General features: G+C 54.6%; 56 protein-coding genes and 1 pseudogene (1 of these 57 only partly in view). 18 read left to right on the top strand and 39 right to left on the bottom strand.

All coding sequences use genetic code 11. The features are described 5' to 3' along the window. The 7 genes from A6R74_RS11475 to A6R74_RS11445 form a co-directional block, all read right to left on the bottom strand. Positions 1–88: the 5' end (the start) of a MotA/TolQ/ExbB proton channel family protein gene (locus tag A6R74_RS11475; RefSeq protein WP_064234620.1), read on the bottom strand. Its footprint begins 701 nt before the window's first position; 88 of the gene's 789 nt are visible here — the first part of the coding sequence; its start codon is at positions 86–88; the stop codon falls past the left edge of the window. 147 nt (positions 89–235) lie between these two features. Next, the gene (locus A6R74_RS11470; protein WP_064234666.1) at positions 236–1,084 is read right to left on the bottom strand and encodes an MOSC domain-containing protein; all 849 of its coding nucleotides are present in this window, start codon (positions 1,082–1,084) and stop codon (positions 236–238) included. 71 nt (positions 1,085–1,155) lie between these two features. Next, positions 1,156–2,151 carry a gluconate operon transcriptional repressor GntR gene (gntR, locus tag A6R74_RS11465; protein ID WP_064234619.1) on the bottom strand — a complete coding sequence of 332 codons (996 nt, stop codon included), beginning with the start codon at positions 2,149–2,151 and terminating at the stop codon, positions 1,156–1,158. 103 nt (positions 2,152–2,254) lie between these two features. After that, on the bottom strand, positions 2,255–2,782 hold the full coding sequence (locus A6R74_RS11460; protein WP_121499388.1) for a gluconokinase: 528 nt from the start codon (positions 2,780–2,782) through the stop codon (positions 2,255–2,257). Positions 2,783–2,797: 15 nt separating this feature from the next. Then, on the bottom strand, positions 2,798–4,078 hold the full coding sequence (locus A6R74_RS11455) for a TRAP transporter large permease (protein WP_064234618.1): 1,281 nt from the start codon (positions 4,076–4,078) through the stop codon (positions 2,798–2,800). Positions 4,079–4,080: 2 nt separating this feature from the next. Then, entirely contained in the window at positions 4,081–4,686 is a 606-nt protein-coding gene (locus A6R74_RS11450; protein WP_064234617.1) for a TRAP transporter small permease, read from the bottom strand. Positions 4,687–4,759: 73 nt separating this feature from the next. Then, a complete protein-coding gene (locus tag A6R74_RS11445; RefSeq protein WP_064234616.1) occupies positions 4,760–5,833 on the bottom strand; it encodes a TRAP transporter substrate-binding protein in 1,074 nt (357 codons plus the stop codon). 236 nt (positions 5,834–6,069) lie between these two features. Here A6R74_RS11445 and A6R74_RS11440 point away from each other — a divergent pair, with 236 nt between their 5' ends. Beyond that, positions 6,070–6,513, top strand: coding sequence for a MarR family winged helix-turn-helix transcriptional regulator (locus A6R74_RS11440; RefSeq protein WP_064234615.1), 444 nt, complete (start codon positions 6,070–6,072; stop codon positions 6,511–6,513). Positions 6,514–6,632: 119 nt separating this feature from the next. After that, positions 6,633–7,067: an organic hydroperoxide resistance protein gene (locus A6R74_RS11435; protein ID WP_064234614.1), complete on the top strand. Its 435-nt coding sequence runs from the start codon at positions 6,633–6,635 to the stop codon at positions 7,065–7,067. A gap of 13 nt (positions 7,068–7,080) precedes the next feature. Here A6R74_RS11435 and A6R74_RS11430 read toward each other — a convergent pair whose 3' ends face one another. Further along, positions 7,081–7,776, bottom strand: coding sequence for an aspartate/glutamate racemase family protein (locus A6R74_RS11430; RefSeq protein WP_064234613.1), 696 nt, complete (start codon positions 7,774–7,776; stop codon positions 7,081–7,083). Between the two features lie 109 nt (positions 7,777–7,885). On the opposite strand from A6R74_RS11430, the gene yghU reads away from it, so the two are divergent. Further along, positions 7,886–8,758, top strand: coding sequence for a glutathione-dependent disulfide-bond oxidoreductase (yghU, locus tag A6R74_RS11425; protein ID WP_064234612.1), 873 nt, complete (start codon positions 7,886–7,888; stop codon positions 8,756–8,758). Positions 8,759–8,913: 155 nt separating this feature from the next. On the opposite strand, the gene A6R74_RS11420 is transcribed toward yghU, so the two are convergent. The 12 genes from A6R74_RS11420 to A6R74_RS11365 all read right to left on the bottom strand — a co-directional run bounded on the left by A6R74_RS11420 (position 8,914) and on the right by A6R74_RS11365 (position 20,991). Beyond that, positions 8,914–9,228, bottom strand: coding sequence for a DUF6693 family protein (locus tag A6R74_RS11420; protein ID WP_064234611.1), 315 nt, complete (start codon positions 9,226–9,228; stop codon positions 8,914–8,916). Positions 9,229–9,300: 72 nt separating this feature from the next. After that, positions 9,301–9,834 carry a DUF421 domain-containing protein gene (locus A6R74_RS11415; protein ID WP_064234610.1) on the bottom strand — a complete coding sequence of 178 codons (534 nt, stop codon included), beginning with the start codon at positions 9,832–9,834 and terminating at the stop codon, positions 9,301–9,303. A gap of 149 nt (positions 9,835–9,983) precedes the next feature. Beyond that, positions 9,984–10,973 carry a lipid A deacylase LpxR family protein gene (locus A6R74_RS11410; protein ID WP_064234609.1) on the bottom strand — a complete coding sequence of 330 codons (990 nt, stop codon included), beginning with the start codon at positions 10,971–10,973 and terminating at the stop codon, positions 9,984–9,986. Positions 10,974–11,223: 250 nt separating this feature from the next. Continuing rightward, on the bottom strand, positions 11,224–11,763 hold the full coding sequence (locus tag A6R74_RS11405; protein WP_064234608.1) for a YaeQ family protein: 540 nt from the start codon (positions 11,761–11,763) through the stop codon (positions 11,224–11,226). Positions 11,764–11,833: 70 nt separating this feature from the next. Continuing rightward, positions 11,834–12,535, bottom strand: coding sequence for a glutathione S-transferase family protein (locus A6R74_RS11400; protein ID WP_064234607.1), 702 nt, complete (start codon positions 12,533–12,535; stop codon positions 11,834–11,836). A 51-nt stretch (positions 12,536–12,586) separates the two neighbouring features. After that, complete coding sequence (locus A6R74_RS11395) at positions 12,587–13,204, bottom strand: LysE family translocator (RefSeq protein ID WP_064234606.1); 618 nt, start codon at positions 13,202–13,204, stop codon at positions 12,587–12,589. A gap of 143 nt (positions 13,205–13,347) precedes the next feature. Beyond that, positions 13,348–14,121 (bottom strand): enoyl-CoA hydratase/isomerase family protein, encoded by a 774-nt coding sequence (locus A6R74_RS11390; protein WP_064234605.1) that lies wholly within the window; start codon positions 14,119–14,121, stop codon positions 13,348–13,350. 117 nt (positions 14,122–14,238) lie between these two features. Further along, the gene (locus A6R74_RS11385) at positions 14,239–15,087 is read right to left on the bottom strand and encodes a 3-hydroxybutyryl-CoA dehydrogenase (RefSeq protein WP_064234604.1); all 849 of its coding nucleotides are present in this window, start codon (positions 15,085–15,087) and stop codon (positions 14,239–14,241) included. A 24-nt stretch (positions 15,088–15,111) separates the two neighbouring features. Continuing rightward, positions 15,112–16,740 (bottom strand): acyl-CoA synthetase, encoded by a 1,629-nt coding sequence (locus A6R74_RS11380; RefSeq protein ID WP_064234603.1) that lies wholly within the window; start codon positions 16,738–16,740, stop codon positions 15,112–15,114. A 139-nt stretch (positions 16,741–16,879) separates the two neighbouring features. After that, positions 16,880–18,667, bottom strand: coding sequence for an acyl-CoA dehydrogenase (locus A6R74_RS11375; RefSeq protein ID WP_064234602.1), 1,788 nt, complete (start codon positions 18,665–18,667; stop codon positions 16,880–16,882). Between the two features lie 124 nt (positions 18,668–18,791). Continuing rightward, complete coding sequence (locus A6R74_RS11370; RefSeq protein ID WP_064234601.1) at positions 18,792–20,165, bottom strand: MFS transporter; 1,374 nt, start codon at positions 20,163–20,165, stop codon at positions 18,792–18,794. A gap of 181 nt (positions 20,166–20,346) precedes the next feature. After that, the gene (locus tag A6R74_RS11365) at positions 20,347–20,991 is read right to left on the bottom strand and encodes a class I SAM-dependent methyltransferase (RefSeq protein WP_064234600.1); all 645 of its coding nucleotides are present in this window, start codon (positions 20,989–20,991) and stop codon (positions 20,347–20,349) included. A 40-nt stretch (positions 20,992–21,031) separates the two neighbouring features. Here A6R74_RS11365 and A6R74_RS11360 point away from each other — a divergent pair, with 40 nt between their 5' ends. The 4 genes from A6R74_RS11360 (at position 21,032) to A6R74_RS11345 (ending at position 23,222) form a co-directional block, all read left to right on the top strand. Next, a complete protein-coding gene (locus A6R74_RS11360; RefSeq protein ID WP_064234599.1) occupies positions 21,032–21,415 on the top strand; it encodes a glyoxalase/bleomycin resistance/extradiol dioxygenase family protein in 384 nt (127 codons plus the stop codon). A gap of 115 nt (positions 21,416–21,530) precedes the next feature. Continuing rightward, on the top strand, positions 21,531–21,920 hold the full coding sequence (locus tag A6R74_RS11355; RefSeq protein WP_064234598.1) for a DUF4870 family protein: 390 nt from the start codon (positions 21,531–21,533) through the stop codon (positions 21,918–21,920). 2 nt (positions 21,921–21,922) lie between these two features. Then, entirely contained in the window at positions 21,923–22,858 is a 936-nt protein-coding gene (locus A6R74_RS11350) for a lysophospholipid acyltransferase family protein (protein WP_064234597.1), read from the top strand. 13 nt (positions 22,859–22,871) lie between these two features. Continuing rightward, positions 22,872–23,222, top strand: coding sequence for a DUF4870 family protein (locus tag A6R74_RS11345; RefSeq protein ID WP_064234664.1), 351 nt, complete (start codon positions 22,872–22,874; stop codon positions 23,220–23,222). Positions 23,223–23,241: 19 nt separating this feature from the next. Here the strand turns inward: A6R74_RS11345 and A6R74_RS11340 are convergent, their stop codons facing one another. Both A6R74_RS11340 and A6R74_RS11335 read right to left on the bottom strand, forming a co-directional pair. Next, positions 23,242–24,651: a mannose-1-phosphate guanylyltransferase/mannose-6-phosphate isomerase gene (locus A6R74_RS11340; protein WP_064234596.1), complete on the bottom strand. Its 1,410-nt coding sequence runs from the start codon at positions 24,649–24,651 to the stop codon at positions 23,242–23,244. Continuing rightward, a complete protein-coding gene (locus A6R74_RS11335; protein ID WP_064234595.1) occupies positions 24,648–26,264 on the bottom strand; it encodes a hypothetical protein in 1,617 nt (538 codons plus the stop codon). The genes A6R74_RS11340 and A6R74_RS11335 overlap by 4 nt, the downstream gene beginning before the upstream one ends. Positions 26,265–26,487: 223 nt before the next feature. Here A6R74_RS11335 and A6R74_RS11330 point away from each other — a divergent pair, with 223 nt between their 5' ends. The 3 genes from A6R74_RS11330 (at position 26,488) to A6R74_RS11320 (ending at position 29,769) form a co-directional block, all read left to right on the top strand. Continuing rightward, positions 26,488–28,113 carry a glucan biosynthesis protein gene (locus tag A6R74_RS11330; RefSeq protein ID WP_240488215.1) on the top strand — a complete coding sequence of 542 codons (1,626 nt, stop codon included), beginning with the start codon at positions 26,488–26,490 and terminating at the stop codon, positions 28,111–28,113. A gap of 72 nt (positions 28,114–28,185) precedes the next feature. Then, positions 28,186–28,968: an FkbM family methyltransferase gene (locus tag A6R74_RS11325; protein ID WP_064234594.1), complete on the top strand. Its 783-nt coding sequence runs from the start codon at positions 28,186–28,188 to the stop codon at positions 28,966–28,968. A 27-nt stretch (positions 28,969–28,995) separates the two neighbouring features. Next, on the top strand, positions 28,996–29,769 hold the full coding sequence (locus A6R74_RS11320; RefSeq protein ID WP_064234593.1) for a creatininase family protein: 774 nt from the start codon (positions 28,996–28,998) through the stop codon (positions 29,767–29,769). Between the two features lie 46 nt (positions 29,770–29,815). Here the strand turns inward: A6R74_RS11320 and ribA are convergent, their stop codons facing one another. Then, complete coding sequence (ribA, locus tag A6R74_RS11315) at positions 29,816–30,919, bottom strand: GTP cyclohydrolase II RibA (RefSeq protein ID WP_064234592.1); 1,104 nt, start codon at positions 30,917–30,919, stop codon at positions 29,816–29,818. Positions 30,920–31,031: 112 nt separating this feature from the next. On the opposite strand from ribA, the gene A6R74_RS23110 reads away from it, so the two are divergent. Next, entirely contained in the window at positions 31,032–31,868 is an 837-nt protein-coding gene (locus tag A6R74_RS23110) for a RibD family protein (protein ID WP_306460307.1), read from the top strand. A gap of 57 nt (positions 31,869–31,925) precedes the next feature. Here the strand turns inward: A6R74_RS23110 and A6R74_RS23105 are convergent. The 4 genes and pseudogenes from A6R74_RS23105 to A6R74_RS11295 all read right to left on the bottom strand — a co-directional run. Then, positions 31,926–32,819: pseudogene (locus A6R74_RS23105) on the bottom strand (lysylphosphatidylglycerol synthase transmembrane domain-containing protein); the annotation flags it as partial. 22 nt (positions 32,820–32,841) lie between these two features. Then, the gene (locus A6R74_RS11305; RefSeq protein WP_064234590.1) at positions 32,842–34,779 is read right to left on the bottom strand and encodes a glycosyltransferase; all 1,938 of its coding nucleotides are present in this window, start codon (positions 34,777–34,779) and stop codon (positions 32,842–32,844) included. Then, the gene (locus A6R74_RS11300) at positions 34,776–35,174 is read right to left on the bottom strand and encodes a 6-pyruvoyl trahydropterin synthase family protein (protein ID WP_064234589.1); all 399 of its coding nucleotides are present in this window, start codon (positions 35,172–35,174) and stop codon (positions 34,776–34,778) included. The genes A6R74_RS11305 and A6R74_RS11300 overlap by 4 nt, the downstream gene beginning before the upstream one ends. 26 nt (positions 35,175–35,200) lie before the next feature. Continuing rightward, on the bottom strand, positions 35,201–36,220 hold the full coding sequence (locus A6R74_RS11295) for a zinc-dependent alcohol dehydrogenase (protein WP_064234588.1): 1,020 nt from the start codon (positions 36,218–36,220) through the stop codon (positions 35,201–35,203). 369 nt (positions 36,221–36,589) lie between these two features. Between A6R74_RS11295 and A6R74_RS11290 the strand changes: the two genes are divergently transcribed. Further along, positions 36,590–37,318, top strand: coding sequence for a CDP-alcohol phosphatidyltransferase family protein (locus A6R74_RS11290; RefSeq protein WP_064234587.1), 729 nt, complete (start codon positions 36,590–36,592; stop codon positions 37,316–37,318). 5 nt (positions 37,319–37,323) lie between these two features. Here the strand turns inward: A6R74_RS11290 and A6R74_RS11285 are convergent, their stop codons facing one another. Next, the gene (locus tag A6R74_RS11285; protein WP_064234586.1) at positions 37,324–37,794 is read right to left on the bottom strand and encodes a GFA family protein; all 471 of its coding nucleotides are present in this window, start codon (positions 37,792–37,794) and stop codon (positions 37,324–37,326) included. A gap of 175 nt (positions 37,795–37,969) precedes the next feature. Next, on the bottom strand, positions 37,970–38,929 hold the full coding sequence (locus A6R74_RS11280) for a LysR family transcriptional regulator (protein ID WP_064234585.1): 960 nt from the start codon (positions 38,927–38,929) through the stop codon (positions 37,970–37,972). Positions 38,930–39,037: 108 nt separating this feature from the next. Between A6R74_RS11280 and A6R74_RS11275 the strand changes: the two genes are divergently transcribed. Further along, positions 39,038–39,979: a sodium-dependent bicarbonate transport family permease gene (locus A6R74_RS11275; protein WP_064234584.1), complete on the top strand. Its 942-nt coding sequence runs from the start codon at positions 39,038–39,040 to the stop codon at positions 39,977–39,979. Here A6R74_RS11275 and A6R74_RS11270 read toward each other — a convergent pair. Together A6R74_RS11270 and A6R74_RS11265 are read right to left on the bottom strand one after the other, a co-directional pair. Next, positions 39,952–43,140, bottom strand: coding sequence for an efflux RND transporter permease subunit (locus A6R74_RS11270; RefSeq protein ID WP_064234583.1), 3,189 nt, complete (start codon positions 43,138–43,140; stop codon positions 39,952–39,954). The two genes, A6R74_RS11275 and A6R74_RS11270, sit on opposite strands and share 28 nt — an antisense overlap. Positions 43,141–43,146: 6 nt before the next feature. Then, positions 43,147–44,328: an efflux RND transporter periplasmic adaptor subunit gene (locus A6R74_RS11265; protein WP_064234582.1), complete on the bottom strand. Its 1,182-nt coding sequence runs from the start codon at positions 44,326–44,328 to the stop codon at positions 43,147–43,149. Between the two features lie 449 nt (positions 44,329–44,777). Between A6R74_RS11265 and A6R74_RS11260 the strand changes: the two genes are divergently transcribed. Further along, complete coding sequence (locus A6R74_RS11260; RefSeq protein WP_064234581.1) at positions 44,778–45,734, top strand: AraC family transcriptional regulator; 957 nt, start codon at positions 44,778–44,780, stop codon at positions 45,732–45,734. A gap of 68 nt (positions 45,735–45,802) precedes the next feature. Here the strand turns inward: A6R74_RS11260 and A6R74_RS11255 are convergent, their stop codons facing one another. Continuing rightward, complete coding sequence (locus tag A6R74_RS11255; RefSeq protein WP_064234580.1) at positions 45,803–47,137, bottom strand: sensor domain-containing diguanylate cyclase; 1,335 nt, start codon at positions 47,135–47,137, stop codon at positions 45,803–45,805. A gap of 476 nt (positions 47,138–47,613) precedes the next feature. On the opposite strand from A6R74_RS11255, the gene A6R74_RS11250 reads away from it, so the two are divergent. After that, complete coding sequence (locus A6R74_RS11250) at positions 47,614–48,180, top strand: manganese efflux pump MntP (protein WP_064234579.1); 567 nt, start codon at positions 47,614–47,616, stop codon at positions 48,178–48,180. A gap of 225 nt (positions 48,181–48,405) precedes the next feature. Here the strand turns inward: A6R74_RS11250 and A6R74_RS11245 are convergent, their stop codons facing one another. Beyond that, positions 48,406–49,986, bottom strand: a complete 1,581-nt coding sequence (locus tag A6R74_RS11245; protein ID WP_064234578.1) for an MFS transporter — start codon at positions 49,984–49,986, stop codon at positions 48,406–48,408. Between the two features lie 93 nt (positions 49,987–50,079). Here A6R74_RS11245 and A6R74_RS11240 point away from each other — a divergent pair, with 93 nt between their 5' ends. Then, the gene (locus A6R74_RS11240; protein WP_064234577.1) at positions 50,080–50,868 is read left to right on the top strand and encodes a helix-turn-helix transcriptional regulator; all 789 of its coding nucleotides are present in this window, start codon (positions 50,080–50,082) and stop codon (positions 50,866–50,868) included. A gap of 33 nt (positions 50,869–50,901) precedes the next feature. Here the strand turns inward: A6R74_RS11240 and A6R74_RS11235 are convergent, their stop codons facing one another. Further along, a complete protein-coding gene (locus tag A6R74_RS11235; RefSeq protein WP_064234576.1) occupies positions 50,902–51,255 on the bottom strand; it encodes a MerR family transcriptional regulator in 354 nt (117 codons plus the stop codon). A 79-nt stretch (positions 51,256–51,334) separates the two neighbouring features. Here A6R74_RS11235 and A6R74_RS11230 point away from each other — a divergent pair, with 79 nt between their 5' ends. Continuing rightward, complete coding sequence (locus A6R74_RS11230; protein WP_064234575.1) at positions 51,335–52,150, top strand: aminotransferase class IV family protein; 816 nt, start codon at positions 51,335–51,337, stop codon at positions 52,148–52,150. Between the two features lie 77 nt (positions 52,151–52,227). On the opposite strand, the gene A6R74_RS11225 is transcribed toward A6R74_RS11230, so the two are convergent. From A6R74_RS11225 to A6R74_RS11215, 3 genes are read right to left on the bottom strand one after another with little or no spacing between them, the layout of a single operon-like run. Next, positions 52,228–52,791, bottom strand: a complete 564-nt coding sequence (locus A6R74_RS11225) for a GNAT family N-acetyltransferase (protein WP_064234574.1) — start codon at positions 52,789–52,791, stop codon at positions 52,228–52,230. Positions 52,792–52,824: 33 nt separating this feature from the next. Then, complete coding sequence (locus A6R74_RS11220; protein WP_064234573.1) at positions 52,825–53,424, bottom strand: SIS domain-containing protein; 600 nt, start codon at positions 53,422–53,424, stop codon at positions 52,825–52,827. A 40-nt stretch (positions 53,425–53,464) separates the two neighbouring features. After that, the gene (locus tag A6R74_RS11215; protein WP_064234662.1) at positions 53,465–54,313 is read right to left on the bottom strand and encodes a LysR family transcriptional regulator; all 849 of its coding nucleotides are present in this window, start codon (positions 54,311–54,313) and stop codon (positions 53,465–53,467) included. 142 nt (positions 54,314–54,455) lie between these two features. On the opposite strand from A6R74_RS11215, the gene A6R74_RS11210 reads away from it, so the two are divergent. Next, positions 54,456–55,124 carry an FMN-dependent NADH-azoreductase gene (locus A6R74_RS11210; RefSeq protein ID WP_064234572.1) on the top strand — a complete coding sequence of 223 codons (669 nt, stop codon included), beginning with the start codon at positions 54,456–54,458 and terminating at the stop codon, positions 55,122–55,124. 248 nt (positions 55,125–55,372) lie between these two features. On the opposite strand, the gene A6R74_RS11205 is transcribed toward A6R74_RS11210, so the two are convergent. Next, positions 55,373–56,137, bottom strand: a complete 765-nt coding sequence (locus A6R74_RS11205) for an SDR family oxidoreductase (RefSeq protein ID WP_064234571.1) — start codon at positions 56,135–56,137, stop codon at positions 55,373–55,375. A gap of 294 nt (positions 56,138–56,431) precedes the next feature. Next, positions 56,432–56,968, bottom strand: coding sequence for a DUF899 family protein (locus A6R74_RS11200; protein WP_240488216.1), 537 nt, complete (start codon positions 56,966–56,968; stop codon positions 56,432–56,434). Positions 56,969–57,101: the final 133 nt, after the last annotated feature.

The raw sequence follows: 57,101 nt of genomic DNA, 5'->3' as shown, positions 1-57,101 counted from the left end.
TGAACACCTCTGGCGAGGTGCCCATAATCACAGCGGCGCCCACTAATACAGCAGCCCCTACCAAGCCAATCAATGTTGCGAGATCCACAGCGCTTCCCCACGGAGTAAAAAAACTATTATGCTAATAACAAAGACACTAGAGACTCCCTATAAAAGCGTCAACGTTAAATTAATGACACCTCCCATCTTGACTAATTAAAAACAACATACCTTCAACGATAGGCATGTGGGCGATCTAGACGCTGCGGGCTGTTACCGACAGTTTATCCCCCACATTAATAACGCTATTTGCGCCTTTGAGCAGCGTGGCGTTTTGGCCAAAGTGCGCGCCCTTTTGGGTGGGCTGTGTATTGAGCTCAATCAACGTTTTCAGCGGCTCTGCTGGGGCAGGCACTGCCGCTGTATGCTGATCAATGGTGGTGATTTTGCAACGCTTACAGGGCTTACGCAGTGCCAGTTGAAAAGTACCGCTCGCCTCGGTCAGGGTAGCCCAGCGGTCTTCAGCCCATGCTTCATCGCTCTTTACCACGATATTAGGCCGAAAGCGGTTCATGGGGATAGGTGCCTGCCCCTTCGCTATCAAGGCCTGATTAAGGGCATCTAATGAGCCCGTGGTGGTGATCAAAAAAGGATAACCATCGGAGAAGTAGGTATGCGCTGACCCGCCGTCCAGAAAATCCTCTTCAACGGCTCGGGTAAACTCGTTGGCAAAGCGAACCATGCTAAGCCCCTGGGCCTGCTCGCCCAGGGCGGCGAGCAGCCAGCGCGATACTTCTTCGCTCTCCGGCAGCGCCTTGCATTGGTCATTCCATACGCTAACTAGGCGCAAATTCCCCTCTGGCTCGGCCAGCGGCACGTTCAACGGCGCGACATTGGAATGCGACAGCACCAAGTACTCGTCGGTCAGCGCAACTTCAACGGTGGCGAGCGCCGGGAGTTGGCGCTGGGTAACAAAACGCTGCTGTGCATCCACCAGCATCCAGCGGCGATCCCAGGCTAACCCATGCTCTTGCAGCTTGCTGTGATTAACGCTGATACCTTGTAAGGATTTAACAGGGTAGATGTTGAGTTGAGTAATCTCCACGGCGGCCTCGCGACAAATGAAAAAGGCTACTTTAGCCACTCCCAGCCTTGGCGGCTACTCGAAAACGAACCTTATAGTGTCATGCCTGTTTCAATACGATAGCCCAAATCAACCACTTGGCGGGTCAGCGACTCGCCACGAATTCGCGCCAGCAATTCCTTCGCTGCCACTTCACCAATCGCTTGGCGCGGGGTTACCACGCTGGCAAGCCGGGGGGTCATCACCTGGCCTACATCGTGGCCGTGAAAGCCAGCTAGAGCCATCCGCCCAGGCACGTCAATCCCCCGCCGCAGACACTCGAAATAGGCGCCTACCGCTACATCATCGTTGGTGCAAAATAGACCATCCGCTGCAGGGTAATCAGCGACCACCTGTTGCAGCAGTGCCGCCCCCACGCTGTAAGAAGAGCGCTGAGTGCTTTGTAGCGTAACAGGTGTTAAGTCGTGCTCTTGCATGGCTTGGCGATAGCCATGCTCACGTTGGCGGGTACGTTCATCCAAGCGCACCGCCAGGTAAATCACTTGGCGCCGCCCGCGTTTGATCATCTCACTCACCATGTCATACGCGGCTTGAACGTTATCGTAGCCCACCACCTGCTGCAGCGGAGGGCGGTGAGTATCCATGATTTCCACAATCGGGATGCCGGCTGTTTCCAGCATACGCAGGCTGCGCGGGGTATGGTCACGGTCTGACAAAATCACCCCGTCAACGTTGTAGGAGAGCAACGAGGCCAAGCTGCGCTCTTCCAGCTCGGGGCTATAGCCATAGTGAGAAAGCATCAGGTGATAGCCCGCTGGTTCCGTTAGCTTTTCGATACCAAGGATCACGTCGGCGAATACTTGGTTAGTGAGTGATGGTACCAGCACCCCTATGGAGTGGCTGGTCGCTCGGGAGAGCAAATCCGGTGCACGATTGGGAATATAACCAATCTGTTCGGCAATCGAGAAGATGCGTTCACGCAGGCCTTCCGAGACCGTTTCAGGGTCACGCAGGCAGCGGCTTACCGTCATTTTGGTAGCCCCTACGTGATCAGCAATATCCTGTAGGGTGGGGCGTTTTTTCTTCAAAAAGTAACTGCCTTATACAAGGTATAGCATTGAGGCCTACCCACAAGGGGCGGCCACAAAGCCCATTCTTTCTTTCATTTACATCTCTTTCGCGCATTTTCCTCTAAATGGGTGAGCCGCTGGGCGCCGGCAGCGTAGCAGCAAATTGGGTAACGATCTCTTGGGGCGATAAGGCGATCGAAGCAGTGAAGGCCTCCTCTTCACTGGGCGGCTCCAGGTCGGCCAGTTGACTGGCCAACATGGTATCGCCTTTGAAGAAATGGCCTGCACGGGTTTCAAGCCGTTCAAGCAGTAGCTCCCGACTGCCCTCCAAATAGAGGATATGCAGCGCTGGATCGCCTTGCCGCAGACGATCACGGTAACGTTTTTTCAACCCTGAGCAGGCAATCACCAGGGACGTCTCTCTTGCTCGATACTCGGCGAACAGAGCCGCCAAGGTATCCAGCCACTCACGCCGGTCATCGTCGTTGAGCGGCGTACCGCTGGCCATTTTGGCCACGTTGGCCGGTGAGTGATGATCATCACCGTCAATAAAGGTCGAGCCCAGGGTATCCGCCAACTGCTGACCAATATGCGACTTCCCACAACCAGATACGCCCATCACTAAAATACGCTGTGAGAGGTTCTTCACAGAGGCTCTCCTATATTAATTGCCGCGTACGGCAGTGAGATCAGGCAGCCAAGTGACGATACCGGGGAAAGCAATCAGGATCACTAGCACTACCAAAAGCGCCACATAGTAAGGCAACATAGCTTTGACCAGCGACTCCATGGAGACTTTACCCACACCGCAGCCCACATAGAGGCAAGTGCCCACTGGCGGCGTTAATAGCCCAATACCTAATACATATGCCATCAGAACACCGAAGTAAGCCGCGTCCACCCCTACCGACGTCACGATGGGCGCAAGCATAGGCGCCATGATCACCATCGCAGGGGTCAAGTCCATTACGAAACCCACCAAAAGCAGCAACGTTGCCACAATCAGCAGCAGCATAAACGGATCCTGGGTGATCGCCTGTACCTGACTGACCAGGGTCTGCGGCACCATATTGATGGTAAGAAACCAAGCAATCACCGTCGCGAACGCCAGCAGCATCATCACCATACCGGTCAATCGGGCAGTGCGAATCAGCATACCGATCAGCTCTTTAAGCTTGAATTCGCGATAGACCACTAGCGAAATAGCCAGCGCATAGAGCAGGGCCGCAACGGCCGCTTCGGTTGCGGTAAACACGCCAAAAATAATACCGCCAATCACAATGACTGGAAGCACTAGCGCCAGCCAGGCATCTTTAAAGGCTCTCCAGAGACGGTCCCAGCGGAACTGTTGCACGCCACCACCATCCTTTTTAGCAAGAATATAGGTGGTCACCATGAGGGCAAAGCCAATCAACAGGCCGGGGATAATACCGGCGATAAACAGGCGGCTAATGGAGGTTTCAGTGACAATGCCGAACAGAATCAGCGGAATGGAGGGCGGAATAATGATACCGATCACCGACGAAACGGTATTAATCGCGGTGGCATTGGCCGCCGTGTAGCCCTGCTCTTTCATTGAGGGAATCATCATCGCGCCGGTGGCGGCCGTATCAGCCACTGCAGAGCCACTGATACCGCCAAAGAACATCGAACCGGTAATCGCGACCTGTCCCAACCCGCCGCGCATAAAGCCGACCAAGGCGGCCGCCAGTTCCATCAAACGACGCGCAATGCCGCCATTGCTCATCACCTCGCCAACTAAAATAAAGAACGGAATCGCCAGCAGCGGAAAGCTGTTCACCCCACGAATAGACTGTTCGATCATGATCGACAGTGGAATATCAGAGAGTACCGCCATCACCAACGCTGCCACGCCTAAACCAAAGGCAATCGGCAGCCCAATAATGATGGAGGCCAATAAAATAGCCAGAAAAATCCATAGCATGATTAGCGCTCCCGCTCAGGGTGGCGAATAACGTTCAGGCTGACCCACATCCGCCATATCGAAACCGCCGCAATAAAGATAACGCACAGCACCAGCGAAAGGCTGATAAAACTCAGCGGCACGCCCATAATCGCTGAGCGCCCACTTGAACGCGACAGCACTTGGTAGCCGCCCCAAATCATTACCACCATCAAGCCGGTAATAATCAAATGCTGCAGCAGATATAGCATATGCGCCCAACGCAGCGGCAGACGCCGCACCAGGGCGTCAACGGCAATATGCTCGTAGCGCGTAAAAGCTGCAGCAGCGCCGATAAACACCAGCCATATAAACAGCATACGCGCTAGCTCATCTGCCCAGGGCAGCGAGTAATTAAATAGCGCACGCCCCACAACATTGCAGGAAACTGACACAATCAACGCCACTAAAATAGCGCCGATCAGATACTCCATGCCTAACGTCAGCCAGCGAAACAACGCTGGGCCTTGGCGGGTATCGGTATCAATTTCCAGCAGTTTGCGGTTGGGGTCGTCCAGATACACCGATGGATCTTCTATCGGCGTGGGGCTAGAAGGAGATGAGCTGGGGGGTGTAGAGGAGAGTGACATAGGAGCTCCAAGGGCACTGACGCGTCGGGCAGGCCTATGTGGCCTGCCCCCAGTCGTGCGCTAAACGTAAGGTTTAGTTGCTGCTCTCTTCAACTATCTTTTGAATCTCGGCGATCAAATCTTCACCAATGCGCGGCGCCCACTCTTCGTATACCGGTTGAACGGCGTCTTGGAACGCGGCTAGTTGCTCTTCGTCCAGGCGGGTAATGTCCATACCCCGCTCGGCTAGCTGGTCGCGAGACCAATCATCGTATTCAGCAGAGAGCTGAATTTCGTACTCTGCGGACTGGCGCGCGGCCTCCTGCACAAGTGCTTGATACTCTGGCGCCATACGATCCCAGGTACGCTCAGAAAGCATCATGATAAAAGGAGTATAGACGTGACGCGTCTCAGTGCCGTAATCCTGTACTTCGTTAAAATTAGAGGTCAGGATGGTGCTCCAAGGGTTTTCCTGGCCATCAACAACGCCCTGCTCCATGGCAGAGAACAATTCACCAAACGCCATTGGCGTTGGGTTGGCACCTAACGCTTCCCAAATTGCCAAGTGCACCGGGTTTTCCATCGTGCGTACGCTTAAACCACGCACATCAAGTCCGGCAACGTCGTCAGGGCTAGCCACCGGGCGTGCGCTGTTAGAAAGCTGACGATAGCCATTTTCAGAGAAGGCGAGCGCCTTCAGGCCGGTACCTTCAAAGGCGTCCAGCATGCCCTGAGCCACATCGCTCTGCATAACGGCTACGGCGGCTTCACGACTAGGCAGCAGGAAAGGCAGGTCAAAGGCGGCGAGCTCTTCAACGTAACCCGTGGTAGCGGAGCTAGACGGATAGGTCATGTCCAGCGTGCCGGTTTGCAGCATTTCCAGCATCTGCACATCGTCACCTAACTGGCTGTTAGGAAAAACGTTAACCTTGATACGACCGTCGGTGCGCTGTTCCAGAATCTCACCAAAGTATTTGCTGGAGAGGAATTGAGGCGAACTTTCCGCAAGGCCAATACCCATGCGCAAAGTATGCGAACCATGATCACCAACGACCTCGCCTTGGATCTCAGGCGGATCAGAGAGCTCAGGGCTCTGAGCATGAGCCATACCCAATGTCAGCGTGGTCGCGCCAACGAAGGTCAGTGTGTTGCGCCAAATAGTGGTCATAGCGTTATCTCCAAATACTCATTGTTTGTAGCGAATTGTTGTTTGTAGCGAACTGCTGTTATAGAGAACTTAAAGACCGGCAACTTGTTACCGGTAACATTCAGTAGGCGAAGGCTAGCCACCTCCCCTGGGCGTGTCAAAACAAAACTGCCAACTTACGACCAACGTCTAGGGATAGCCACTTACTGCTTCCCGCGCTACATTAGGCTACGTATTTCGGATTGGAACCCATACTTGTGCAACCATCTTGTAGCGAATTAGAGCTTGATCACCAGCTTTGCTTTGCGCTCTATTCAACCTCGTTGATGATGACCAAAGTTTATAAGCCCCTGCTCAAAGAGCTGGGGCTTACTTACCCGCAATACCTTGCCATGTTGGTATTGTGGCAAAACGATGGCATCACAGTTGGCACTATGAGTAAGCGTCTACTAACTGATCCTGGCTCACTGACGCCGCTGCTAAAGCGTCTTGAAGCCGATCAGTTGTTAAACCGCAAACGCAGCCATGAAGACGAACGTGTGGTTGAGCTTTATCTCACCGACAAAGGCAAAGCATTGCGCGAACAGGCGTACCATATTCCTAGCTGTGTAGTGCATGCCAGCGAGCAGTCGATTGAGGCACTGACCACGTTGAAAGAGGATTTGGTGCAGCTACGCGATAGCCTGCAAAAAAACCAGTAGCCATTCGCTTTCTGGTGAAAGGCAGTAGATTTATTTGCAATTTATATTGCGCGCAAAATAAAGCTGCGCTAAATTAAAAGCGTAGGATCATAATTATTAACGTTAACAGGAGATACAGAATGTCTACGACGACTATTGAGAACGTTGTTTATCGTGCTCACGCCACCGCTACCGGCGGCCGTGAAGGACAGGCCAAATCATCCGACGGCGCGCTGAATGTCAAGCTCAGCACGCCTAAAGAGCTGGGCGGTGCAGGCGGTGATGGCACCAATCCTGAGCAACTCTTTGCCGCAGGCTACTCAGCCTGCTTTTTAGGCGCACTAAAGCACGTGGCGAGCCAGGAAAAAGTAACACTTCCCCAGGATACGAAAATTGATGGACATGTGGGTATCGGCGCCATTCCGACAGGCTTTGGTATCGAAGTTGAGCTAAAAATCAGCCTGCCCGGCCTTGAGCAAGACGTTGCCCAGCAGTTGGTTGATAAAGCCCATGTGGTCTGCCCCTACTCCAACGCTACCCGTGGCAATATCAACGTCACTCTGACATTGGTCTAAGCTGTTAGCTAGATTAATCACTTAGCGCCCACGCCACCGCTTTCTGCGCATGCAGAGCGGTGGTGTCGTAAAGCGGCACCGGGGTATCGCGCTGGCTCACCAGCATGGCGATTTCGGTACAGCCTAAAATTACCGCCTGAGCGCCTTGGGCATGCAGTGAATCAATGATGGCCAAATAGCGCTGCCGCGAGTCATCTTCGATTCGGCCCTGGCAGAGTTCCTGGTAAATAATCTGATTAACGACATCGCGCTCAGGCTGATCCGGCACGACGACCTCAATACCAAACTGCTCTTCTAAGCGGCCGATATAAAAGTCCTGCTCCATGGTAAAGCGCGTACCCAATAGCCCGACGCGAGTAATGCCGTCGGTCTGTAACTGCTCGGCAGTGGCATCGGCAATATGTAGCAATGGAATCGTGATAGCCTTGGCGACAGCGGGCGCGACCTTATGCATCGTATTAGTGGCAATCAGCAGGCAGTCGGCACCCGCGCGCTCAACGCTTTGGGCGGCACTGGCCAGCAGATCCCCGGCCGCGTTCCAGTCACCCTGTTGCTGCAGTGCCTCGATTTCGGCAAAGTCGACGCTAATCATCGCGATTTTAGCTGAATGAAAACCGCCTAGCGTTGCTTTGACGCCCTCGTTTAACGCCCGGTAATAGCCCTGGGTCGACTCCCAGCTCATACCGCCTAGCACACCAATTACACGCATCCGCCACCTCATTTAGGGAAAATGGACTACTTTATTATCAGGCTAACAACTATCCGCCTATGATATGAGCCACCACATCATCGATAACCTATTTATAGCGAGGATACGCATGAGCGACAACACCTATACGCCCCCGAAGGTTTGGCAATGGGAACCGGGCAACGGCGGTAAATTTGCCAATATCAATCGCCCCATTGCCGGCCCGACCCATGAAAAAGCACTGCCGGTGGGTAAACACCCGCTGCAGCTTTACTCCCTTGCCACGCCTAACGGCGTCAAGGTCACCGTGATGCTGGAAGAGCTGCTGGAAAGAGGTGTAACAGGCGCCGAGTACGACGCTTACCTGATTCAAATTGGCGAAGGCGATCAGTTCAGCAGCGGCTTTGTCGAGGTGAACCCCAACTCCAAAATCCCCGCACTCATGGATCACTCTACTCATCCACCTCAACGGGTGTTTGAGTCCGGCGCTATCCTGCTTTACTTGGCTGAAAAGTTTAACGCTTTCTTACCCAGCGACCCGGTGAAACGTACCGAGTGCCTCTCCTGGCTGTTCTGGCAAATGGGCAGCGCCCCGATGCTAGGCGGTGGCTTTGGCCATTTTTACGCCTACGCGCCGGAGAAATACCAGTACCCGATTGACCGCTACACCATGGAAGTAAAGCGCCAGCTTGATGTACTTGACCGCCACTTGGCGGAAAACCGCTTTATGGCGGGGGATGAGTACACCATTGCCGATATGGCGATTCACCCCTGGTACGGCGCGCTGGTGAAAAATCGCGTCTATGAAGCAGCCGAATTCCTAGAGGCACACACCTACAAGAACGTTCTGCGTTGGACCGAAGAGATTGACGAACGCCCCGCCGTTAAACGCGGCCGCATGGTCAACCGCAGCTTTGGCGAACCTCATGAGCAGTTGCACGAGCGTCATGACGCCAGCGACTTCGAGCTCAAAACGCAGGACAAACTAACTGATAGTGAGTGATCTGAGTAAATAGCCATCAAAAAAGGGCCTACGCTTGATCTCTCAACGTAGGCCCTAAGGCATGCTAAATACAGGTTTGCACGCTTAAACGCTATTCAACCCGTGAGTTATTCAACGCGCGAATTATTCAAAGCGCGAATTATTCAAAGCGCGAGTTATTCAAAGCGCGAGTTATTCAAAGCGTAGTTCCAAACCCGATAGAAGTAGAAAATATACCCTAAACCAAAGGTAACCAGCGAAATCAGCATCCATAGAATGATATGGCCGATATTGCTGAACAGATTTATATCGCAAATCATTTTTCGCTCTACGCCAGCAGTGTCAACGACCGAGGTACGGTTAATAACAAACCGTGAAAATGAGTAGGGGAAGAAAAATAGCGCTATACCCAAGGTAATAATGCTCAATACCACCCAAATGATCAGATGGCCAATAATATCTAGAATAGAGAGATCCGCTTTGATTTTCACAAATTGCCCTTAGCATGCGTGGAAAGCAGCATAGAGTAACACCGCCGACCTCAAACGCGAATGGCGGATTATTTAAGGGTCTGAACGATGCTCCACACGAACGCCCTCTAGGCTCGAATGACGGCTCTCTGCCTGACGCTTGACGACACTTAACGAACCATCGGTTTCTAACACCACCGCTTCTACTGCGGTCACGTCACTCAGCCCACTACTGCGAATGGCCGAGAGAACTTCGTCTTGGGTTACCCGCGCTTGACGCAAAGACGTTAATAGAAACTCCCCCTGATAGAGCAACATCAGCGGTTCGCCAGTGACGAATCGACGAACCCAAAGAAATCGAACGCTTGTCCACGTAATCGCAAACTGAAGAGAGATCAGCAGTGCTAAAGCAACCGCTCCATCCACCAAGGCAACATCTTTAGATAACAATACAGTTGCTAGCGTGGAACCCAGTGCGACCGTAACGATTAAGTCGAAGGCATTCATTTTCGAAAGCGTTCGATTGCCTGACAGGCGCAGAAAAAGAACGAGCATTGCGTATGCCAGTAGCCCAACAATCACAATGCGTAATAAACTGCCCCAGCTATTGAAAAAAACCAGTTCCATTGAGCCTTTCTCCTAAACGCCGATTGGTATATGAACATCACACTCCTCTGCTTAGGCTAGCAGCCCTGAGTCTGTTGTATACGCTAGGAGGGTATTGAATCCCGCCACTCTGCCTAGGAACTAGTTGGGCGTTCGCTACCGTTAAGGCGTTAGAAGCGCTTGGATAGCGCGATAGAGCCAAACTTATCCTGCTCTTCTTGCCCATCAAATTCGCGTGAGCGCTGCACTACGGCGTAAGTGACCTGCCAATCTTCCCAGGCCAGCGCCAGTCCCGCGGAGACGTCACCTACCCACTCTTTACGGTCAACCGAGTGGCTATTTCTAAATGTATTGCCATCAAGCGTTAGGTTCTGCGCCATATAGTAGCCCTCTACACTGGCAAACAGGTACCACTGCCAGCCTTCTTTAGCGGCCATATGGTAGCGGCTACCGGGGTTGGGTGTCAGCGTAGGTATGCCTGGCGCCTCATCGCCCCAGCGAACGCTATACCCAGCGCTTGCGTAGGTGTAGAGGTTGCCCAAAGCAGCGCTGACGCTAGGGCCATGGGCAAACTGTTTGCCGATCAATGGGGAGCTATGCCACCACTGGCGCCGCATCGCGACGTTGACGATCGCTTCATCGCCAAGCTGATTATTCCACCCGTTGGGTCGGTCACTTTCGGTGATGCGATGCACTTCGCGTTGAATACTATCGGCAAGTGACGACGGCCCTACCAACCCAATATCCAGGTGCAGATCAGTTGCTTGGCGCCAGTGTCCCATCGGCACATCTTCGTAGAGCGACATACCCCCGTAAACAATCCCTGCATAGGGGCGATCGTCTTCAATCAACCCACGCTGCTCAATATTGTTGGGCGTATAAATCTGATGTACCAGCCGAAAAGCGGCCATATCTGCGCTGCCGATAATGCTGTCAGGCAAAGTAGTTGCCAAGCGCTGTGTCCAGTTTTGCGCTTCAGGTTCAAACGCCCAATTAAGCTCAAAACCGCTGGTAAAGTGACCATCGTCACTGCTGGCCATCCCATCATTTGCGTGCTTAATCGAGAGGACACTGTCGTTGGCCTGCGCCAGCGTAGACAGCAGGCTTACTACAGCCACCAGCGGGAGTAGTTGCCATCGTATAGGGGTAATTGCTTTCATGACTCGTTCCTTGAGATTTTTCTAGGGAGCGTTTTTGGAGGCTGCTTTTTGATGAGCATCAACAAACATTGTTGATTGTATGTAATTGTGCAAAAAGATAGCAAGCATACTTTTGCAAACTTCTACACAAAAAGGCTGAGATACTAAAAATTAAGGATGGCTCATAGGCCACCCTTATGGTGTTGATTGCTTAGATTTATAGCGTAGTCGACTAGACGAAAGTTTGTAGGCTAATGATCAAGTTAAACCACTATCTGTCACGTAGCAGCCACTGCGGGGTAATTTCATGTTGGCCGTTTTCATCGGTAATAAATAGCGACCCTTCGCTGATCATTACCGCCCAATTAATCGCCCTTGGCAGGTCTTTAGCAATGGTCGCGAGCGCCTCCTGGGGTAACCCTGCCACATGGACATTTTTCAGCGATGCCACATTGGGCAGTACTTTGCTTTCCCACATATCGACCCGTCCGTAGGCAAGCAGCGAGACGCGTTCAGCCCGCCGTGAGCACCAGGTGATGCGCTCGGCATCTGGCAGACCTACTTCAATCCAGTGCAGCAAACGCCCATCCAGGCTTTTCTCCCACAGTGCCGGTTCGTCTACATCGGAAAGCCCACGCCCGAAGGCCAGCGTTTCGCTATACCACAGCACATAAGCCAGTAAGCGCGCGGTCATGCGCTCTTCGGTCTCTGATGGGTGGCGAGCCACGGTGAAACGAAGCGTTTCATACACCCCGCGATCCAGATCGGTCAGGTTAATATCAACTTTGTAGGGCGTTGCGCTAAGAGCCATGAACGTTTCCAAACGAAATTTGCGTCAGTGTACCCGATGCAGGGTATCTATGGTGGATTTGCCAAGTAGGTTAAGGTTGGCGGTAATCCGCCGTTGCTTTGCCATTTTTCAGCGTATCAGCTTCATGCATGGACTCGCGCCATGGTTCCTCAAGCGCGGCTTGATACCACGCTTGCATGGCAGGTAGCGCTAATAAGTGTTCAACATACGCTTGGGAAGCGTCACTGAGCGGTAAGTTGAATGTTTGTACGCGAAACGCAACAGGGGCATAAAAGGCATCGACCGCAGTGAAGCGCTCGCCGGCTAAAAAAGGCCCGCCAAAACGTTCAAGTCCCTGCTGCCATAGTGCATCCAAGCGAGCCACATCCGTTTTAAGTTTGGTCGATAAGCTGTTCAATGCCACCCGCATACCGCAATTCATCGGACACTCGTCGCGCAGCGTACCGAAACCGCTGTGCATTTCGGCAGTGGCTGAGCGTGCCCAGGCACGGGCAGTCTTATCACTTGGCCAAACGTTGGCGTGTTGCTCGGCCAGATACTCGACAATCGCCAGGGAGTCCCACACGGCCAGCTCACCTGCGCCTGCCACATCTACCAAGCAGGGCACTAAGCCCGAGGGAGAAAAACGAATAAAGGTATCATGGCTTGCACCAGTGCCCCCTTCAAAGGGCATTAGATGTTCTTTAAACGGAATCTCCAGCGCCTTCATCAGCACCCAAGGGCGCAGAGACCAGGACGAGTAATTCTTGTTGGCAATATACAGATCAAACATGCAGCGCTCCTTATAAGAAGATACAGAATTAGCTGATTTGGGCAGGCATCCTTATCGCGCCGCTTGAGCCAACGTGTTACCGCCCAGTCCCATTAATACGCCACCGCCAATGCGCTGAATCAGGCGGGAAGAGCCGTGGGATTTTTGTAACCATTTACGTAAGGGACTCGCCAGTAGCACCACCACCACATCCGCAGAGGAAAATAGCACATTGGTGGCAATCCCCAGCCAGAGCAACTGCCATGCCACCGGCATCGCGCTCTCGGGCTGCACAAATTGGGGCAAAAAGGCAACGAAAAAGAGTGCGGTTTTAGGGTTAAGCACCTCCACCAGAAAACTATCGCGCAGCACGCGTTTAGTGGTGGCCAGCGGAACCTCATCGCCATGGGCGCGGATGCCCTGCTGCCATAGCCGTAGCCCCATCCAGAGCAAGTAAAGCCCGCCGATAATTTTCATGGCGATATAAGCAGGCGGGATCGCCGCAAACAGCAGTGCCAAGCCCAGCGCGGCTGCTATCACATGGACATAGCAGCCCATATGCACCCCCATGACCGCTAACCACCCTGCTCGTCGGCCACGCCCCAGGGTTTGCGCTGCGGTATACAGCATCGCAGGTCCAGGTAAGTAGGCAAAACCAAGCGCGGCGAGGATAAATGCAGCCCATTGCATCGTGGCGACTCCGAAGAGATTCGTAGTAAGAAGCCTTTGAGCATAAAACGGGGGTGACGCAAGCGCCACCCCCTAAATAAGTAAAACTGGAACGAAGTAAGGCTTAGAAGCCTGTTTTAAGAAATTGGCTTTAGAAAATGGCTTCAGAAGTTGGCTTTACGCTTCTCGACAAACGCTGCCATGCCCTCTTTCTGCTCTTCACCGGCAAAGCATAAGGCGAACAGACTGGTTTCCAGCGCCAGTGCGCTATCAAGGTCTTGATCCAACCCGTCGTGAACCGCCTGCTTAGCTCCGCGCACCGACTGCGGGCCGTTGCCCTTGAGCTGCTTGGTTAACTCTTCAACGTAGTTTTCTAGCTCCGCTTGCGGCATTACCCGGTTCACCAGGCCGATACGTAGCGCCTCTTGGGCATCAATTTTGCGCCCGGTGGTGACCAGATCAATCGCCATAGCAGGGCCAACGCGGCGTGGCAGACGTTGGGTACCGCCAAAGCCGGGGATGACCCCCAGCAGCACTTCTGGTTGACCAAACACCGCGTTGTCACTGGCTACAGCCCAGTCGCAGGCCAGTGCCAGTTCGCAGCCGCCGCCAAGGCAAAACCCGTTCACCAGCGCGACCACCGGCACGGGTAGTGTCTCTAGGCGTTTAATGGTGCGCAGCGCTTGGCTGGCAAAGGCGCGCGCCTCTTCGGGCGTTTTTTCACGCATTTCGGTGATATCGGCGCCCGCTACAAAGGACTTCTCGCCCGCACCAGTAATCAGCACGGCACGCAGGTTCGGATGAGCTTCAAGCTCTACTAGGTGTGCTTCCAGCGCGGAGAGTACATCGCTGTTTAGGGCATTCAGCGCTTTAGGACGATTGATGGTCAGTCGCACCACTCCATCGTTATCAACCTTCTCGATCACTGCTTCGCTCATGGCGGACTCCTTATTTGATTTGTTATGGAATAGTAAAGTGAGTACCACCCAACCCTAGCGAACGCTTGGTTGAGTGGCAATGACTTATTTATGCCGCGCTCTTCACGTTAGTGCAAGCTAATCGTAGTGATAAAACCCCCGTCCGCTTTTACGCCCCAGATAGCCCGCGGCCACCATGCGCTTGAGCAGTGGGCAGGGGCGATACTTGGGATCGCCAAAGCCTTCCTGAAGCACTTCCATAATCGCTAGACAAACATCCAGGCCGATTAAATCTGCCAACGCCAACGGCCCCATGGGGTGGGCGGCGCCTAGCTTCATGGCGTCATCGACTGCCTCCGGCGTCGCGGTGCCCTCTTGAACAATAAACGCAGCCTCGTTGATCATCGGCACCAGCAGGCGGTTCACCGCGAAACCTGGCGCATCGCCCACCGGCACGGCGGTTTTGCCTAACGCGATAGCGAGCTGTTCAATGCGCTCAACGGTTTCATTTGACGTTTGTTCCGCACGAATCACCTCCACCAGTTTGAGCACTGGTACCGGGTTGAAAAAATGCATACCCACTACGCGCTCAGGGCGTTCGCAGACGGCCGCTAAGCGAGTTAATGACAGCGATGATGTATTGGAAGCCAAGATGGCCTCGCTGCTTAAACGGCTTAGGTCGCGGAACAACTTCTCTTTCAGTTCAGGCTGTTCCGGAGCAGCTTCAATAATTACCGCACAATCACTCAAAGCATCTAGCGTCGTGGTCGTCGAAAGGCGCGCCAAGGCAGCGTCTTTATCCGCATCACTGATTTTTTCTTTCGCTACCAGCTTACTCAACCCTTTATCAATATTTGCCTCAGCGCGACTAAGCTGCTGCTCTGCCACATCGTAAAGCCTAACGGTGAAGCCACTCGCCACCGCTACCTGGGCAATCCCCTGCCCCATTGTGCCCGCTCCTACTACACCAATCGTTTTGTCGCTCATACACCCGCTCCTTAAAATGCATTATCAATGATTCTTAGCTTCTTCGCGCAGGACGAACTTTTGGATCTTGCCCGTTGAGGTTTTCGGCAACTCGCTAAAAATGACTGTTTTAGGGACTTTGTAGCCCGCCAGATGTTCGCGGCAGTGGGCGATAATATCGGCCTCAGTCACTTCACCATAACCGACTTTAAGCTTCACAAAGGCACAAGGCGTTTCGCCCCACTTCTCGTCGGGCTTGGCCACGACCGCCGCCTCTTCGACCGCAGGATGGCCGTAAATAGCATCTTCCACTTCGATGGTTGAGATATTCTCACCGCCGGAAATAATGATGTCCTTGGAGCGGTCTTTAATCTCGATATAGCCATCCGGGTGCCATACAGCAAGATCACCGGTGTGGTACCAGCCGCCTTCTAAGGCCTGCTCGGTCGCTTCGGCGTTCTTCAAATAGCCCTTCATGACGTTGTTGCCGCGCATTAGTATCTCGCCGATGGTTTGGCCGTCTTTGGGCACCGGCTCCAGGGTAAGCGGGTCGGCTACGCACAATGCTTCGAGCATATGGTAGCGCACGCCCTGGCGGGCTTTGATCTTGGCCCTGGCTTCCAGCGGCAGCTCATCCCAGGCTTCGCGCCAGGCACACACGGTCACCGGCCCATACACTTCAGTCAGGCCATACACATGAGTCACTTCAATACCCAGCTTTTCGACACCAGCAATCACCGAGGCAGGCGGCGCGGCACCGGCAGTAGTGACTTTCACCGGGTGATCGAACTCACGTTTATCTTCAGCGGGCAGATTCACCAACCCATTAAGAATAATCGGCGCCCCGCTAAAGTGGGTGACCTTTTCATCGGCAATCAACTGCATGATCTTTTTGGGGTCGACCCGGCGTAGGCAGACGTTCACCCCGGCGTTGGCGGCAATCGTCCAGGGAAAGCACCAGCCGTTGCAGTGGAACATCGGCAGCGTCCACAGGTAGATGGGATGGTGGGGCATCGCCCACTCCATAATGTTACTCACCGCGTTGAGATAAGCACCGCGGTGGTGATAAACCACGCCTTTGGGCTTGCCGGTGGTACCTGAGGTGTAGTTAAGCGAGATCGCATTCCACTCATCGGCAGGCAGTTGGTAGGCAAACTCCGCGTCACCCTCTTCAAGCAGCGCTTCGTACTCGATCTCGCCAATGCCCTGGGTGTCGCCGAGAAACTCTACGTCAGCGACATCGATAATCAGCGGCTTGTGCTCAAGCTTGGCAACGGCTTGCTGGATGACGTCGGCAAACTCGGGATCGACCAGAATGGCTTTGGCCTCGCCGTGCTCCAGCATATAGCTGATCGCCTCGGCATCCAGGCGAATATTCAGCGTGTTTAATACGCAGCCAGCCAGCGGCACGCCGAAGTGCGCTTCAAACATCGCTGGAATATTAGGCAGCATCGCTGCTACGGTCTGGCCCGGCTGAATCCCCCGCTTTTCGAGCGCAGAGGCAAGCTGGCGGCAGCGCGTCCAGGTGTCATTCCAGCTGCGCCGCGTGCCGCCATGCACTATCGCAGGATAGTCAGGGTAGATCGATGCCGAGCGCTCGATAAAGGTCAGCGGTGAAAGCGCCACGTGGTTCGCGACGGTTTTGGGCAAGCCTTGCTCAAATATGGAGGTCATAATTAGCTCCTGGTCTTATTATTAAGCGTATTGTTGACGTCGGTGTTATTAAAAGCGTTCGTTTTAAATAGTTGTTTTGATCGCCTAGAAACAGCACCGCCGCCTCAAAGGGCGGCGGTGCTGACTGAAAACATTCGCGTCAGTGAACCTCAAAGTCGCTTAAACACTGCATACCCGCCTCAATCACCGCACGCTGGGCGCGACCTACCGGCAGCCATTGAGTAATCGCAAATTCGGCGCTGCGTATCTTCGCAGTATAGAAGGGATCATCGCTGCCGTTGTTAAGGGCGGCCTGGGCACTAAGCGCCGCCTGACCCATTTGCCATGCACACAGCACGTGGCCTGCCAATGTGAGAAACGGCGTAGCGTAGGCCTGCACCGCATCTGCGCCGTTTTCAGGATCACTGCCTTGCTCAAGCACGATCGCCTGAGCGGCTTTTAGATCTTCTAGGCCTGCGGCCAAGCCGCTGCCCAATGCTGCCAAGGTAGGCTCGGCGTTAAGCTGCTCCACCGTCGCGGCCACATCTTTTAAGAGCATGGAGAGCGCTTCACCGCTGTCACGCTGAAGCTTGCGGCCTGCCAAATCCAGCGCCTGAATACCGTTGGTGCCTTCGTAAATCGGCGCAATACGCGCATCACGCAATAACTGGGCGGCACCGGTCTCTTCCACGTAGCCCATGCCACCATGTACCTGAATGCCCATGGAGGCGATATCCACCGCTTGATCGGTGGAGAAGCTTTTGATCACCGGAATCAAAATATCAGCGCGAGCCTGAGCGGCATGGCGGGCATCACCACTTTCGGCGTGGCGGGCGGTATCCAGTTCGGCGGCACAGTAGAGCGCCAGGGCGCGCAGCGCATCGGTACGCGAACGCATGGAGAGCAGCATACGGCGCACGTCCAAGTGATCGCTAATTGTGCAATTCTCACCGCCGCGTGCTTTAGGGGAACGGCCTTGGGTACGCTCCAAGGCGTAGGCAAAGGCGTGCTGACAGGCGCGCTCGGCAACGCCAATGCCCTGAATGCCGACTTTATGACGCGCCTCGTTCATCATGGTGAACATATGGTTAAGACCACGCCCCTCTTCGCCGACCAAGTAGCCGATCGCACCACCGTTTTCGCCAAAGCTCAGGGTACAGGTGGGCGAGCCGTGAATGCCTAACTTGTGCTCAATAGACGCGCAGGTGACATCGTTACGCTCGCCCAGCGAGCCGTCGTCGTTAACCAGAAACTTGGGCACCAGAAACAGCGAAATGCCTTTGTTACCCTCAGGCGCGTCGGGCTTGCGGGCCAGCACCAGGTGGATAATGTTTTCGGCGGCGTCGTGCTCGCCCCAGGTAATATAGATCTTCTGGCCGCTAATGCGGTAATGATCGTTTTCAGGCACGGCGCGGGTGCGCACTTGGGAGAGGTCCGACCCCGCTTGGGATTCGGTAAGGTTCATGGTGCCCGTCCAGGAGCCTTCCACCAGTTTGGGCAAGTAAGTCGCTTTTAATTCATCGCTGCCGTGATGGGCCAGCGCCTCGATGGCCCCGGCGGTCAGCATAGGGCAGAGACCTAGCGCCATATTGGCGCCGTGAAGCATCTCCTGCACTGCGCTGGCGACGACTTCAGGCAGGTTCTGGCCACCCAACGCCTCAGAGACGCCAATACCGTTCCAGCCACCCTCGACATAAGCCTGGTAAGCCGCCGCGAAGCCTTCCGGGGTAGACACGCGACCATCGGTGTGGCGCTTGGCCCCCTGCTGATCACCACTCTTATTGAGCGGCCCCCAGACGTCACCGGACAGTTTTGCGGCCTCTTCAAGTACCGCCTCAACTAAATCGGGTGTGGCTTCTTCAAAGCCCGGCAGGCTGAGCGAACGGTGCGCTAGCAGCTCTTCGAGCACAAAGCGCAAATCGCGTACCGGTGCGGCGTAAACATTCATGGCGAACCTCGGGCTGAAAAATTAAACGATTGTTTGAAAGCATGCCCTAGATAGTAGTAATACTCTCTCACGTACACCATTAGCCCAAGGTATCACCCGCTACCGATAACGTCTCCTCTCAGTTTTATTTTCGCTCACCAGCTTGATCCAAATCATCATAGTAAGCGATGTGGCTTTCATCTTGCGCAGGAGGCCCGACAACTGGCTCGGCAGCTTCAACGTCCCACACGGCATCGGATAAATCTTCTAAATGCTCATGCTCTAGCGCCCCTTGCATCAGCTCTTCTGTCACCACCAGCTCAGCACCTGCCGCTGTCATTGGCGTAGTCGGCGTAAACGGTGCCACGGGTACCGGTGCTGGACGTACGCTACGCCGCCAGGAGAAGAACATTAAGAAGAAGAGACTGAGTGAGCCGAAGGCCCAGAACAGACCCGCATCACCCATCACGGTCATCACCGGGGAAATCATTAGCGGGCTGATGGTGGCGCCAATCGAGTTGATCAGCAGCAAGCCTTGGCTCATGCGCACAAGCGCCCCTGCGGGAGCGCGATCGGCCGCGTGACTCACCGCCACCGGGTAGAGCGCAAATACCCCACCGCCAAGTAAGAACAGTAGCACCGCCAGCATTGGCGTCGACAGCGGCAACCAGAGCATCGCCGCCGAGATCAGCACGCAGAAACCGCTAATACCGATCAGTACCATCTGTCGATCATGGCGATCCGACCAGCGGCCAATCGGGTACTGCAGTAGCATGGCACCCAGAATCACCACCGCCATCATCTGGCCCACTTGACTGACCGTCATGCCAATACGCTGAAGATAAAGCGGCAACAGTGAGTACGCCGCGGCTACTACCATGCCAGAACCTAAGCTGCCCATCACGCCAGTAGGCGTCAGAGTAATCAGACGATGCGGAGGAAGCGGCTCGGCGTGTTCTATAATTGGCGATACGCGGGGGATCATCGCCATGGGCAGTACAGAGAGCGAGGCCAGCAGGCCAATTACCATAAAGGGTGCGGTTACACCCATGGCATTGGTAACGCCCAGCAGCAGTTGGCCCAACACACCGGCGGCGTACAGTGAAATCATATATAACGCCAGTAGGCGGCCACGAACTTTCTGGTCACCTGACGTAAGCAGCCAGCTCTCGATGACCAGATAAACCCCAACCGTGGCCCAGCCGCCAATTAGGCGCAGTACAAACCAGGCCCAGGGGTCGAAGAACAAGCCTTGTAGCAGCACCGTGACGGCCACTAATGAGGCAAAACTGCCATAGGCGCGAATATGGCCAATTCGCAGCAGCAAACGGTCATTCACCAACGCGCCTAGGGCTAAGCCGATAAAGTAAGCCGACGATACGATACCGATGACCGTGGCCGACTCACCGGCGGCATCCAAGCGCACGGTAATTAAGGTGGCGAGAAAACCATTGCCAATCCCGAGAATGAAGAGCCCTAAAAGGGGCGCCAGCGCCATGGCTAGCAGTTGCCGCGACATGAAAACCTCGTCTTGCCTAAAAGTGGTGAAAAACAGGGGCTGAAAACAGGCGTGAAAACGCTGATAAACGTGTTCACAGGAACCGTTATCTCACCTGGCACATCGAGTTAGGCAGGGATAGCGGCGCGCAATTATTGCCCTCAAGCGAGCAAAGTCAATGCTTTTCTAACGTTACAATTATTCACGTTAGCGTTTTGTATAGAATAACGGTATCGGGCCCAGGAAATTCCACTACTAAACTATTCTTTTGTGCCCACCAACGAAAGGTCTCCTCACTAAAAAAGCTGATATGCGTGGGATCGCTAATATAGTGCCAGCGGGCAAACGCTTCTGGCGAAGCGACTCGCTTGGTCATCAGCCCCAGATAGCCGCCTGGTGCCAGTTGAGCGACTAATTGAGCAAGCACTTGGCCAGGCTGCGACAAGTGCTCAACCACTTCTGTGGCGGTGATAAAATCAAACGTCTGGGTGAGAACCGAGGCATCAGGGGCATAAAAAGGGTCGTAGATGGCCATCGGGAAGCCTTGCTCTTCGAACATCACCGACAGCGTCGGCCCAGGCCCGGAGCCAAAATCGAGCCCCCGGGCGTTAGCGGATAGCTTCGCTAACAGCGGGGTAAATAAACGCCCTAAAAAGCGTCGGTATCCCGTATCATGCGGCGAGTTTTGGTGTTTATCGTATTCGGCCTTTTCTGCAGCGGCGCTCAGATGCTGCTCGGGGGGCACAAATACCAGCTCGCACGTGGCACACTGGTAGTAGTCACGACGACGATCCCGGTGGTAGAGCGCAGTAGTGGATTCCGCGCATAGCGGACAGCGACGCATCATCGTATTCTCTGGCTTATCGTTAGGTATTAAGGAAGGTGGCATGCTATCAGGTCTGGATCATCTTGTTGTTACCGTGACCGACATGGGTCGCGCAGTCGATTTTTATTCACGAGTGCTTGGCTTAGACGTCCGCTATCGCGATGCTCAACGGGTCGATTTAATGCTCGGCGATACGGCGCTACGCCTGCATCAAACCGATACCGACATTGCCCCCATTTCAGCAACGCCCACGCCTGGCAGCTTGGATTTATGCTTGCGTTGCCAACTGCCGCTAGATGAGTTCAAGCAGCACTTGGATGCGCTGGCGATTGACGTAGAGCTGGGCCCTGTTGCCCGCCAAGGCGCCAATGGGCCGATCGAATCGATCTACCTGCGCGACCCGGACGGCAACTTGCTAGAGATCTGCCGCCCCACTTCGCGTTAATGTTAAGTCTAATGAATCAAGGTATTATATACCGCGCTCAAACAGCGCTCACTGAAATGATCTAGGCATTATCAGCCGCCACAGCACTTATACATATTTATCGAAAGGAAACATTATGCTTGATAACGAAACTGATTCCCCACTTAAAGGCAACGTCGTTCGCGAAGAGCAACAAACGCAGCCCGACACCACCATGGCAATGGTCATCTATGCGCTCTATCTGGCTAGTTTTCTGCTTGGCGTTACGTCGATTATTGGTGTGGTTATCGCCTATGTCTATAAGGGCAATGGCCCTGTGTGGTTGGACGAGCATTACCGCTATCAGATTCGTACGTTTTGGATAGGTTTGGTATATGGCACTATTTGTACGATGTTGCTCTTTGCAGTGATTGGTTTCCCACTTTTTGTGGCGCTAGGTATATGGTTTATTATCCGCTGCGTTAAAGGATTTAAAGGGCTGCAAGAGAAACGCGCGCCCTCTAACGTAGATACCTGGTTGATTTAACGATGGCATCACAGGGGGCCCAAAACGGTAGGCACTTTTCCAAAGCTAGCGCGATCAGTTGGCTGTGGCGCCAGCTTTCACGCTGGCCGCTTACGCGCCTATGGCGCGTTGCTTCGGCACTCGGCCCCCTGGTTTACCGCTTTAATAAGCGTGAGCGCCAGGTGACTGAGCGCAACCTAAACGTTGTTTACCCTCGCCTCTCTGTTTTAGAACGTAAGTCCCTTGCCCAGCACAGCTTGCGCCACTCAACGGCCACGATGTTAGAGCTGGGCCACGCCTGGATGGCAGAACCTCATAAAGTAGAAGCCAGCATTCTAGCGGTATATGGCCGCGACAAGCTCGATAGCGCCCGCAGTGATGGCCGCGGCGTGATTGTGCTTGCCCCACACTTCGGCAACTGGGAGGTGCTTAACTTCTGGCTATCGAGCCATTTCCCTTTTACTGCGATGTACGAGCCACCCAAAATCACCGCCCTCGACCCGGTCATTCGTCATGGTCGCGAACGCATGGGGGCAAATCTTGTGCCTACCAATCCGCGCGGGGTAGCGGCACTGCTGAAAGCGCTTAAACGCAGTGAAGCAATTGGTATACTCCCTGACCAGGAACCCGACTGGGGCAGTGGCGTTTTTGCGCCGTTCTTTGGCCGCGAGGCCTACACCGCCACCCTGCTACCGAAATTGGTCGCCCGAACTCAGGCTCGGGTGGTCACAGGCGTCGCGCTACGGCTCCCTGGCAAAGGCTTTGAAATCCATTTTTTGGAGGCCGACGAGCGTGTTTATAGCGACGATGATGTGCAGTCTGCCACCGGTGTAAATGCTAGCGTCGAAGATGCGATTGCCTTGGAACCGGCACAGTATCAATGGGAATACAAACGTTACCGCAAAGTGGTGCAGGAGCAGCAGAAGCTCGTCAATTTCCGAGACTATCGTATTTATTAACAAGAGCTTACTGATTATGCAAAACGACCTAGCTGGCGATGAAACACGCCCGCCGCAGATTATTTACGCGCTTTACCTGGCGGGCATCGTCACCGCCAATATCACCTTGCTGATTGGCGTCATCATCGCTTATGTTTATCGTAAAGAAGCCGCCCCCTGGCTGCAGCAGCACTATCGTTACCTAATCCGCACTTTCTGGATTGGCACACTGTATGCCTGCATCGCCTTTCTGCTCAGCATTGTCATAGTGGGCACCCTACTCTGGCCATTGCTAGCGGTATGGTTAGGGGTACGCTGCCTGCTCGGCTGGATCAATGTTCGCAAAGGGCTAACACCGGCACGTCCTGCCAGTTGGCTTTGGTAAGCCGCGTGCTCCACGCCCTTCACTCATAGCTATCACGGTCGTAAACATCATCTAGACGCTCAATATCGTCTTCGCCCAGATAACTACCCGACTGCACCTCGATCAGTTCAAGGGGGATTTTGCCGGTGTTTTCCAGCCGATGTAGTGCCCCAATGGGAATATAGGTAGACTGGTTTTCAGTTACCAAAAAGCGACGGTCTTCTAGCGTTACCTGCGCGGTTCCTCTCACCACGATCCAGTGTTCAGCCCGGTGATGGTGGCGCTGCAGCGATAAACGCCCGCCAGGCTTTACAGTAATACGTTTGACCTGATAACGCTCGCCACTGTCCATCGCCTGAAAACTGCCCCAGGGGCGCTGTACCTGGGCCGCTGTACATGGTTCCTTGCGCCCCGCCCGGATAAGCGATGTCACCAGCTGCTTTACCTGTTGCGCCTGATTACGGTGGGCCACCAGTACGCAATCCGATGTCTCCACGACAATCAGATTATCCACACCCAGTGTGGCTACCAGACGATGCTCGCCAAACACCAACGAATCCTGTGTGTTGGTCAGCCAGGTATCGCCTTTGGTGGCATTGCCCGCAGCATCAGGCCTAACGGTTGCCCATAGCGCATCGAAACTGCCGATATCACTCCAATCGGCTGCCAAAGGCACCACAGCTGCGCGATCACAGTGCTCCATCACCGCGTAATCAATGGAGTCAGCCGGGCAGCGTCTAAATGCCGCTTCGCCTAAGCGTAGAAAATCCAAGTCCCGGTGCGCTCCCTCAACCGCCTCCACGCATGCCTCAAACATCTTTGGCTGTAATCGCTTTAGCTGGCCTAGATAACTGGAGGCACGCAGCAGAAACATACCGCTGTTCCACAGGTAGTCGCCGCTTTCGACTAACGCTGCAGCACGCTTGGCGTCCGGTTTTTCAATAAAAGCTGCAAGACGGTGACCACCTTCTAGCGGCTCGCCGCAGGCAATATAGCCGTAACCCGTTTCAGGCTGTATGGGTACAACGCCAAAGGTAACGAGGTAACCTGCTTCGGCTAACGGGACGGCCAGTGAAACACTGTGCTGGAACGCCTGTACATCACCAATCGCATGATCAGCCGGGAGCACTAGCAGCAGCGGGTCATCGTTAGCGTGACGTGCCAACAGTGCCGCACAGGCAATCGCCGGGGCGGTATTGCGGCCTTCAGGCTCAAGCACCACGGTAGCGGTTTGATCCAGTTCGCGCAGCTGTTCAGCCATCAAAAAGCGGTGGCTATGGTGACCCATCAGCATTGGTGTAGCGGTGTTGAGCCCCTTTAGGCGGATTAGCGTTTGTTGAAGCAGGCTGTTCGACGAGGTTAAGCGCAAAAACTGTTTCGGCATTTGCTCTCGGGAGAGCGGCCAGAGCCTTGTGCCGCTGCCACCGCTCAATATTATCGGTTGAATCATGGTGCCGTCCTTGTATCAGAGCGAGTGTCTACTTGTAGTTCTGAGCCACCAAAATCAGCCTGCAACCAGTGGCGAAGTTGGCTCATCCTCGGCGCATTGCTCGCCATATCGAGTGTAGGCAGGGTACCGGCAACAAAGCCTCGCTTTATAAAAGGTGCCAATAGCGCAGGATCGCCGCTGATGATATGCACCGGAACCGCCGCGCTGGCATCGTCGCCGGTAATCAACGGCGCGGCCTGATGGTCACCCAGCACAATCAGTAGGGTATTGTCATCCACTACGCGCTCGGCCCAGCGGCCAGTGACTTTCACAGCATAGTCAACCGACCATGCATAGTGGTCGCGAATACGCTCAATGTCCTGCCACAGTACTTCTGGTGGGTCGCCGGCGTCTTCCCAGGGAGCAAAAATACGCCCATCGCCGATTGATGACCAATCATCCAGCACCGGTAGGATCGGCGTCCAGGGGGCATGGCTGGAGATCAGTGCCAACTGGGCAAACACCGGCGTCTCGCCCAGCAAGTAACGCTGGGTGTAATCGAGGGTGAACTGATCGGGCATGGTGACCCAGTTCAGTGCCGGCCCGGCGTAATCGATATCCTTCGCTGCGGCAATGTCATCAAAGCCGTAGGCTTCCCCTTCCGGCCAAGCCAGGGTAATCGCTGGCATCACACTCAGGGTGCGCTGACCGGTTGCACGAAAATCATCGATCAAAGTGGAGTGACCGCTGTCGAGCATCAACCGATACCAGAGCTGATTGTCGATCCATCGGCCACTGAGGGCCGTCGCGTGAGCCAGCCAGGACTGCCCACCGCGAATAGGCGCTGCCAACATACCAGAAACCACATGGAGGTCGCGCTCATCCAGCCGCTGTTGTATCTCAGCTAGCGTAGGCAGCAGAACGTCGGAATAACGTGGATTATCCAGCGCCGAGATACCGTAGGATTCAATAAAGGTGAGTAGTACATTACGGTCTTTGAGCCCCGGCAGCGGCTGGGCTTCCAGCGGCGCAGCTTCCAGCTGAGCGGTAAAGGCGAGGCGCGCAGCGTGGGTATCGGTCATTTGCTGCCACTGAAAGCGCGTAGTGTTCACCATCGGCAAGCGCGCGCTATCGACCAGCCGCACCCCATTGAGTTCAAGCGCCGCGCAGCTGATGGCAATGACCAGCAGCGTTAAGGCGGCCGCTCCAGGCAGCCGTTTGATCGAGTAAGCGACCGGTGGAAGCAGCAGGCGCGCTAGCCCCAGGGTAATGGCGATTAGCATGGCCGCTCCTACCAGCATTGCGCAAACTGCCAACAGTTGGCCTACATTACCTACTAATAGGTGATAAATTGAGCGCAGCAAAGGTACGTCAAGATAGAGATTAAGTGGCCGGGCAAAGGCCATCTGGGTGGCAGCAGTGCCAAGATTAGCGGCGGTTGCCAGCATCACCCAACTGACCAGCCCAATCGCCACGATGCGGCGCGTTTTTCCAGCGGGAAGCAATAGCATGAGTGGCGTGATAATCAGCGCCTCCCAAGCGAGCAGGTGCGTACTGATATCGCCAAAGCGCCACCAAAGTGGCACGATGAGTAAGAAATTCAGCATTAGCAGCGTTAATAATAATCGACTCATTGCACCCTCATGTGTGCCTGCTATAGCGTACAGTTTCAAAAATATACCCGTTAGTCCCAAAGCAGAGCTGTACCCAGTCGCAAGACAAGAGAGCAAGGAATAAGGCTGCTGAAAAACACAACAATCATGTACTGTAATGTTTTATCGTATAGTTATTGTGTAAAGATTTCACGCTTTGCTTGGCCATGGGTGTTACAGGTCTTCACCGGAAAGGATTTCGCTTATGCGTTGTAGCTATGTTGATATGAGGCAGGTTGCTAGATGGCCGGATGGTAAGTGGCGAGCTCATGAATTGCGAGCAGATAAATGGCGAATTAATCAATGGCGAACTAAACAATGGATCGTTTTACTCAGCTGTACGCTAGCCTTACCGGCGTTTGCCGAAGACGATCAACATTTCAGCGCGGTTATTGAACGCGCCCAACAGCTAGCTGAAGAGGCTTATCAAGCCCCAGACCAATCACTGCCTGAGGTGTTACGGGAGCTTGACTACGATACTTACCGGCAAATCCGCTTCGACCCCGAACACGCCTACTGGAAGGACGAAAGCCCCTTTAGCTTGCAGCTATTTCATAGCGGCTTTCTGTTTCAAACCCCGGTTACCTTGAACGTTATCGACAGTGACACGGTAACACCGTTGCCTTTTTCAGCAGAGGACTACTCCTACGATGGCAATGCCGCAACGCTCAAAGAGCAAGACTTAACCGGCAGCGACCACGCTGGGTTTCGCCTCCACTACCCGCTTAATAGCGATGAATACGCCGATGAGTTTGCGGTATTTCTGGGTGCCAGCTACTTCCGCATAGTGGGACGTGACCAGGCTTACGGACTCTCCACCCGAGGACTGGCGATCGATACCGCCTCCCCCGATGGCGAAGAGTTCCCGGCCTTTCGTGAGTTTTGGCTATATAAACCCGACGCTGATGCCAAACAAATCGAGCTATTGGCGCTAATGGACAGCCCCTCGGTCAGTGGTGCCTACCGGTTTATCATCCAACCTGGTGAAAACACCCAGGTAGAGGTCGAAGCCGAACTCTTTGCCCGTGAAGATATTGCCAAACTAGGTGTCGCGCCACTCACCAGCATGTTCACTTACGGTGAGGCCAGCCGCCAGCGGCCAGACGACTTTCGCCCCCAAGTGCACGACTCCGACGGCCTGCTGATGCACACCGGCAGCGATGAGTGGATCTGGCGTCCGCTAAGCAATCCCTCACACCTGCGCACATCGGCTTTCATCGACGACTCCCCCCAAGGTTTTGGGTTGATGCAGCGGGAGCGTGACTTTAACCGCTATTTGGACACCGAAGCCCAGTACCATCGCCGTCCCAGCCAATGGGTTGTACCGCTGGATGAGTGGGGCCCGGGTCACGTGGAGCTTGTCGAGATTCCGACCCCAGATGAGACCCACGACAATATCGTCGCCTACTGGGTCGCTGACGATACGCTGGAGGCTGGGGAATCCCGCCGATTGCACTACCTCACCCACACGCTGAATACCCAGCCAGAAACGCACCATATTGGTCGTGTCATTCGCACTCGCCATGGCAGTGCAGGTGTGCCAGGGCAAGCGGACTCCTCCTCGCAAGGTCAACGCCAATTTATCGTCGATTTTCAGGGCGATGCGTTAGCGGATATTAGCGCCGATCAGCCCGTGGAGTTGGCTATCAGCTCCCAACATGGCGAGGTACTGCTGCCTCAGGTCACTGCGTTACCTGATGACAATGGCTGGCGGGCTAGCTTCCGACTGCCCGACGGCGGCCAGCCTAGCGATGTTCGCCTCAGGCTCACCTTAAACGGCGAACCGATTAGTGAAACCTGGAATTATGTGTGGTATCCCGATGACCAATAACGCTGCTAAAGCAAACCCTACACCACTAGCCTCTTTGTGGATAAAGGCATGCTCATCCTGGGAGCCTAACTAATGCGGCGCATGGCGCTTCAACGCCTGCGTAGCGCGGGAGGGCTCGCCCGCTCGCTGTTTATTTACTGGCGACCAGGGCGCCAGCGGGGTCTTCAGCGGCTGTACCAGCCGTTCATTCAGCCCGGCACCGTCGCCTTTGATATCGGCGCCCACCTGGGCGACCGCAGCGCGGCTTTTCATGCGCTCGGCGCCAAGGTGGTAGCCCTGGAGCCCCAGCCTGATCTCGCCAAGTGGTTTAAGCGCCTAGTGAAGCCGCCGACCATTACCCTGCTACCGATGGCGGCAGGCCCGACGGCAGGCTTTGCCGAGATTGCTATTAGCCCCAGCAACCCGACCCTCGCCACGCTTGCCACCGAATGGCGTGAGCAGATTGGCCAACGCAACCCAGGCTTTAGCCAGGTACGCTGGGAGCAGCAGCTACGCGTGCCGGTGACCACGCTGGATGCGTTAATTGACGAATACGGCGAACCCTGCTTTATCAAAATCGATGTTGAGGGTTTTGAAGCGGAGGTTCTAGCAGGACTAAGCTGCCCAGTAGCGGCGCTATCAGTAGAGTTTGTGGCTGGCGCTCTGGAAGTCAGCCATACCTGCGTTAGCCATTTAAGCCGCCTTGGTGAGTACCGCTATAATGTGGTCGCTGGCGAGCAGCGCCACCTCCGCTGGGCCGAATGGCAAACGCCGCAAGCGGTGAGCGAGTGGCTAAACGCAGGGGCCGAAAAATTACCATCTGGCGATATTTACGCCTGTCGCTCTGACCATCCGCTACTGACGAACACCGCTTAACGCTGATAACTAACAGGTTGTGTATTAATGATTCACCACTGGCAAACCCTCACCGCTCCGCAGCTTGCTGACTTCGCCCAACGCGACCCTGTGGCGGTACTGGTACTTGGGGCCATTGAACAGCATGGCACTCACCTACCGCTAGCTACCGATCTGACCATTGGCGAGGGACTACAGGCCGCCATGTTAGAAGCACTTGATCCGAGCCTTAATGTGATCTGCCTACCGCCGATTGCGGTAGGCGCCAGTGACGAGCACGCCAGCTTCCCCGGCACGCTCAGCCTGCCTGCACCGCTGGCCATTGCCACGCTGGAAGCCTACGGCGACAGCTTAGCCCGCGCAGGTATCCGCCGTCTGGTGCTGCTTAACAGCCACGGTGGCAATAAGGCGGTGATGGATTTAGCGGGGTTAACGCTGCGGCGGCGACATAGCATGCGCGTCGTCAAAGCCACCTACACGCGGCTGCCGCCTTTAGAAGGTGCTATTGAGGCCGAGGAGCTGCGCTATGGTTTGCACGGTGGGTTACTCGAAACCGCCATGATGCGCTATTTGGCACCGACCCTTGTAAAGCTGGGTGGCTACCAAGCCACAGCGCCTGCGGCTCCCCAAGGCAATGCATTGGTGAGCGCAGAAGGCACTGCAGCATTTTCCTGGTTAGCGGAAGACTTAAGCACTCACGGTGTTGCTGGCGATGCCAGCCACGCCAGCGCTGAATTAGGCGAACGGCTGGTGCAGCACTACGCCAGCCAGCTAGCGGCAGTAGTGAAGGAAACCGCCCATCTGCCTCCGTTGGCCAACTAACATCGCTGAAACAGCGGAGAACAGTTTTAGCGAGGCCCAATCAGGTTCAACGCTGACCGCTTAGCACATCCTCCAACAAGTGCCCACCACGGGTGGCTTTGGCATTTAGATAGCGCTGATTGTGGTCGGTGACGCTGCCATACAGCGCCTGGCGGGAGACCACCTCAATGCCGCCCTGGCGTAATGCTTCCATCTTTAAGGGGTTGTTAGTCAGCAGCTGTACTTGGTCGATATTGAGGGCATTGAGCATATCCACTGCCACCGAGTACTGGCGCTCATCGTCACCAAAACCAAGTACCTGATCCGCATCCACGGTATCCAAGCCACCATCCTGCAAGGTGTAGGCGCGCAGCTTATTAGCCAGGCCAATACCCCGACCCTCTTGGGCCAAATAGAGCAGCACGCCGCCGCCCATGGCTTGAATATCCGCCACGGCATTGCGCAGCTGCTCGCCGCAGTCGCAACGCAGGCTGCCAAACAAGTCGCCGGTTAAACACGCCGAGTGTAGGCGCAATGGCACCGCGCCTTCCCAGTGCTCCGGCTTACCGATCACCACCGCGACGTGCTCGCGCAAGCCGTCCGGCTCGCGGAAAAGCACAAAGCGGCTGTCGGCAGCATCCTCAAGGGGAATATTCGCTTCGCTTACCCGTTTTAGCATACCCGGCGCCCCGGCAAGACACCGCTCGGCGTCTTCAGCGGTGACTTGCAGCAACCGCCCTTCTGCCAGCTGTTGTTCAATCGCCGCTGAGGCCTCTTCGCTAACAAAGGCACACAGCGCGGCAGGAATCAGCAGCGCGCGGCGCATCAATGTCACCGCGCCTCGTTCGGCTAACCCAGCAGGTTTTAATCCGCTGAGAAGCCCACCAGCAGGCTGCGAAAGCACTTCCGCAGTGGCCAAGCCATGCAGCTCTTGGGGGCTAATGTGGGCAGCCAACGGCAAGCAGGATGCTTCAGCACTTACCTTTATGCCGACCGCCGCCAGACGGTGACGGGTAAGCACCAGTGAAGGCCGCTCGCCCGCTAACTGGGCAAGTGCTTCAACTGACTCACTGCCTTCCAGCGCTTGCACTAGCAACCGCTGCTCACCGGCATTCACCACCACGGGCAAGCCACGACGGATATCGAAAATAGCGCGTTCAATCTGGTACATGAGGGCCTCCTGGCTTCCTTACGAGGGGGATGGTGCATGCTTGCTCTAAACAACTTGCTCTCAACTGACCAGAGCCCGCATGATGAAGCGGATTTTTTAGCACGGAGACGTCATGCCCGAATCCCATGTCAATATTCTTGCGCTGGCCGATGCCTGGGAGTGGCTGTTGGCGCTGCATCATCGGCGCTGTTGCGATGTGGCGATTACTTTGACGCCAACCGGCAAGTGGCAAACGGCCAAAGCGGTCACCGCTGAAGCGCGTGAACTGCTTGATTGCCTGACTCCACTGGCCAGTCGGCCAGCCTGGGTGGTGGCTCAACTGGGGCAGAGCATGGATGGCCGCATTGCCACGGAGAGCGGACACTCCCACTACATCAATGGCCATGAAAGTCTGGTTCACCTGCATCGCCTGCGCGCGTTGGTCGACGCGGTGGTGGTCGGGGCAGGAACCGCTAGCGCCGATAACCCGCAGTTGACCGTGCGCCACGTTTGCGGCACCAATCCGACACGGGTGGTGCTGGATCCACGAGGACGCATTCCCCATGACTTGGCGCTGCTGAACACCGACAGCGCCCCAACGCTGCATATTGTGGGGCCTGATCTGGGGTCTGAGCGGCAGGCGACGAGCTTGGCCCACGTTGAACGTTGCGTATTGCCGCTGAATACCAGCGGTCAGTTCAACCCTCACGACATCATCACCCTGCTCGCTGACAGAGGATTGCCCCGCGTGTTGATTGAAGGCGGCGGTATTACGGTATCTCAATTTATCGAAGCAGGCGCCGTTGACCGGTTGCACCTGCTGGTTGCCCCGCTGCTGATCGGCTCCGGCAGACCAGGGCTTAAAATGACGCCCATCGAGACCCTTGAGAGTGCGCTGCGTCCGCCCGCGCGAACCTTCCGCTGCGGTGACGACACGCTGTTCGACCTGCGCCTGAGGGATACCACCTGAGGACTGGGCACTGGCGCGGCGGCTCAACGCCACCCAAATACCCGGCAGGCTCGCCAACAACACCAGCAAACCGTAAGCCAACGACACCGCCACTCCTTGGGCAGACGGCAGGCCGACCAGCGCCCAGACACCGGCAGCGGCGCCTTCACGCAGCCCCCAGCCGGCCACCGAAAATGGAATCAACATAGCCAGTAGCAGCGCCGGGGTAAGCGCCAGTACTTGCAACGCAGGCATCTCTACGCCAATCGCCCTGGCGGCGCATACCATGACCAAACCATAACTCAGCACAATCACCAGCGACGACAGCAACTGCGGCAGCCATACGCCGCGCTGTAACAAGCCACGCTTAACGTCGCGGGCCAGGGCTTGGCACCAGTTCGGCAGCCTGGCCAACCAATGGTTAAAACGTTGACGCAGCAGTAGGCCACTGCCAGCGATCACCGCTAGTGCAGCCATTGCACTTAAGCCCACTACGGTGATCATGGCCCCACCCAGCGCGGTATGCCAGAGCGGTGAAAGCAATAGCGCCGTTAGCGTTAGCACCACGACGGCGACCTGCCCCGAGGCGCGCTCTATTATCACCGCTCGCCAAGCGCGGCCCCTAGACTGGGTTTGAGTGGCATGGCGGTGCGCACGCCCTGCGTCGCCTAATACCCCGCCGGGCAACAGTTGATTGACCAGCAACGCCAAGTAGTATTCACGTAGGGCATAAGCAAACCGCAGCGGCACATCGATAAGCCCGGCAGTAAACTGCCAGCGCCAAGCACAGAGCATAATCTGAAGCGTGCTGATGACTAACGCCAGCACGACCCACTCAGCGGAGAAGCCCTGCACCTCTGCCACGATAGCCTGGGGTTCAACCCATAGCGCCACCGCACCCAGCAACGCCAAGCTAATCACCAACCGGCGTAGCCATGGGCTTTGCAATGGGGTGCTTAGCCGAGCGAACATCCTTTGAGCAGGCCCCATAGACTTAGGCCTCGTCCTTGGGCTTAGCAAACAAATCACGGTGCCCTACCCAAATACCCAGTTGGCCATTGACCACCGCTCGCTGACGCAGCTGCAGCCAGGCGGCAATACGCACCGCGGCTTGCGGGGCTTGCTCGGTGGCGGCATCGGCCCAGCCATCAAGCAGCGCCATCATCAGCGGCTTCTGGGCGTGACTGCCAGCGGCGAACTGCCAAGGCGTTTCAGCTTGCTCAACGGAATAATCAGCCTCCTCTAGCGCGCTGGCTAATGCCTGGTGAGCCTGACCGCCCAGCGCATCGCCCAGGCCCTTATTACGCTGCTGATGAGCAATAAACAGAGCCCGTAGCCAATGGTCTTCGTCATCTAGCATCGGCTTGCCGTGAGGATCAATAAAGTGCCACTCGCCGGTCACGCTAAGCGCTATCAGCAGCGCTTGCTGCTGCCCGGCAATACGGGCCACCAAGGCGTTGACCCACTGCTGGGAAACCAGATCCAGCAGCGCCGATGCGGTCACCAGGTGCGCATCGTCGAGCGGCACATCGGTCAGCGCTTCCAGCGATACGCAATGACTCTCAACGGCTACAGGCTGCCCTTGGCGATTACTTAACCCGGCGGCGCGCTGTCGCGCCTGGGCTAGCAAAATGGCGTCATGATCGATCAGTTTCCAGCGCTGCTGGCCGCTCAAGTGCGGCGCCAAAAAGCGCAGATTACTGCCCCGGCCACAGCCAAGATCCGCTATCTGGGGCGCTGGGGTGCGCTCGCTCAGCCATTCTGCGGCAAGCGCCGCAAGGTGCTGACTACGGGAAGCGACGTCGGCTTCCTCACGCAGCGCCAGCCAGTCGGATTCAAACTGGCTGCCTGCGCGTAAAGAGGCCGTATCGCTGGGCGCAGTTAACGCCGCGGCAAACTTAACGCCTGCTGCCTGCCAGTCACTCAACGCATTTCTGGCCTGGGCAGCGCCTTGGCGCAGTTGCTGGCGTAGCTCTTCGTTATGGCAAAAATGGCTCACGGCGTCTTTAAGTGCGTCGACATCGCCCGGCTCAACGCTCAATCCGGCACCTTTCGGCAAGGTATCGCGCAGTGCACCGCCGGTAGTAGTGATCACCGGCAGGCCGTGGGCCAGGGCTTCGGTGATCACCATGCCGTAGCCTTCATACCAGGAAGGCAGCACCAGCGCGTGGGCCCCGCGATAAGCCGCTTCCAGCGTCTCGCTATCACACTCACCATGCAGGTGCACGCTGGACTGCAAGCCGTTCTGCTCAATCAGTTGCGCTACGCGCTGGGTAAAATCAGGGTCACGTGCGCCGCCATAACAGTCGCATTGCCAGTGATCACCGGCAACGCCTGCCAGTGCTTGCACAAGGATATCCTGCCCCTTGCGCGGCGTTAGCGTTGCCACACACAGCAAACGCAGGGTTTCACCGGGGGCTGCAGCGCGGCTAATCGGTGCCTGGGCAACCCCCGGCTCAACCACACTGACACTCGCATTGAGTGGTAGAGCGTAGCGGGTCGCCAGTTCCGGTAAGCGCCGGGCGGTAAAGTGACTGGTAACGATGATCCTCGCCACCGGGGCAAGCGCGGTTAGCTCACTGCGATGAAAGCGTTGCTGATCGACCTCATCGAGGCCCAATTCATCACCTAAAGGATGGTGTAGCAAGGCAGTGATATCCAGCCGCTGGGCATGCTGAGCCACTATCTCGGGCAGCGCGCCCATAGCCAAGCCATCAATCACTACTGCCGCATGATCGGGCAGCGCATCAAGCGTCTGGGCAAGGGCTACGGCGGCCTCAGCATCCGCGTCAGGAAAGGCACCCGCCAAGCCGACTACATCAATCGCCCAGCCCTGGTCGCGTAAGGCTGAGACGATATGCGCATCGTAGAGATAGCCGCCGGTGCGTTGATCAGGGTCACCAGCGACGATTAACGTAAAACGTTGACTCATAGCGCGCCTTCATAGCTGGCCCAGGCCACATGGGATTCATGCAGCTTGATCTCCATATGGGTAATCCCCTTGGCGGTGATACCCATTTTGCCCTCACCAATCGCCTTGGCGAGCTGGTCGAAGATCACCTTGGCCATAAACTCGGTGGTGGTGTTTTTGCCCGCAAACTCAGGTACTTCATCAAGGTTGCTGAAGTTGTAGTCAGCCAATACCGATTTCACCGTTTCACTCGCCAGACCGATATCGATCACCAGGCCATCCTCATCCAATTCAGGACGCTGAAAGACCACATCCACCACGTAGGTAGCGCCATGAGTGCGCTGAGCGGGGCCAAAGATCTCGCCATTAAAACTGTGGGCGATCATAAAGTGGTCACGAACACATAAACGAAACATAGGGACTCCAAATAGGGCTAAATAAGTTATGCGGGGTAGCGCAGGCGGTGACAAAGCTCGACACTGCCACGGCCAAACAGCCTAGGGGCCAGCGCTGGCAGCTGCGCAAATTCACTTTCGCCGCTGATCAAGGTATCCAGCCGCTCGTCCACCAGCAGGCTCAACGCTAACCGCAGGCGGCGCTGGTAGTCCCAGTGGGGGCGGAGTTTGGGCGGTAGTTGGCCTACCTGGCTAGCCTTGAGCGTCAGCCGCTGGGAGTGAAAAGCGCCGCCCAACGGAATCGCGACGTCCCCCTCGCCAAACCAACTCATTTCAATAATGCGCCCTTCACTGCCGACTAATTCAAGCGCTTGGCGTAGACCCGCGGACTGACCGCTGGCATGGATCACACAATCTTGGTCTTGAGCAGCGTCTTCGGGGGTGCAAAAGGCCACGCCCAGCTGCTCGGCGAGTTGACGACGCTCTGGATTAATATCCACCAGTTGGACAGCCACGCCGGGGATCTGGGTGCATAGATACGCCACTAATGCACCCACCACCCCCGCGCCAATCACACTGATCCGCTCGCCCAGCATGGGTTCTGCGTCCCACACGCCGTTAATGGCGGTTTCCATATTGGCTGCCAAGACGGCGCGCTTAGCGGGCACGTCGGCGGGCACTTCCAGCACAGCCGACGCAGGAACGATGTAGTAATCCTGATGGGGGAACAGGCAAAAAACGGTTTTATTTAATAGCGCATCAGGCCCTTGTTCGACGCAGCCGACGCTGCAGTAACCGTACTTGACCGGTGCGGGGAACTCTCCCGACTGAAAGGGGGCTCGCATGCGTGAAAATTCGCTTTCAGGCACGCGACTATTGAACACCAGCGACTCGGTGCCGCGGCTGATACCGCTGTACAAGGTTCGCACATACACCTCATCTGAGGTGGGCGTAGAAAGCTGTTCGCGCCGCAGCTCACCCTGTGCAGGATTGGTCACCCAGAAGGCAGTGGCCCAGGTCGTTTTGCCAACATAGCGATTTTTGCCAACCTCGTCAGGCGCCGACATGAGCATTCCTTTTCGTTATAAGCCCGCATAGCATGAGCTCAGTTTCATTCCGTTGAATAGGGCGTGGCACCATTGGACTACAGGTTAGGGCTAAGTGACACCCTGTGTGTCTTAGCCCCATGCCCTTTATGGGCCCATTACCGTAATGAGTGGCCACGCGTTGCATGGCCCTTGGCAAAACAGTTTTCAATGGTTCACCATCTTCAGCGTAGCGGGTGAAAAGAAAATATTCGATTAACTCGCTGCAACTAATCCGTTTAACTCTTGATCATATGGACAACCCTACCTTCTTCTACAAGAATGGTACATATAAAAATAGTTGCATCATTTATTTTAACTGCGGATAGCGACGCCGCTTCGTGAGACACCATGCCGCTTTTCTCAAACGTTTCGCTTTTAACCCAGCCCAAGCGGCTTTACAGCGCCGCAGAGCTACTGCTGGGCGGCTTGCTGCTAATCTCAGTGGGCAAAGGTCTACCTCTGTTAATGGCGACGCCGGCTAACTGGGGGGTGGCCATTGCCTTCTACATCGTTATATCCACCCTGGTCATGTTTTTCTGGCCCTACGGCTCACTGGGGTGGGCAAACCGGGTCACGCTGGCCCGTGCGGTATTGGTTGCCCTGGTAGCGGGCGCGCTCGCCGATAATACGTTTACAGGAGCAATAGGCCAGTGGCTGGCTATCGCGGTGTTCGCCCTACTGCTGGATGGCGTTGACGGCTGGATTGCCAGGCGCACCAAAAGCCATACACCGTTCGGTGCCCGCTTTGATATGGAGTTGGATGCCCTACTGATTTTGCTGCTGTGTGCGGGATTGCTGCGGCTGGAGTCACTGGGCGTATGGGTACTGTTGATCGGCGGGATGCGCTACCTGTTTATCGCTGCCAGTTGGCAGTTCCCGTGGCTCTCACAGCCGCTGTTTGAAAGCTATCGCCGCAAGGCGGTGTGTGTTTGGCAGGTGGTCGCACTGCTGTTGGCATTAACGCCGCTTACTTCGCACCTTGTCGCCAACCTGCTGGCCATTAGCGCATTGATATCGTTAACCTATTCGTTTGGTTTTGATATCTGGTGGTTGTACCGCAAAGCAAAAAGAGGCTAGCTGCGCTAGCGTTCCAACCCCAGGCGCTGGTGCCACTCAGCAAGGCTTTCATCCGGATACTCATCGAAGCATTTGTCTTGGAACTGCGCATTTACCTCCACCCAATCCGCCCTGCTTCCCAACATCATGTGTGTCCGCTTGGGTGGTGTCGGCAGTGGTGTATCGATTGCTGATGCGAAAGGGTGCACAAGCTCGGGCCAGTCGGGATCGTAAACCCATAGCGACGTGGCGCAATGCTTGCAAAAATGCCGCTCCCCCGTGCTTTGCACGCCATTAATGACCGCTCGGTAGATCGAGATGTGCTCATCGCCACTCACATTGAGGGTTTTACTATCGCCGCTGAGGTTGATGGCATAGCCGCCGCCACCCGACGTTTTACGACAAATAGAGCAGTAACAACGGTTAAATGGGTAAGGATGCTGAGACCTCACACTAAACGTCACGGCCTGGCAGTGGCATGATCCTTTGAGCAGCATAGTTATCTCCGTTTGCAGCGGTTACTCAAAATGAGTATCGAAGCGCGACTGCATGAACCGAGTGCGGTCTTCAGCTCTCTTTTAAGTTCTCTTTTAAGCTCACTCTTAACATCTTAGCGCATAGGATCTCCATCGCCTTCAACGGAAATGATTGACGCTGCTATTAAGTAAAGTACTAGCGCTCATCCTTTAAGGCTTGCAGCAGTTCAGCCACGGCCACTTCCCCTTCAGGTTCGTCAAACGCTTGCGCCAGCGTGCCTTGCACAAAACTTAAAAAACGATAGGCGGCAGGCGGTAAACGACGCTCTCTGCGCACAACAAAATGCCAGCGGCTTTTCAGCGGGAAACCTTGCAAAGGCAGCTCTTGAACACCTTTGGGCGAATCCGCCACCACGTGGCGGGACAGCACTGCCAGCCCCATCCCGGAGGCCACCGCCAGCCGGATCGCCTCATTACTGGCGATCTGCTGAGTAGAGCGCAGCTCAACGCCCGAGCTGTATAGCCAGGCATCAAAGGTATGTCGTGTCGCCGAGCCCGGTTCACGCAGCAGGAAACGCTCTTCTTTCAAGGCCTCCATGGTGAGGTCTTTTACACTCGCCCAGCGGCTATTTTCGGGCCCTACCACTACTAGCGGATTGCTCAAAAAAGGCGCGGCCATCACGGCGTCGTCCGAAGGCGGGTGGCTAAATACGTAGAGATCGTCTTCGTGGCGCTCAAAGCGGTTGAGCATCTGCTGACGATTACCGATCTCAACCGTAACGTCTACCTGCGGGTTAGCCTGACTAAAGGGCCCCAACAGCCGCGGCAGCACGTATTGGGCTGTGTTCACTAAACCAATACTAAAATGGCCGCGGCCGCCGCGGTTGTATTCGTCCAGATACTGGCTGAACACATCGGCACGGCTGAGCAAGTCCTGACTTAGCTGATAGAGCGCCTGGCCGACCTCTGTGGGGACTACGCGGCTATCTTCCTGACGCACGATGGGTTCGCCAACAATTTCCCGCAGCCGTTTCAACTGCTGAGATACCGTTGGCTGAGTCAGATGAAGCCGATTGGCGGTGGCGGTAATCGAACCTGTGCGTACCACGTCGGCATAGACCTGCAGCAGGCGGAAGGTAAGTTGTCGTACTTTCATCGCTTACACCATAGATAATCATCTATGACTATATAAAGTTTATTTGTTTTCATCAATCTCTTGAGATCGCTAAAGTAGCCGCCCAACCAACTTTGCAGGAGATTCCCCGTGCCGGATATTGTGGTGATGTTCTTTGTGTTAGGTGTGATTGCCGGTGTGGTGCGCTCCGATCTCAGCATTCCCAAAGCCGCTTATGACATCTTGAGCCTGCTGCTGATGCTGACCATTGGTCTTAAGGGCGGCATGGCTCTGCACGGAAGCCTGGATGCGGCTCTGTTAATCGAGCTTGCCGGGGTTACCCTGCTGGGCATTTTAATCCCGCTGATTATCTTCCCCATTGTTCGCTACTTGGTGCGGCTCTCTTTGGCAGACAGCGCCAGCCTTGCTGCCCACTACGGTTCGGTTAGCGCCGGTACCTTCGCCGTCGCCCTGGCGTATACCGAAGCGCACAGTCTGATGACTGGCGGGCAGGTAACGCTTTATCTGGTGCTGCTTGAACTGCCGGCGATAATGCTCGGGATTTTGCTCTATCGTCGCTTTAGCCGTGAAGGCTCAGCCACGAAGATGTCAGGCCTGTGGCACGAAACCCTGACCAATCGCGGCGTTATCTTACTGGTGGGCGGCGTTTTGATCGGTTGGCTATACGGGCCGAATGCCGGAGAATCGGTGACCAGCCTTTACACCAACGCCTTCCAGGGCATTCTGGCACTGTTTTTGTTGGAAATGGGCCTGGTCGCGGCAGAGACGCTGCGCAGCCTGCGCTGGGGGCACAGCCGCCTGATCATCTTTGCCTTGGCAGCACCCGTTGTGCTCTCCTGCTTGGGTTTGATGATGGCGTACTGGCTTGGGCTGCCCGCTGGCTCAGCGATTATTCTGGCAAGCCTGACCGCCAGCGCCTCCTACATTGCCGCCCCCGTCGCCATTCGCGCCGCAATTCCAGACGCCAACATTGGCCTGGCCATGCTGGCGTCGTTAGGACTCACCTTCCCCTTCAATGTGCTGATTGGTATTCCGCTCTATCATCAACTCTGGGGATGGCTGGCGGGGTGAAGCGTGCCCTCCAACGTCGAGCTGTGATGACTGACCAGCGGCCGAGAGCCGGAGAGCTTGCGCAGCGCCACGTAGAACACCGGGGTGAGGAATAGCCCAAACAGGGTAACCCCGATCATGCCCGCAAACACCGCCGTGCCCAGCGCCGCCCGTACCTCGGCACCCGCGCCGGTGGCAATCACCAGCGGCAGCACGGCGGCGGTGAAGGTAATGGAGGTCATGATGATAGGGCGTAGCCGTAATCGGCAGGCTTCCAGGGCAGCCTCTACGATACTTCTACCCTGCAGTTCCAGCTCGCGGGCGAATTCCACGATCAGTATGGCGTTCTTGCACGCCAGACCAATCAGCACCACCAGTCCCACCTGCACGAAGATATTGTTGTCGCCACCGCCAAACCAGACGCCAATCAGCGCCGAGAGCATGCACATGGGCACAATCAGGATCACCGCCAAGGGCAGCGTCCAGCTTTCATAGAGGGCCGCCAGCACCAGAAACACCAGCAGAATCGACAGCGGGAAGACCACCAGCGCTGCATTACCCTGGGTGGACTGCTGGTAACTCAAGTCAGTCCACTCGAACGCCATGCCCGGCGGCAGCACCGCCAACGCCAGTGCGTTGATGGCATCCATGGCCTGGGCAGAAGAAAGCACCCGAGGGTCCGCCTCCCCGGCCAAGTCCGCCGCCGGGTAGCCGTTGTAGCGCAATACCGGGTCGGGGCCGAAGGTTTGGGTGATATTCACCATCGTGCCGATTGGCACCATTTCTCCTTGGTCATTACGGGTGCGTAGCCGGGCGATATCTTCCACGCTGGCCCGATAAGGGGCGTCCGCCTGGGCGATCACCTGCCAGGTGCGGCCGAAGCGGTTGAAGTCATTGACGTAGGTTGAGCCAAGATAGGTCTGCAAGGTATCGAACAGCTCGGTTAGCGGCACCCCTTGGGCTTTGGCCCTCAACCGATCCACCTCTGCATCCAGCTGCGGCACGTTGGACTGATAGCTGCTGATTGGGAAGCCCATCCCTGGCGTCTGGGCAATGGCGCCCTGGAGCTGATTGACTGCCTGCTGCAACGCCCCATAGCCAAGATTGCCGCGATCCTCGATAAACAGCTGATAGCCGGAGCCATTGCCAAGGCCCAGAATCGGCGGCGGCATAAAGGCAAACGCAAAGCCCTCCTTCAGCCCACCAATGCCCTGGTTGATCCTGGCGTTTATCTCCGCGGCGGTCAGGCTGCGTTCGCCAAAGGGGCTGAGGGTGAGAAACACGACCCCCGTATTAGAGGTGTTGGTGAACTGCAAGGCGTTGAGGCCGGGAAAGGCAATCGCGTGCTCGACGCCTTCGGTCTCCATGGCGATATCCACTACGTCCTGGAGCATCTGGTCGGTTCGCTCCAGGGAGGCACCTTCCGGCAGGATAACGCCCGCAATCAGGTACAGCTTGTCCTGCACAGGGATAAAACCGGGCGGCACCACCTTGAACATCACACCCGTTCCCGCTAACAACAAAGCATAAACCACAAATACCGCGCCTCGGCGTTTTAGAGAACGCGCCACGCCGCCCTGATACTTGTTGGCGCTGGCGTTAAAGAAGCGATTGAAGGGCCGAAACAGCCAGCCGAATAGCCCGTCAATAATGCGGGTAAGTCGGTCCTTGGGCGCGTCATGGGGTTTGAGCAGCATCGCCGCCAAAGCGGGCGACAGGGTCAGCGAGTTAATCGTGGAGATCACCGTGGAGATGGCAATCGTCACAGCAAACTGACGGTAAAACTGCCCGGTCACCCCAGAAAGGAAAGCCATGGGGATAAACACCGCACACAGCACTAGGCCGATAGCGACGATCGGGCCGGAGACCTCCCTCATGGCCTGGTGGGCCGCGGCCTGGGGATTGAGCCCCTCGCTGATATTACGTTCGACGTTCTCTACCACCACGATGGCGTCGTCCACCACGATGCCGATAGCCAGCACCAGCCCAAACAGGGTCAGCGTATTGATGGAGTAGCCGAGCAAATAGAGCGCCCCAAAGGTACCGATCACCGACACCGGCACCGCCAGCAGCGGAATAATCGAGGCGCGCCAAGTTTGCAGGAACAGAGTCACTACCAGCACCACCAGCAACACCGCTTCCAGCAGGGTTTTCACTACCGCCTTGATAGAGTCGCTGACGAAAATGGTGGTGTCGTAGACCGCCTCATACTCAACGCCTTCCGGGAACTGTTCAGACAATTCATCCATGGTGGCCACTACCTGCTCACGGATCGCCAGCGCATTGGCGCCCGGCGCCTGGAAGATACCGATGGCCACCGCATTATTGCCGTCCAGCTGTGAGCGCAGGGTATAGTCTCCGGCGCCCATCTCCAGCCGGGCCACGTCGGATAGCCTGAGGATGTCGCCATTGTCACCGCGCTTGAGCACGATATCGCCAAATTCCTCGGCCGTCTCCAACCGCCCGCGGGCGTTGATCAGGGTCAGGAAATCACTCGATTCAATAGGCTCGGCGCCCAACTGCCCGGCAGAGACCTGAACATTCTGCTCGCGCATGGCCGCCACCACGTCGCTGGCGGTCAAATCACGCGCAGCGACGCGATCCGGATCCAGCCAGGCGCGCATGGCATAGTCGCCGCCGCCGAAAATCTGGGCGTCGCCTACCCCTTCGAGCCGGGCCAGGCGATCCCTAACATGCAGCCGCACGTAGTTACGCAAATAAAGAGTGTCGTATTCGCCCCCAGGCGAGGTTAGATGAACCACCATCAGAAACGTAGGCGACTGTTTCTGGGTGGTGACGCCCTGGCGGCGCACGGCTTCCGGCAACCGCGCCTCGGCCTGGCTAACACGGTTCTGCACCCGCACGGCGGCCTCTTCGGCATCGGTTCCCGGGCGGAAGGTGACGGTCATCTGCAGTACGCCATCAGAGCCAGCGACGGACTTGAAGTACATCAAGTCCTCGACGCCATTGATAGCCTCCTCCAGCGGCGTCGCCACGGTTTCGGCAATCTCCTTCGGGTTAGCCCCCGGGTAGACCGTGCGCACCACCACCGAGGGGGGCACCACGTCTGGGTACTCGCTGATTGGCAGGTTGGGAATGGAGATCAGCCCAATCGCCAGGATAATAATCGACAGCACCGCCGCAAAGATCGGTCGGTCGACAAAGAAACGGGAGAAATTCATGGTGCTCTACTCCTCCCTGGCCGCAAGGGTGGGCTGGGCATCTTCAACCGACGCAGTAGCTACGCTTTGCGGGCTCACCTGCATACCGGGGAAGAACACTTTTTGCACCCCGTTGACGATCACCCGGTCACCGGGGCTAAGCCCTTCGGTAATCACCATCTGTTCGCCCATCTGACGGCCGGTGGCCACTTGGCGACGCTCTGCACGGTTGTCATCATCAATAACATAGACGTAACGACGATCCTGATCGGTCAGGATCGCCTTGCGATCCACCAGCAGCACCTGCTCCAAACGGGCTATCGGTACCTCAACTCGGGCAAACTCCCCCGGCCGTATACGACCATCAGCATTGGCCAGCAGCGCCCGGAACTGCAGAGTGCCCGTACCGGGGTTCAAACGGTTGTCGATAAAATCCAGCGTGCCCGTGTATTGGCGCTGTTGATCGCCGCCCAACTCAATCTTCAGGCTGCTCTCGCCGTCCACCATCAGTGCGTGGCTGGCAAAGGCGGCCTGCTCGTCCGCTTCGAAGTAGACGTGAATAGGGTCGATAGTGACAAGAGTGGTCAGCAGGCTTTGGTCAGCGTTAGCCAGATTGCCTCGGGTCACCATGGCCCGACCGGCGCGGCCACTGACGGGCGCAGTGATACGGGTATAGGCAAGGTCAAGCTCTGCAGTCTCCAGCGCTGCTTCGGCGGCATTTACCATCGCGCGGGCACTGCTTAGGGCCGCTTGACGCTGGTCGTGTACTTCCTGGGAAATGGCCTGGCGCCCCAGCAATACCCGAGCCCGCTCGGCTTCACTAGCCGCCTGGACACTCTGACTTCTGGCTTGGGCAAGCTCAGCCTGGGCCGCGCCGACACGCGCCTGATAGGGGCGAGGGTCGATCTGGAACAAAAGCTCCCCCTCCTCCACCAGTTCGCCCTCCTCGAACGCCACTTCCTCGATATAACCACTAACTCTAGGTCTTAACTCAACCGTTTCTGCAGCCTCTACCCGCCCAGTGAAAGACTCACTCAACACTATCGGTTGCGCAGCGATATTCACTACTTCTACTTCTGGCGGCGGTGGCGGAGCAGCCGCTGCCTCCTCGCTCTTGGCTTCACATCCCATCAGCAAGGCCATTATCAGCAGCAACGGGATGATCCCCCGACAACTCGTTGAGCGAGCACTTTGATTCAAACTTCCCATGATGACTTGCTCCAATGGCTATCGGAGATCGATAGCCGCGTTGGTGATCTATTGCGTACCGCGTTAACGGTCAGCTTCTAGTCGTTTGAGTAGCGCCAGAATCGACAGTGATTTTTGTTGTAGTAGGGAGGGCTGGCGGACTGGCAGGATCGAGCTAAATGCGAAACACCTACCAGAGGTTGCCTACCATAGGGTGTGCGGAAGCGTAGAGGGTATCGGATTCCTGCGGGAAGATTGCCTGATTCTGTCGTGAGCAGCGAAAGGCTTCACAAAGCGGGAAGCTGAAATATCGCGCTGTTTTGGTGTTGAGGCATAATGACCGTTAGGTGACAAAAGGCTCAGGTTGCTGGTTTCTGCGCGGTGCTTGCCTGATTCTGCAAACACAACTGAAAGAGCCTTCGGTTTACGCAGCGAAGGCATATACTGCGAGCTGTTAGGGAGGAGAACCATTGACCGATATCTTGCCCATGCAAGCTAGCCATTCGTCAGACACGCTGCGACAGTTGAGCAGAATCGCCCGGCGCTGGACGCCCCTGGAGGAGCTTCAGGACACGGCGATTGCCGAAGTGCAACTGATTCGTGCAGATTCCGCCACCAGCTACTGCTCTGCAGTATATGAACCGTGCATCTGCTTTGTCATTCAAGGCAGCAAGACAGTGCAACTGGGTGACAAGGAGATCGTCTACAGCGGGCCAAGTTACATGGCAAGCGCCATTCACCTACCAGTGCTGGGTAGGATTGACCACGCGACCCCTGAGCAGCCCTACCTAGCGGTCAAAGTCTCGGTGGATCCCCAAGAGGTGGCGGGGTTAATACTGGAGCTGGGCGATAAAGCGCCGCCAGCGGGTCATGAGGCCATCTGCTCCGAGATGGATTGCGGACTTAGCTCAGCGCCCATGGATGCACGTATGCAGGAAGCGCTTTACCGATTGCTGAGCCTGCTGGATTCTCCGGAAGATATAAAGGTGCTTTCACCGCTGGCCCGGCGAGAGCTGATCTACCGTGCGCTGATGGGAGGGTTGGGGCCACGGATGCGCCGATTCGCTGCCACGGATTCCCAGGCTAACCGAATTGCACGGGTCATCTATACCCTCAAGGAGAACTTTACTCAGCCTCTGCGCATCCGCGAGCTAGCGGCCGCCGCCAATATGAGCGAATCGACGCTGTACCACAGCTTCCGCGAGGTCACTCGGATGTCGCCGCTCCAGTTCCAGAAAAAACTACGCCTGCATGAGGCCCGGCGGCTAATGCTGGCCGAGGGGCTGGAAGCGGCCACCGCCAGCTACCGAGTCGGTTACGAAAGCCCTTCGCATTTCAGCCGCGAATATAGTCGCATGTTTGGCGCCCCACCTCGTGCTGATGTTAGCCAATTGCGGGGCTCCAGAAGAGCAGCGCTGCCTGCGTAGTCAGCAGTATTATTGACATCTTTAAGTAGGCATAAGCACATTCACTGTGCAGGTAAGCTCTAGCCACATTAGGCTTCACTCTTCTCAGACTTTTCATAAAAGCACATCTGGTTAGAACCGGCTTTTTTAGCTTTATACATGGCCTGGTCTGCCACTTTTAGCAACGCATCAGGTGTGGCTGCGTTTTCAGGGTAAAATGCCGCCCCAATGCTGGCAGAAATCTGGATACGCTTTTGCCCAATGAAAAAAGGCATCGCCAGGGCATCAATAATGGTTTGAGCAACAAGCTCAACATCCTGGCGCTGCTTAATGTCAGTAATCATCACGGTAAACTCATCCCCACCTAGCCGGGCAACCGTATCGGTTGCCCGCACACAATCAGCAAGCCGATTCGACACATCTGAGAGGATACGGTCACCCGCTTCATGGCCAAGGGAATCGTTCACGTCTTTAAAGCCGTCAAGATCCATGAACAGAAGTGCCAGCGGTCGACTACGTCGCTTTGCATGTTTGATTTCCTGCCCCAAGCGATCCAGAAACAAGCGCCGATTCGGTAGTCCGGTCAGATAGTCATAGTGAGCGTTATTCCATATTTTCTCTTCGGCTAGCGCTTGCTCAGTGATATCGCGTGAAATACAGACTGTCGCTTCATAGTTATGCTGCTCGTCAAGCACAGGCGCGAGCAAATACTCGAACCGTTCACCCTGACCGGAAGCAAAGGTGTGGGAAAACTTGCCGCGATAGGTTGATTGTCCAGCAATGACCTCATCCAAGTTAAGCTGAAAATCTGAAGCGAACGAAAAACCAAGGTCAAACGTAGACTTGCCAATGATAGACTCAGACGTCATTGCGAACAGCTCAGCAGTGGCCTCATTGACATATATAAACCGGCCCTTGAGATCAAGCACATAAATAGGGTCGGGTGAAGCACTTAGAACAGCGCCAAACAGGCGGGTTTCCATCTCTTTTTCAGCTACATACTGCTCTAGCGACTCGGCAACCGCCTGATCTATCGCTTCGTGGAAGCGGGTGAGATCATCAAGCTGTTCGCCAGCAAGCACTGAAAATGTTTTACGCCAATGCGACACCACGCTGGCACGCAGAGCCCTAAATTCGGAAACCGTTTCAATAACGCTAAAACCACTGTGCTGTCGGTCTTCTCCGTGTATTTCAGCCCAGGATTCTTCTTCCCCCTCAGGAGCGGGCCCTTTTGACTTGGCATCATGGTTAGCCTCACTTTGCTGTGAGTCAAGATCGGCGGCAATCTCCAACAGCATCTGCTTGGCGTGATCTCGCAGCCCTGCTTTGTCCATATATTTGGCATGAAAGAGGGTCTTGGCAAACGATTCCCAGTCCCGAAGGATTGGCTCAATGTCAGCCCGAATGAACGCCGCTAATCGCATATCAAACTCTTCTTATTTAGCTAAAACCAATAATGGCTGAAATAATCAAATGAGCACCAACCCAACGTACTGGCACTCTAACACGAGTTCTGGATGGCGAAATATAGCTTCCGTCGCATTGTTGATATCAACCGATCAGCACGCAACTCCCTTTAAATATATAAATAATTAAATTTTTATTAAAAAAATACTAACCAAGAAAATAAAAGACAAAAAAATACAAACTTTAAAGCACTATAAAACATATTAAGTTTTAAAAAATCCAAAAAAAATCAGCATACACACAAATTGTTAGCCAAGGCTATATTTGTTCACTACCATGAACTTTATTTTTAATCTCGCTACTTGTTAAATCATTAAAGCATGGTAGGATTCAGCTTTATTTAATACCCGACCAATAAACTCAGGCATGTTATCTAGCAGCATGCTTTCGGTTTTGTGTGCAGGGTACTTTTCAACCAGAGAATTCACACTTTATGACCCCCATCGCCTTAATATTCCTGGCTGTTTCCATGTCAGCGGATGCCTTTGCCGCTTCTATCAGCAAAGGCGCAGAGCTAACCAAACCTCGGCTCCGCCACGCTATTGGCATTGGCTTGGTATTCGGCGTTATCGAGGCAATCACCCCCGTTCTTGGCTGGGTAGCGGGAAAGGCATCGCAGCAATATGTGCAAGCCTGGGATCACTGGGTGGCCTTTACCCTGCTTTCCGTCATTGGCCTGCATATGATTTACGCCGGGCTTAAAAAAGAAGACAACATAGAGCATCGACAACAAACACTCTGGTTACTGGTACTCACGGCAACGGCCACCAGTCTGGATGCCATGGCCGTTGGTGCTAGCCTTGCCTTTATCGATGCCAGTATTATCGCCACCAGTCTAGCCATCGGCCTTGCCACGACGGTAATGGCCTCTATCGGCACCCTGCTGGGCCATAGGCTCGGTAAGTTTGTCGGCCATTGGGCGGAGCTTATTGGTGGTGTTGTGTTAATCGGGATCGGCTTAGCGGTTTTGGCGGAGCATACGGGGTTTTTCAATGCTTAACCGTCATTTATAGCCATAATCTCTTTAGAGCCTGGGAGTCATTCCCCTTAAGCGATTGAGCTGTTATTTATATTTACTAAATGCTAAATTGCTCCAGTTCCCTATAAATTTTTTAGTTGCTATCAACAGCAATCTCCTGTGTTAGACAGGCTCATGCCCCGTTTCCCCCCCCCTGTTTAATTATTAGTTTAATGCGGTTTAGATAGAGCTGCGCCTAGCTCTCACTTACCCACGGGCATCGCAATCACTCTCTTCTCCAACCGCTTTCACATGTCGTAGAGTGACGGCTGATATCAACGCGAGCGCCAAGATAGTGATGCCACTTACTGTGGCTGCCATATTCATACCTTGCGTAAATGCAGCCTGTGCTTGCTCAAGCATCCCGTAGGGAAGCCGCTCAGAAACTGACGTTGTTGCCCACAAACTTTCTCCGAGGGCACGTGAGATATCGTCAGGCACCCCAACAGGAATCACACTGGCAATCTGCACGCGATACAACAGGGTTGCCATGCTGCCGATAAGTGCTACGCCTAGTGCCACTCCCAACTCTTGAACCATCTCGGACATCGACGATGCAGACCCTGCTTTTTCCGCAGGAGCAGCCCCTACCACCAAGTCTGTGCCAAGCGCGGCGATGGTGCCCAGCCCGAGGTAAACCAGTGAAAACCCTACGACGACCTGGAGTACTTGAACGGCGTGCGGGTCTACTTGAGCCAGTAAACCGCAACCGATGCTTGAAATAATAAGCGCCGCAGCAATAACAAACGCTGGCCGAATTCGACGTGCAAAGAGAGGAGCAAGTATCCCGGCAAACACCATCATTAGTGCCGGAGGCCCCATCAACAGCCCGGCAAACAACGGCGTGTAACCTGCGACTAGCTGAAGATATTGGGTAACTAAGAGCATCATTCCCGCCACGCCCACCAGCCCTATCAGGAGTATAAAGAGGGCAGCAGTAAAGGTTTTACTGGCAAACAGCTGGAGATCAAGCAGAGGATCGGGAAGCTGCTTTTGGCGACGTACAAAGAGCAGTGTTCCTACGACTCCTAGCGCAAGAGTGACCAACACCACTGGCGTTACACCGGCTTTGGAAAATTCTTTAATGCCATAGATACTTGGCAAAATTGCTATTAGCAGCAATAGGACACTCAAAAGATCTAGACGACCAGCCTGTGGGTTACGGTACTCAGGCAGCAGTAAGGGGGCAGTTAACAACAGTATAATGACGATGGGTACGGCAATTAGGAAAGCAGCTCCCCACCAAAAGGGAGCTAACAGCAACCCACCGACCATCGGGCCCAACGCCATACCCAGTGCGAACATGGTTGCCCATATACCGATCGCCAGTGCGCGCTGGCGCAGATCAAAAAACATATTGCTAATCAGGGCCAGCGTAGAAGGCATCAGGGTTGCCCCAGCAATACCCAGTGCTGCCCGCGCCACAATGAGCCACTCGGCATTGGGTGCATAAGCTGCAAACACTGACGCGACCGCAAACGCAAAGGCGCCAATCATCAGTAGCCGACGTCGGCCAACCCTATCCCCGAGTGTGCCCATAGTGATCAGGAAACCAGAAATCATGAAGCCATAGACGTCCATAATCCACAATACCTGAGTACTGCTCGGCTGTAGCTCTATCGCCAGGGCAGGAAGCGCAAGGTAGAGAATAGTGACGTCGAAACCAAGCAACATAGTGGGCAGTGCCAGTACCGCAAGCCCCGCCCACTCTTTAATGCCTGCTTTGTTATAGGGCCGCCCGCCTGTATCCGTATAAAAAGGGGTGTGAACATCACATTTGAATGACATGCTGCCTCCGACTTCATCATAGAAGTAGGCATTCTCAGACACTCTATATAGGGTTACAATATAGCTAATTATCCTATTACCAAAGGTAATAGTATGGCGAATCAAAGGCTTGAGCGAACACAGAGTGATCTTACCGAGTTCATGCTGCGGCATCGTCGCAAACTAACACCCGCTGACGTCGGGCTTCCCACCAGTGGGCGAAGGCGTACACCAGGGTTAAGACGAGAAGAGGTTGCGGCGCTTGCCGGGGTAGGACTGACTTGGTACACGTGGTTTGAGCAGGGCCGTGACATTAAGGTCTCCGAACGCTTTCTGCTCAATATCTCTCGTGCCCTAAAACTGGATGACGCCGAGTGCTGTCATCTTTTTCTGTTGGCACACCGCCGGGCTCCGCCGTCAGAAGCGTATCAAGAGCAAAGCACGTCTCCCCGCATTCAGTCGCTGATGAATGACCTCTCTCGCCCTAGCTACGTCATGAATCTGCGCTGGGATATTATTGGCTGGAATACGCAGGCTGATGAGCTACTCCAGTTCAGCAGCCGAGAAGCGCCTGAACGCAATCTATTAAGGATGGTGTTTACCGCTCCTGACCTGCGACAGCGACTCCCTGACTGGCAACAGGATGCCTCGCATATGTTGGCGCAGTTTCGTTGTGACTTAGCGGTCGCCCCTGAAGACCCGATCATGCAAACGCTGATCGACGAGCTTAGTCAATTATCACCTGATTTCCGTCGCTGGTGGGAAGCTTCAAATATGGAGGGATACAATAGAGGAATTAGCAACCTCTTTGATACAGATGGCGTGCATCATACCTACACCCATGAGACGCTAATCGTCGATGAGCACCGTCATCTAAAAATGATTGTCTACTTCGACAGCTAAAGCAATCCCATGCCCCCTTTCCAAAGCACTACTTCACTGCCGTTCTATATCGAACAGGAAACTTTCCAAAATGGCACGACTTTGAGCCAGTTTCGCTGCTTTCTGGTCGGCAAACTTAATTTGATCACACAACACATTGCGTAGTTCGTCACAGGGTTCGAAGACGGGGCCCTCCCCCCTCACACATGGTAGGAATTGCTTGATAGTTGCCAGAGTCATGCCTGCTGAACCGAGCAGCTTGATCCGTTCGACAGTTCGAACCTCGCTCTGCGCGTAATGACGATACCCATTGGTGGTGCGCTTTGGCTTAAGCAAACCTTCCGTTTCATAGTAGCGCAGCATGCGGATGCTCACTCCGGTGCGTTTCGCCAGTTCACCTATTTTCATTCGCTCTATTGACCCTTACAGTACTGTAAGGGTTTAGGGTAGTGACTCCTTACTGCAAGTTCAACCAGGAGTCACTGTTATGTCCAATAACGCCAGCAATTTTCAGGCCCATATTAATGGGCTGCCAGCCACTCTTTCAGAGCTGATCCCCCTGGCTTTTGCAGGGTTTGCCCATTTCACGGCCATGCAGGTACGAGATAGTAAGGTCAAAGGACTAGATCTTCATCTTGCCCGCCTGCAGAAAGCGTCAAAAGAGTTTTTTGGAAGGATGCTCCCTGAGGAACAACTCGTTTCCTACATCAAAACAGCCATAACTGAAGGTCCGAAAGACCATTCATTGATGGTCACCCTCTTCTCTCGCCATGGTGAATTCATTGCAGCCAGCATGGATGCAGAACCAGAAGTGCTCATTCGTAGCAGCGCACCGGTTAATGGCCCCAAAGGGCCGTTGAGGCTGAGTAGGGTAGACCACGAGCGGCCTCTGGCTTTTATCAAGCACGTTGGTGAGGCGGGTAAAACCTACTATCTTCATCAAGCTCTACGCCAGGGCTTCGATGACGCTGCGTTTGTCGATCGCCACGGGCGATTAAGCGAGGCAACCATCTGGAACCTTGCCTTCTGGGAAGGTGAGACGGTTATCTGGCCACAGGCATTGATGTTGCAGGGCACTATGATGGGTATCGTTCAACGCCAACTGAACCGCCTTGGTATTGCCCAGCGCCATGAGGAGATCACCATTGAGCGTCTTTCGGAACTGTCCGGCGCCGCGGTGATGAATTCATGGACACCCGGCATCGCAGTCACTGCCATTGCTACCACTGCTTTTGCAGAAGCAACACCATTGATCAGCTTGCTTCATAAAGCCTACCAGGCTGAACCCATCAGTGTATTGTAGGTGCCTACGCTGACTGTTTTTTAGATTATCTGAATGAAAGCTTGGAGCCGCTACAATGCCCTAAGAGAGGGCATTGATTATGCCGATTCCGGCGGCTCATCGCTTGCAAGTCTTCCATATAGTGCAGAATCTGAGACAACACCATCGATTTCCCAACGCTGCCTCAGCAAGCCCTCTTGTGAAAAGCCAAGCTTTTTCAGTGCTTTCGCAGAAGGGTGGTTATCTGGGTCAATCTCAGCCTCTATACGGCGAAGCCCTAACTTATTAAAGCCATATTGAATCAGTGCTTCTCCAGCCTCATTGATATAGCCCTTCCCCCAAAACGAGCGGCCTAAGCCAAAACCAATCTCAGCGCGCCTGGAGTTCTTGCTATAGCTGAACAGCATGCACTTCCCAGCCAACTCACCTGTCGATTTCAGGCATACCCCCAGCACCAATGATTCCTGACGTCGCATGGAGTCATTGTTGCTATTAACGAAATCCAGGGCATCTTGCATTCCCGTCCAAGGTGCGGTGTTCCAGTACTTCATCACCTCCGGATTGGAGAATATTTCTAACAGGCTTTCCGAATCACTACGCAGCAACGGACGTAATTTTAATCGTTCGGTTTCAATAATCGGATAAAACAACTGTTCAGACATTGGCAGGCACCTTTAAAACATCAACGCTAGATGTTAAGCACTCGGTTGATAGTTAGCCGGAAAAAAATGTCGTTCAACTAATTCAATGAGGATATGTAGCACTTTGATATGCAGCTCTTGAACACGATCAGCAAAGCTGCCCGCTGGCGTACAGATATAAACGTCACTCAAAGCTTCAAGCGCTGAACTTTGCCTACCCGACAAGATTATGACGCTTAAACCCTGTGACTTAGCTGCACGAGCGGCAGCTAGAATATTTTTACTTGTGCCACTGGTGCTAAGCGCCAATAAGCAGTCACCCGCACGACCATGCGCCTCAATGTATCGCGAAAATACATACTCATAGCCTAGGTCGTTACCAACGCAGCTTATATGCCCAGGATCACTAATTGCCGCAGCGGCTAGTGCGGCACGGCCGTGGCGATAACGTCCCGTAAGCTCTTCGGCGAAATGCATCGCATCGCACATCGAGCCTCCATTGCCGCATGAGTACACACGGCCTTTGCGTTCAAAGCATTCAATCAATAAGCCCGCGGCACGTTCAATGCGGGTAAGCGCCTGTTGATTGGCGAGAAGCTTCTCAAGTGCTGTATGTGCTTCACCAAGGCTAGCCTTTATATGCTGAATTAGCATCGTTTAATAACGCTCATAGTGATGAATTTAATAGTATAATTTAAATTATATTCGCATTAAGCCACTTGATAAAAATCTGCTTTTTTGCACTATATTGCCCGCTTTGTGTGGGGATGTAGTAGCACAGTTGCGATTCGATGTTCTGTTTCGAAACCGGCTGCAATGTGTTTGCTTTTACAAATTCAGAAACCAGGGTTTCCGAGCAAAACACTAACCCCTTCCCTGCCATAGCTTCATACACACCATACAGCTCTTGATCAAAATATCTTATCCCAACGTTTGGAATAGCCCCCTCATTTTCCGTTAACCAGTCAGTCCAAGGAGAATCTGGCAGCTTACTATTTTTCCATTTAGTCAAGTAAATAAACGATGTCTTATTTGCACTCATGGTACGAAGATAAGAGGGAGCACCATACACGTTAAACCGCTCTACTTTTAACACGCTCGACTTACCAACCATGTTTACATCGCCAAGACGAATGGGCAGGGCATTCATCTTGGCAGATACCGCTTCACCCGTTGACACCTCAACATCAATATTTTGATAGACCTGATTAAAATCGCGTAACAAGGGGATCAACACCAGTGCGGCAAAAGATGACGTTGCCTCAACATTAATGCGCGACGCATCTAGCTTTATATCATCTAACGCTCTTTGGATTCTCTGAAGTCCATCTGTCGTTGCCTCAGAAAGCTGCCGCCCCCCGACAGTTAAGGTCACTTTACGGTTTTTCCGAGTAAATAGCGGCACCCCTAGCCTCTGCTCAAGATTGCTGATGTGGTGGGATACTCCCGCTGGCGTCATCGACAACTCCTCAGCGGCCTCTTTAAAACTCTCCAGACGAGCAGCTACTTCAAACACTCTAATCGCCTGTAATGAAGCTTTCACCACCAGTAACCCCCAATATAGGTTTCAGCTAGAAATCTTGATAGATAAGTTTTACTCACCTATTTATCCAGTTTATTCATTTGTCGCAGCATTGGCAAAAAGGCAGCATAGCCACTCCACATAGCTACCCGCTGAGAATATTATGCGCACATTACTTCATATAGACGCTAGCGTACGTATGGCGACAAACCCAAACCCTGACCACAACTCAATATCAAAGCGCATTGCTATGCAGTTTGTCAGCACATGGCAGTCACTTCGAAATATAGATAAGTATATCTATCGTGATATTGGATTAACCCCACCCGCTTTTATTGACCAAGAGTGGATCGGCGCTGTTTTCACCCCTGATGAGCGTAAAAGCCCTGAGCAATGTGAAAAACTGGCCTTATCCGATCAGCTATTTAGCGAGCTGGCTCAAGCGGATGTTATTTTGATCTCTTCACCGATGTACAACTACGGTATGCCAGCCCCTCTTAAAGCGTGGTTCGATCAGGTCATGCGTATCAACAAAACATTTAGTTTTGACTTGGCGCGCGGAGACCATCCTATAGAGCCGCTTTTATCAGGAAAAACGCTGGTCTTAGTAACCTCATGCGGCGAATTTGGGTTTGGGCCAGGAGAGGAACGAGAGCATATGAATCATCTCGGGCCGCACATTAAGACACTGGGCAGATACTTGGGTGTCGAGTCATTTCACGAAATTTCTGCAGAATATCAAGAATTTGGAGATGAAAGACATCAGCAATCAGTTGCAAGTGCGCTTAAAAATGCCGGATTGCTAGCAGCTGATTTAGCTATCAAAGAATAAATATTTGTGCAGTAGCTGGGCAGCACGACTAAAGCCAGCGTATCATCGCTCTCCTGCTTGGCCGGGCGAAGAAGCGTTGCTTTAAGCTGAAATGTCGTAGCCCGTTGTGTCATAATTTTTAACCTGACAATTAACAGCCCTCCTATTAAAAGGGGCAGCCCACTCCTCCCTAGCGGGCTGCCTGTCGTCATGATGGATGATAGTTTATGGCCTCTAAATCTGATGATAGCCAGATTGAGGCACTATCTTCAGGTACGATTTATTGACACCCCACCATCTACCAACAGCGCAGACCCGGTTGTAAAGCTGGAGGCATCAGAAGCCAGGTAGAGAGCAGATTGAGCAATTTCTTCAGGTTTTGCCGTTCGTTTCATTGCATGCAGGTTGGCTACGAATGCTAATGCTTCGGGAGTGTTGGCAAACTCCCTGGCTGCAGCGGTATCCGTTCCCCCCGGCAATAATGCATTTACCCGAATGTTATGAGGGCCATATTCACAGGCGAGCACTTGCGTCAGCCCGATTAACCCTGCTTTGCTGGCCGCATAAGCCGCCATACCTGGCATTCCTGCACTATAGCCGACAAATGTCGAAGTAAAAATTAATGAGCCACCGCCAGCCGACTGCATGGCAGGCAACTGATACTTAGCTGCCAGAAAAGCGCTCGTTAAATTGGTTGTGATTACCTGATCCCAATCGGCCAATGACATTTCGGGCACTGGCCCCATCGCGCCTAAAATGCCTGCGTTGTTAAACGCCACGTCCAACTGACCAAACCGCGCTAGTGTCTCGCCAACGAGCTTCTTGGCGAAATGCTCATCACCTACATCGCCTGCAACCGCTAACGCTTGGCCACCCTCTTCTTGTATAGCGTCGACCAATGCTCCCAGCTCTGACTCTCTTCTGGCCGCTACCACTACAGTAGCCCCTTCCTTAGCGAAAAGCCGGGCGGTCGCTCTGCCAATACCTGCGCTGGCTCCAGTAACAATGGCGACCTTATTTTCGAGTGCACCCATCTTTGTGACCTCCATCACTGTTAGAGATAGGGAGAACTCCCCATCAACAGCGAAGATCATAAGAAGTCATTTACCCAACGCCGACCCGAAACTTGCTAGATTTCGTTGAGACGCTAGTGCTCAGCACATTGGTCGTTGTTGGTGAGCTCTGGGCCATTGAGTTTGTGGTCATCGGCAATAGCCACCGTAAAAGCTATTCATGTTGCTAAGCACGAGAAGCGGGAGTTTGTTTGAAGTAGCGGTTAAGGCGAGTCGTAACAGTGCAAACTGGAAGAAATCCGAGCGCGGAAAAGATTACTGCAGCTGTAGCCATCCCGGCGAGCTTCTGGATGCTGAAATGTCATACTCGTCATGGCGTCGGTTCCATACATAAGGCTTCGTCTGAGGCCAGCCTTCTGGAGAGTCTTCCCACGTTTCCAGGCGACCATAAGGTGTTAAATCCAAGTACGTCCAGAAGCTACCTAAATATTCGACTCCACGCGCCCCGGTAAAATAAGTGCGATATATATCGTACCCATCGCGGAGAAACACGGAGGCACCATGCCTTTCCCCCTCCGCTGTCGTCACCCCAAAATCATAGTTAAAGTCGCTCTCAAAAGAGGAGTACCAGTGAATCGCCCAACCCATACGCGTTTTGTACTGATTGATTTTCTCAAGAGGAGCGCGTGACACCATTACCCGTGAGGTATCGCGAGCCTGTAGATGGGCTGAGTGAGTCATTGCATCGGCCACCCACGAACACCCGTCACAACCCGCTTTCCAATCAAACGCATACATAAGGTGATAAACAATAAGTTGACGACGCCCAGCGAATAATTCAAGGAAGGATATGGGGCCTTCGTCGCTATTGATTCGTAGTTTTTATCTACTGTCACCATGGGTAGCTTTCTACGCTCAGCGCTTTCTCTTTTATAAGAAGCTGCTCCAGCGCTAATATACACTCTTCTGAAGATACGATACTTGG

The organism is Halomonas sp. ALS9 (genome assembly GCF_001651035.1).
In the GTDB taxonomy this organism is placed as follows: domain Bacteria; phylum Pseudomonadota; class Gammaproteobacteria; order Pseudomonadales; family Halomonadaceae; genus Vreelandella.
The sequence above is the reverse complement of the archived record's forward strand: the minus strand, read 5'-3'. Positions and strand labels throughout refer to the sequence as shown.

What these genes read in the sequence shown, in the direction of transcription:
- A6R74_RS11455 (WP_064234618.1), bottom strand. Translation starts at nt 4,078, where the DNA reads ATGCTATGGATTTTTCTGGCTATTTTATTGGCCTCCATCATTATTGGG.
- A6R74_RS11450 (WP_064234617.1), bottom strand. Translation starts at nt 4,686, where the DNA reads ATGTCACTCTCCTCTACACCCCCCAGCTCATCTCCTTCTAGCCCCACG.
- A6R74_RS11445 (WP_064234616.1), bottom strand. Translation starts at nt 5,833, where the DNA reads ATGACCACTATTTGGCGCAACACACTGACCTTCGTTGGCGCGACCACG.
- A6R74_RS11435 (WP_064234614.1), top strand. Translation starts at nt 6,633, where the DNA reads ATGTCTACGACGACTATTGAGAACGTTGTTTATCGTGCTCACGCCACC.
- A6R74_RS11430 (WP_064234613.1), bottom strand. Translation starts at nt 7,776, where the DNA reads ATGCGTGTAATTGGTGTGCTAGGCGGTATGAGCTGGGAGTCGACCCAG.
- yghU (WP_064234612.1), top strand. Translation starts at nt 7,886, where the DNA reads ATGAGCGACAACACCTATACGCCCCCGAAGGTTTGGCAATGGGAACCG.
- A6R74_RS11415 (WP_064234610.1), bottom strand. Translation starts at nt 9,834, where the DNA reads ATGGAACTGGTTTTTTTCAATAGCTGGGGCAGTTTATTACGCATTGTG.
- A6R74_RS11410 (WP_064234609.1), bottom strand. Translation starts at nt 10,973, where the DNA reads ATGAAAGCAATTACCCCTATACGATGGCAACTACTCCCGCTGGTGGCT.
- A6R74_RS11405 (WP_064234608.1), bottom strand. Translation starts at nt 11,763, where the DNA reads ATGGCTCTTAGCGCAACGCCCTACAAAGTTGATATTAACCTGACCGAT.
- A6R74_RS11400 (WP_064234607.1), bottom strand. Translation starts at nt 12,535, where the DNA reads ATGTTTGATCTGTATATTGCCAACAAGAATTACTCGTCCTGGTCTCTG.
- A6R74_RS11395 (WP_064234606.1), bottom strand. Translation starts at nt 13,204, where the DNA reads ATGCAATGGGCTGCATTTATCCTCGCCGCGCTTGGTTTTGCCTACTTA.
- A6R74_RS11390 (WP_064234605.1), bottom strand. Translation starts at nt 14,121, where the DNA reads ATGAGCGAAGCAGTGATCGAGAAGGTTGATAACGATGGAGTGGTGCGA.
- A6R74_RS11385 (WP_064234604.1), bottom strand. Translation starts at nt 15,087, where the DNA reads ATGAGCGACAAAACGATTGGTGTAGTAGGAGCGGGCACAATGGGGCAG.
- A6R74_RS11380 (WP_064234603.1), bottom strand. Translation starts at nt 16,740, where the DNA reads ATGACCTCCATATTTGAGCAAGGCTTGCCCAAAACCGTCGCGAACCAC.
- A6R74_RS11375 (WP_064234602.1), bottom strand. Translation starts at nt 18,667, where the DNA reads ATGAATGTTTACGCCGCACCGGTACGCGATTTGCGCTTTGTGCTCGAA.
- A6R74_RS11370 (WP_064234601.1), bottom strand. Translation starts at nt 20,165, where the DNA reads ATGTCGCGGCAACTGCTAGCCATGGCGCTGGCGCCCCTTTTAGGGCTC.
- A6R74_RS11365 (WP_064234600.1), bottom strand. Translation starts at nt 20,991, where the DNA reads ATGATGCGTCGCTGTCCGCTATGCGCGGAATCCACTACTGCGCTCTAC.
- A6R74_RS11360 (WP_064234599.1), top strand. Translation starts at nt 21,032, where the DNA reads ATGCTATCAGGTCTGGATCATCTTGTTGTTACCGTGACCGACATGGGT.
- A6R74_RS11355 (WP_064234598.1), top strand. Translation starts at nt 21,531, where the DNA reads ATGCTTGATAACGAAACTGATTCCCCACTTAAAGGCAACGTCGTTCGC.
- A6R74_RS11350 (WP_064234597.1), top strand. Translation starts at nt 21,923, where the DNA reads ATGGCATCACAGGGGGCCCAAAACGGTAGGCACTTTTCCAAAGCTAGC.
- A6R74_RS11340 (WP_064234596.1), bottom strand. Translation starts at nt 24,651, where the DNA reads ATGATTCAACCGATAATATTGAGCGGTGGCAGCGGCACAAGGCTCTGG.
- A6R74_RS11335 (WP_064234595.1), bottom strand. Translation starts at nt 26,264, where the DNA reads ATGAGTCGATTATTATTAACGCTGCTAATGCTGAATTTCTTACTCATC.
- A6R74_RS11330 (WP_240488215.1), top strand. Translation starts at nt 26,488, where the DNA reads ATGCGTTGTAGCTATGTTGATATGAGGCAGGTTGCTAGATGGCCGGAT.
- A6R74_RS11325 (WP_064234594.1), top strand. Translation starts at nt 28,186, where the DNA reads ATGCGGCGCATGGCGCTTCAACGCCTGCGTAGCGCGGGAGGGCTCGCC.
- A6R74_RS11320 (WP_064234593.1), top strand. Translation starts at nt 28,996, where the DNA reads ATGATTCACCACTGGCAAACCCTCACCGCTCCGCAGCTTGCTGACTTC.
- ribA (WP_064234592.1), bottom strand. Translation starts at nt 30,919, where the DNA reads ATGTACCAGATTGAACGCGCTATTTTCGATATCCGTCGTGGCTTGCCC.
- A6R74_RS23110 (WP_306460307.1), top strand. Translation starts at nt 31,032, where the DNA reads ATGCCCGAATCCCATGTCAATATTCTTGCGCTGGCCGATGCCTGGGAG.
- A6R74_RS11305 (WP_064234590.1), bottom strand. Translation starts at nt 34,779, where the DNA reads ATGAGTCAACGTTTTACGTTAATCGTCGCTGGTGACCCTGATCAACGC.
- A6R74_RS11300 (WP_064234589.1), bottom strand. Translation starts at nt 35,174, where the DNA reads ATGTTTCGTTTATGTGTTCGTGACCACTTTATGATCGCCCACAGTTTT.
- A6R74_RS11295 (WP_064234588.1), bottom strand. Translation starts at nt 36,220, where the DNA reads ATGTCGGCGCCTGACGAGGTTGGCAAAAATCGCTATGTTGGCAAAACG.
- A6R74_RS11290 (WP_064234587.1), top strand. Translation starts at nt 36,590, where the DNA reads ATGCCGCTTTTCTCAAACGTTTCGCTTTTAACCCAGCCCAAGCGGCTT.
- A6R74_RS11285 (WP_064234586.1), bottom strand. Translation starts at nt 37,794, where the DNA reads ATGCTGCTCAAAGGATCATGCCACTGCCAGGCCGTGACGTTTAGTGTG.
- A6R74_RS11280 (WP_064234585.1), bottom strand. Translation starts at nt 38,929, where the DNA reads ATGAAAGTACGACAACTTACCTTCCGCCTGCTGCAGGTCTATGCCGAC.
- A6R74_RS11270 (WP_064234583.1), bottom strand. Translation starts at nt 43,140, where the DNA reads ATGAATTTCTCCCGTTTCTTTGTCGACCGACCGATCTTTGCGGCGGTG.
- A6R74_RS11265 (WP_064234582.1), bottom strand. Translation starts at nt 44,328, where the DNA reads ATGGGAAGTTTGAATCAAAGTGCTCGCTCAACGAGTTGTCGGGGGATC.
- A6R74_RS11255 (WP_064234580.1), bottom strand. Translation starts at nt 47,137, where the DNA reads ATGCGATTAGCGGCGTTCATTCGGGCTGACATTGAGCCAATCCTTCGG.
- A6R74_RS11250 (WP_064234579.1), top strand. Translation starts at nt 47,614, where the DNA reads ATGACCCCCATCGCCTTAATATTCCTGGCTGTTTCCATGTCAGCGGAT.
- A6R74_RS11245 (WP_064234578.1), bottom strand. Translation starts at nt 49,986, where the DNA reads ATGTCATTCAAATGTGATGTTCACACCCCTTTTTATACGGATACAGGC.
- A6R74_RS11240 (WP_064234577.1), top strand. Translation starts at nt 50,080, where the DNA reads ATGGCGAATCAAAGGCTTGAGCGAACACAGAGTGATCTTACCGAGTTC.
- A6R74_RS11235 (WP_064234576.1), bottom strand. Translation starts at nt 51,255, where the DNA reads ATGAAAATAGGTGAACTGGCGAAACGCACCGGAGTGAGCATCCGCATG.
- A6R74_RS11230 (WP_064234575.1), top strand. Translation starts at nt 51,335, where the DNA reads ATGTCCAATAACGCCAGCAATTTTCAGGCCCATATTAATGGGCTGCCA.
- A6R74_RS11225 (WP_064234574.1), bottom strand. Translation starts at nt 52,791, where the DNA reads ATGTCTGAACAGTTGTTTTATCCGATTATTGAAACCGAACGATTAAAA.
- A6R74_RS11220 (WP_064234573.1), bottom strand. Translation starts at nt 53,424, where the DNA reads ATGCTAATTCAGCATATAAAGGCTAGCCTTGGTGAAGCACATACAGCA.
- A6R74_RS11210 (WP_064234572.1), top strand. Translation starts at nt 54,456, where the DNA reads ATGCGCACATTACTTCATATAGACGCTAGCGTACGTATGGCGACAAAC.
- A6R74_RS11205 (WP_064234571.1), bottom strand. Translation starts at nt 56,137, where the DNA reads ATGGGTGCACTCGAAAATAAGGTCGCCATTGTTACTGGAGCCAGCGCA.